We start from the raw sequence: 43399 nt of genomic DNA, 5'->3' as shown, positions 1-43399 counted from the left end.
GATGTTCGAGGTACACCGACCTGAAACTCCTCAGTCGAACTCAGGTTTTGAAAAGCACCAATATCTGCTCCCTTAACCCTCAACCCTTGGCAATTCCTGAGCCGAGCTCAGATTTTGAAAAGCATACAGATCTGCTCCCTTTCCCCTCAACCCTTGGCAATTCCTGAGCCGAGCTCAGATTTTGAAAAGCATATAGATCTGCTCCCTTTCCCCTCGCCCCCGTGGGGAGAGGGCTGGGGTGAGGGGGATCGATTTCAAGCCCTCCACAAATACCAGCCCACACCGCACTAACAAAAAAGCCTTGATCTCTCGATCAGGGCTTTTTCATGTCCGGCATTCAGCGCAAGTTACAGGCCGTTGGCCTTCTTGAACTCGCGACGACGACGGTGCAATACCGGTTCGGTGTAACCGTTCGGCTGCTTGGTGCCTTCAATCACCAGTTCGACCGCCGCCTGGAAGGCGATGTTGCTGTCGAAGTTCGGTGCCAGCGGACGGTACAGCGGGTCGTTGGCGTTCTGACGGTCCACCACCGGCGCCATGCGCTTGAGGCTTTCCATCACTTGCGCTTCGGTGACCACACCGTGGCGCAGCCAGTTGGCGATGTGCTGGCTGGAGATACGCAGCGTGGCACGGTCTTCCATCAGGCCGACGTCATTGATGTCCGGTACTTTCGAGCAACCCACGCCCTGGTCGATCCAGCGCACCACGTAACCGAGAATGCCCTGGGCATTGTTGTCCAGTTCGTTCTTGATCTGCTCTGGCGTCCAGTTCGGGTTGACCGCCAGTGGGATGGTCAGAATGTCGTCGACGGAAGCGCGAGCACGTTTGGCCAGTTCGGCCTGACGGGCGAACACGTCGACCTTGTGGTAGTGCAGCGCGTGCAGCGCAGCAGCCGTTGGCGACGGAACCCAAGCGGTGTTGGCGCCGGCCAGCGGATGGGCGATTTTCTGCTCGAGCATCGCGGCCATCAGATCCGGCATGGCCCACATGCCTTTACCGATTTGCGCGCGACCTTGCAGGCCGGTGCTCAGACCGATATCGACGTTCCAGTTTTCGTAGGCGCCGATCCACTTCTCAGCCTTCATGTCGGCCTTGCGTACCACCGGGCCGGCTTCCATGGAGGTGTGGATTTCGTCGCCGGTGCGGTCGAGGAAACCAGTGTTGATGAACACCACGCGCTCGCTGGCCGCCTTGATGCAGGCCTTGAGGTTGACCGTGGTGCGGCGTTCCTCGTCCATGATCCCGACTTTCAGCGTATTGCGCGTAAGGCCCAACACGTCTTCGATGCGTCCGAACAGCTCGTTGGTGAACGCCGCTTCTTCCGGGCCGTGCATCTTCGGTTTAACGATGTAGACGGAACCTGTGCGGGTGTTGCGACGCGAGGTGTTGCCGTTGAGGTTGTGCATGGCCGCGAGGCAAGTGACCAGACCGTCAAGGATGCCTTCCGGCACTTCGTTACCGTCTTTGTCGAGGATCGCGTCGATGGTCATCAGGTGGCCGACGTTGCGCACGAACAGCAGCGAACGACCGTGCAACGTCACTTCACCGCCATTTGGCGCGGCGTAGGTGCGATCCGGGTTCATGGTGCGGGTGAACGTCTGGCCGCCTTTGGACACGGATTCCGACAGGTCGCCCTTCATCAGACCGAGCCAGTTGCGGTAGATCACCACTTTGTCGTCAGCATCGACGGCTGCCACGGAGTCTTCGCAGTCCATGATGGTGGTCAGGGCCGCTTCCATAAGGATGTCTTTGACGCCGGCAGCGTCGGTCTGGCCAACCGGGGTGGTGGCGTCGACCTGGATTTCGAAATGCAGACCGTTGTGTTTCAGCAAGATGGCGATTGGTGCGTTGGCGTCGCCCTGGAAACCGATCAGTTGTGCATCGTCGCGCAGGCCAGTGTTGCTGCCGCCCTTGAGGGTGACCAGCAGTTTGCCGTCGGCGATTTTGTAGCCGGTCGAATCGACGTGAGAGCCTGCCGCCAACGGAGCGGCTTCGTCGAGGAAGGCACGGGCGAAGGCGATGACTTTGTCGCCACGCACCTTGTTGTAGCCTTTGCCTTTTTCCGCGCCACCGTCTTCGCTGATTGCGTCGGTGCCGTAGAGGGCGTCATACAGCGAACCCCAACGGGCGTTCGAGGCATTGAGAGCGAAGCGGGCGTTCATCACCGGCACAACGAGTTGCGGACCGGCGGTACGGGCGATTTCATCATCGACATTTTGCGTCGTTGCCTGGAAATCAGCCGCTTCTGGCAGCAGATAACCGATTTCTTGCAGGAACGCTTTATAGGCCACGGCGTCGTGCGCCTGACCGTTGCGTTCCTGGTGCCAGGCATCAATGCGCGCCTGGAAGTCATCGCGTTTGGCGAGTAGGGCTTTGTTCTTCGGCGCCAGGTCATGAATGACCTTGTCGGCACCTTCCCAGAATTTTTCGGCGGTGAGGCCGGTACTGGGAATGGCTTCGTTGTTCACGAAGTCGAACAGGACTTTGGCGACCTGCAGGCCACCGACTTGAACGTGTTCAGTCATTGCTTGCCTCACTCTGCTCAGCTATTTCGCTTTTCAGCTCTTCAATTTGACAATGAAGCCTCTGGCCATTTAAACCACAAACCTGCCGACCAGTACATGCCATTGCTGGCGGCTGGGCTGGGACCAATCAACGGCTTGGGGCCTTGCTGACGGGGCTTTCAGGGTTGCGAATGTGCCTTGGGCAGACATCGATCCAGCGTTATGTAGTGCGCGCTGCGGCATACTACATGATGAGTTGCGCTTGTGAAAATCAGACTAATAACGTCGTTCTGCGACCTCATGACGCATTGCAGTCACGTCGCGGAACGGGATGTTCTCAAAAAACAGCTAGATTGTTCCAGTTAAATATAAAAAGTTGTACACGATTTGTCGTTTCGGGCGTCTGAGGCGCCTGCCCGTCCCTTGCCTATACTTGCTCTTCTATAACAAAAGTCATGACAAGAGGGCTGCGCCATGGACCATCTGGTACTCACTGTTTTCGCCCCGGACAAGCCCGGACAGGTCGAGCGCATCGCCCAATGCATTGCCGAGCATGGCGGCAACTGGCTGGAAAGCCGCATGTCGCGGATGGCCGGGCAGTTCGCCGGGATTCTTCGGGTGGGCGTGCCGGCAGAGGCTTACGATGAATTAGTCGATGCCTTACAAGCACTGTCGACTCATGGCATCCGCGTGCTGATCGCCGAAAGTGGTATCGAGCAGTCCTGCACCTGGAAACCGATCGCCATGGACCTGGTGGGCAATGATCGTCCGGGGATCGTGCGCGATATCACGCGGTTGTTGAGCGAGCAGGGTGTGAATCTGGAAAGGCTGGTCACGGAAGTGCGTCCCGCGCCGATGAGCAGCGAGCCGTTGTTTCACGCCGAGGCGATTCTTGCGGTGCCGCTGACCTTGTCGTTGGACGTCTTGCAGTCGCGTCTGGAAACCCTGGCCGATGATCTGATGGTGGAGTTGGTGTTACGCACAGACGTTTAAGCGCCGATCAGGTTATCCAGTTTAAACGTGCACCTGCCTGTGGATAACCTGTAGAGACACCCCGCAACGCGAGGCCCGCCGTGGCTTTGCAGCAGGTGATCAAAAAACCGCCAACATTCAGTGACTTGCACACAAACGGCGGGGATCACGCTGTGGATAACCTTGGGAAGGAACGATGCAGGCCACGAGAACCGTGGCCTGTGAAGGTTTGTGCGTTTTTTGATCAGGTGCGCCGACGCAAACTGATCACCGCATCGACGCTATAAACGGCCAGACCGGCCCAGATGAAGATAAACGCCACCAGTGTGCTGGACGATAGATGCTCACCGAACAACAGCACTGCTTGTAACAGCACCAGGGTCGGTGCGAGGTATTGCAGGAAGCCGATCGTGGTGTACGGCAAGTGACGCGTGGCGGCGTTGAAGCACACCAGCGGCACCAACGTGACCGGTCCGGCGGCCACCAGCCACCAGGCTTGCGAAGTCGTCCAGAACTCAGGCTGAGCGCTGGTTGCGGTCTGGTTGAACAGCAGCCAGGCAATCGCGATCGGCACCAGCATCCAGGTTTCCACCACCAGCCCCGGCAACGCCTTGACCGGCGCCTGTTTGCGAATCAAGCCGTAGAAGCCGAAGGTCAGCGCGAGCACCAGCGATACCCACGGCAGACTACCGACCTGCCACACCTGTTGCGCTACACCGACCGCCGCCAGACCGACCGCGATCCACTGCATCCGCCGCAGGCGTTCGCCAAGAATCAACATCCCCAACAGCACGTTTACCAACGGGTTGATGTAATAACCGAGGCTCGCTTCGAGCATGCGCCCGTTGTTCACCGACCACACGTAGGTCAGCCAGTTGGCTGCGATCAGCGTGCCGCTCAAGGCAAGAATTGCCAGTCGCTTGGGGTTGTCGAGCAGCTCGCGCAGCCAGCCCGGGTGTTTCCACACCATCAGCAGCAGCGCACCGAACAGCGCCGACCACAGCACCCGATGGATGATGATCTCGACCGCCGGCACTTCGGCAATGGCTTTGAAGTAGATCGGGAACAGGCCCCAGATGATGTAGGCACTCAGGCCCAGAATGTACCCGCGACGCGGGTTGGCGGCTTGCATGCAGAATCCTTGCTCAGGCAGCTGACAAAGGAGGGATTGTAAGGAGGTTTGCCGGCGAGTGCCGTAGCTGATTGGTCAGAAATTTGTGAACACACAACCCCTGTGGGAGCGAGCTTGCTCGCGAATACGGACTGACATTCAACATTAAGCTGACTGACATGACGCCTTCGCGAGCAAGCTCGCTCCCACAGGGTTCAGGTTTGGGTCAGAAGAGTTTCAGTGGCTCTTCATTCAGCGCGGACAGTTGCTCACGCAAGGCCAACACCTGATCGCCCCAATAACGCTCGGTGCCGAACCACGGAAAGCTGTGCGGGAACGCCGGGTCGTCCCAGCGCCGCGCCAGCCAGGCGCTGTAGTGCATCAGGCGCAAGGCGCGTAATGGTTCGATCAGCGCCAGTTCGCGCGGGTCGAAATCGTGAAACTCGTTGTAGCCGTCCATCAATTCCGACAATTGCCCGAGACACTCCTGGCGGTCGCCAGCGAGCATCATCCAGATGTCCTGCACCGCAGGACCCATCCGGCAGTCGTCGAGGTCGACGATGTGGAACATCTCATCGCGGCACATCATGTTGCCGGGATGGCAATCGCCGTGCATGCGGATGTTCTGGTGCGGTGTGTTGGCGTAGGCATCTTCCACGCGTTTAAGCAGGTCGCGGGCGACGGACTCGTAGGCCGGCAGCAGGCTTTTCGGAATGAAGTTGCTTTCGAGCAAGGTGTTCAGCGAGGCGTGGCCGAAGTTCTGCACCGCGAGCGCTTCGCGATGTTCGAACGGCTTGGTCGCGCCGACCGCATGAATGCGCCCGAGCAACTGGCCGAGGCGATACAGCTGATCGAGATTGCCCGGCTCCGGCGCACGGCCGCCACGACGAGGAAACAGGGTGAAGCGGAAACCGGCGTGTTCGTGCAGGGTTTCGCCGTTGTGGATCAACGGCGCCACCACGGGGATTTCGACGTCAGCCAGTTCGAAGGTGAATTTGTGTTCTTCGAGGATGGCTTCGTTGGTCCAGCGTTGTGGACGATAGAACTTGGCGATCAGCGGCTCGGAGTCTTCGATGCCGACTTGATAAACGCGGTTTTCATAGCTGTTGAGCGCCAGAATGCGCGCATCACTGAGGAAGCCGATGCTTTCAACGGCATCGAGGACGAGGTCGGGTGTGAGGGTTTCAAACGGGTGGGCCATGCTGACTCCTGCGCGCAGCAGGCTGCCGCGTCCGGCCCAGCATGGTAGCGCAGATGGCAGCGGGGGAGTTGGTTGGTGTCTGTGCTGACGCCATCGCTGGCAAGCCAGCTCCCACATTTGGAATGCGATCCCTTGTGGGAGCGAGCCTGCTCGCGAAAGCGGTTTATCAGGCGCCGACGATCCCGCCATCCTCCCGGGTAATCGCCATCACCGAAGACCGCGGCTTGCCATTCGGCAAATGCTCAGGGAAGGTCGAACCGCCGTTCTCCCCCGGATGCTGAATCCCGACAAACAGGGTTTTCTGATCCGGCGAGAAGCTGATCCCCGTCACCTCACAGCCAATCGGCCCGACCATGAACCGGCGAATCTCACCGGTCTTCGGATCGGCGCAGAGCATCTGGTTATTGCCCATCCCGGCAAAATCCCCGGCATTGCTCGAGTCACCATCGGTGAGAATCCACAAGCGACCGGCCTTGTCGAAGCCTAGACCATCCGGGCTGTTGAACATGTTCTGCGGGGTGATGTTCTTGGAGCCGCCCTTCGGCGTCCCGGCATGCACGCCCGGGTTGCCAGCGACCACAAACAGATCCCAGGCAAACGTCTTCGACGCGTGATCATCGCGGTCGGTGCGCCAGCGCAGGATCTGCCCGTAAACGTTTTTCTCACGCGGGTTCGGTCCGCCCACCGGTTGGCCGTCTTCGCCACGCTTGGCGTTGTTGGTCAGGGTGCAATAAACCTGGCCGTCCTTCGGACTGACGACGATCCATTCCGGACGGTCCATGCGCGTCGCGCCAACCACGCTGGCGGCGAGGCGCGCGTGGATCAGCACTTCAGCCTGATCGGCAAAACCGCTGCTGGCATCGATGCCGTTTTTGCCGTGGGTCAACTCGATCCACTGGCCCTGGCCTTTCGGGTGATCGGGGTTGCTGTCGCCATTATCGAATTTCGCCACGTACAGGGTGCCGTGATCGAGGATGTCGCGGTTGGCCTTGGCGTTGCGGTGGTTGATGCGGTCGCGGCTGACGAATTTGTAGATGAACTCACCACGCTCGTCATCGCCCATGTACACCACGGCGCGACCGTCGTCGGTCTCGGCCAGGGCGGCGTTTTCATGCTTGAAGCGGCCCAGCGCGGTGCGTTTGACCGGGGTCGATTGCGGATCGAATGGATCGATCTCGACCACCCAGCCATGACGGTTGAGTTCGTTGGGGTTCTTCGCCATGTCGAAGCGCGGGTCGTACGGGTGCCAGTTGATCTCGCGGCTGGCGACCGACACGCCGTAGCGCTTCTGCGCCGGGTCGAACTGCTGCTGGGCGTTGCTGCTGCCGAAACAATCGGTGAAGTTTTCTTCACAGGTCAGATAGGTACCCCACGGCGTTTTACCGTTGGCGCAGTTCTGGAACGTGCCGAGGACTTTCTTGCCGTGTTTGTCGGCAGCGGTTTTCAGCAGATCGTGACCGGCCGCCGGGCCGCTGATGCGCAGCGGCGAGTTGCCGTGGATGCGGCGGTTGTAGCGCGAGCCCTGAACGAACTGCCACTGACCGTTCTTGCGTTGCACTTCGATCACCGACACACCTTCGCAGGCCAGCGCCTTGCGTACGTCTTCGGCCGATTGCGGCATGCCGCCGTGCGGGTAGAGGTAGCGGTAGTTGGTGTATTCGTTGTTGATCGCCATCAACGCGCGGTTGCGGTCGTCGGGGAAGGCGAACAGGCTCATGCCGTCGTTGTTGTCGCCGAACTGCACTTCCTGTGCGGCAGCGGTGCCGTTACCGCTCGGGTCGAACGCCGGGCCGTTCTTTTGCAGGGGCTGACCCCAACTGATCAGGACTGAAGACTTGTAGCCTTTGGGCAGTGTGATGACGTCGGTGGTCGCGGCAGGAATGCTCTCGAAACCGAGCAAGCGGCTGTTACCGGCGCTGACTCCGGTGGCCAGCGCGCTGCGGCTCAACAGGCTGCCGCCGAGGAACATTGCCGCACCGCACAGCGCACCGGCGCCGATGAAACCACGACGGCTGAGGCCGACCATTTTTTCCAGGTCAGTGGATTGGTTTTCTTCTAATAGGCTCACATCAGGCTCCCTGCTTGGTTTTGGCAGCCACCTTAATGAGCGTCGATGACGCTTTCGTTGCAGCGCCTGATTACAGCGGAGTGCCGATCAGCACATTGGACGGCGAAAACTGCACCTGCACCGGTTGGTCCACGCTCAGCCCGCGAGTGCGCAAGTCCAGTGGCTCCGCCAGGGCGCAGAGGGTATGGCCGTTGGGCAGAGCAATGCGCACTTCGCTCGGGCCGTCCTCGGCGTCGAGAATCGCCTCGATAGTGCCTTTGAGAAGATTGTGTCCAGACGTTACAGGTTGCTCGGTGCTCAGCAATTCCAGCCAGCCGGCCTTGATCAACGCGACCACTTCGGTGCCGGCTTGCAGCTCCAGATGCACGGTGCTGTCGTGGGTGATCTGCGCGTCGAGGCACAGCCCTTCGGCCAGTTCGAGGCGGATCAGGTCGTTGCGGCCCTGCGCCTCGATCGCCACGACTTTGCCGTGCAATTGATTACGCGCGCTGGTTCTGAGCATCAAGCGACCGAGCAGGTCGAGGTCGCTGGCGTCTTCTGCCGCTTCCAATACCTGCGCCTGCAAGGCCTGAAGTTTTTGATAAAGACGCAGGACGCGTTCGCCCTCGCTGGACAGTTTTGCACCGCCGCCGCCCTTGCCACCGACGGCACGCTCGACCAGCGGTTTCTGTGCGAGGTTGTTCAGCTCATCGATGGCGTCCCACGCGGCTTTGTAACTCAGACCCGCGCTCTTCGCCGCGCGGGTGATCGAACCCTGTTCGGCGATGTGTTGCAGCAGCGCGATGCGCTGCGGACGGCGGACGATGTGCTGGGACAGCAGGGAGGGCATGGACATGGATGGGTGCTTTTTTAGCTGTGGCGGTGGGGGGTGAAGTTGGCCGCTAGCGACGCGAGAGTCAAGCCCGACACAGAACCCTGTGGGAGCGAGCTTGCTCGCGAAAGCGGCGTGTCAGTCAACATTGATTTTGAATGTTCTGGCCCTTTCGCGAGCAAGCTCGCTCCCGCAGGGGATTGTGTTGGCTTCAGGTTCCGGGTTTTGGCGTGCGCGCCAGGCAATAGACATCGACCCGCGCAGCGCCAGCGTCCATCAATAGACGCGCAAGCGCCTGCGCAGTGGCGCCAGTGGTCAGCACATCATCGACCAGCGCCAGATGCCGGCCTTTCACCTGCGCGTCCGGCATAAGGTCGAAGGCTTTACGCAGATTGCGTTTACGCGACTTGGCGTCGAGGTCCTGCTGGGCATCAGTGTCTTTGATACGACTTAGAACCGTTTCCTCAATTGGCAGATCAAGCGACTTGTTCAACCAGCGCGCCAGCATCGCCGCCTGGTTGAAGCCCCTTTGACGCAGGCGTTTACGCGCCAGCGGCACCGGCAACAACGCATCGGGTCTGGGTAAACCCTCATCGAAGCGATGTTGCAGGTATTGCCCGAGAACGTCGGCGAGCAGGTGGCCAAACGGCCATTTCGCGTTGTGTTTAAAGCGCGTAATCAGACTGTCGACCGGGAAGCCATAAAGCCATGGCACCACCACCTCTTCAAAAGCTGGCGGCTCTAGCTGGCACTCGCCGCAGGTCAGCCCTGCTGCGGCTAAAGGCAAAGCGCAGGTGACGCAGTGATTGCCGAGCCACGGCAGATCTGTTTCGCAAGCCACGCAGATTGGCATTTCTGCTTCTGTCGGCTCATCGCAAAGCAAGCAGGTTTGTACATTATTTAAACAGATGTAAACCTGTCCTTCGTATCGTGGTTGACAGCGCATGACTCTTCCTTAAATATGCCGAACATCCGTGTCGCGCCTGTGGGTATTCCGTTCCCGCAGCCGCCAGCCAAGCATAACCAAGGAACTCCCCATGAGCGCGAGCACCACCGCCACCCTGCGTCACGATTGGTCTCTGGCCGAAGTCAAAGCACTCTTCGTACAGCCATTCAACGACTTGCTGTTCCAGGCGCAAACGGTGCACCGCGCACATTTCAACGCCAACCGCGTGCAGGTCTCGACCCTGCTGTCGATCAAGACCGGCGCCTGCCCGGAAGACTGCAAGTACTGCCCGCAGTCCGGTCACTACAACACCGGCCTGGAAAAAGAAAAGCTGATGGAAGTGCAGAAGGTCCTCGAAGAGGCGGCACGCGCCAAGGCCATCGGTTCGACGCGTTTCTGCATGGGGGCGGCGTGGAAGCATCCGTCGGCGAAAGACATGCCGTACGTGCTGAAAATGGTCGAAGGCGTGAAAGCTCTGGGCTTGGAAACCTGCATGACCCTGGGCCGTCTCGATCAGGATCAGACCGAAGCGCTGGCCAAGGCCGGCCTCGATTACTACAACCACAACCTCGACACTTCGCCTGAGTTCTACGGCAGCATCATCACCACCCGCACTTACAGCGAGCGTCTGCAGACGCTGGCCTACGTGCGTGAATCGGGGATGAAGATCTGCTCCGGCGGCATTCTCGGCATGGGCGAGTCGCTGGACGACCGCGCCAATCTACTGATCCAGTTGGCCAACCTGCCAGAGCATCCGGAATCGGTGCCGATCAACATGCTGGTGAAAGTCGCCGGCACGCCACTGGAAAACGCCGAAGACATCGACCCGTTCGACTTCATCCGCATGCTCGCCGTGGCGCGTATCCTCATGCCGCAATCCCACGTGCGCCTGTCCGCCGGTCGTGAAGCGATGAACGAGCAGATGCAGGCTCTCGCCTTCTTCGCCGGCGCGAACTCGATTTTCTATGGCGACAAGTTGCTGACCACCGCCAATCCGCAGGCGGACAAGGACATGCAACTGTTCGCACGTCTGGGCATCCAGCCGGAAGCGCGCGAAGAGCACTCCGATGAGGTTCACCAGGCTGCGATCGAGCAGGCATTGGTTGAGCAGAAGAGCAGCGCGCAGTTCTACAACGCCGCCGTTTAAACCTGCGCGGATTCCTCTGAAGGAATGCAAAACCCCTTGTGGGAGCGAGCCTGCTCGCGAAAGCGGTGCCTCAGTCGACATTGATGTTGGATGTGAAGGCCTATTCGCGAGCAGGCTCGCTCCCACAGGGATCGCGTTCACTTAGATATTTGTGATTTCACCGAGGCCTGCATGTCTTTCGATCTCGCCGCACGCCTTGCTGCCCGTCGTGCCGAAAACCTCTATCGCCAGCGCCCATTGCTCGAGTCCCCGCAGGGGCCTGAAGTGGTGGTCGACGGCCAACCGTTGCTCGCCTTCTGCAACAACGACTACCTCGGCCTGGCCAATCATCCGCAAGTCATCGAAGCCTGGCGCGCCGGTGCTGAACGCTGGGGAGTTGGTGGCGGTGCATCGCATCTGGTGATCGGTCACAGTGGCCCGCATCACGCACTGGAAGAAGCATTGGCCGACCTCACCGGTCGCCCACGTGCTTTGTTGTTCACCACCGGTTACATGGCCAATCTTGGCGCCGTTACGGCGCTGGTCGGGCAGGGCGATACGGTGCTGGAAGATCGCCTCAATCATGCCTCGTTGCTGGATGCCGGATTGTTGTCCGGCGCGCGATTCAATCGCTATCTGCATAACGACGCGGGCAGTCTGGCCAAGCGCCTGGAGAAAGCCACCGGCAATACGCTGGTGGTCACCGACGGCGTGTTCAGCATGGACGGCGATCTCGCTGACCTGCCGGCACTCGCCCGTGAAGCCAAGGCCAAAGGCGCGTGGTTGATGGTCGATGATGCACACGGTTTCGGGCCGCTCGGTGCGAACGGTGGTGGCATCGTCGAGCACTTCGGTTTGAGCCAGGAAGACGTGCCGGTGCTGGTCGGCACCCTCGGTAAAGCCTTCGGCACCGCTGGCGCTTTCGTTGCGGGCAGCGAAGAACTGATCGAAAGCCTGATCCAGTTCGCCCGCCCGTACATCTACACCACCAGCCAGCCACCCGCGCTGGCGTGTGCGACGCTGAAAAGTCTCGAACTGCTACGCACCGAGCATTGGCGTCGAGAACATTTGCAAACGCTGATCCGTCAGTTCCGCCATGGCGCCGAGCAGATCGGCCTGGAGCTGATGGACAGCTTCACGCCGATTCAGCCGATCTTGATTGGCGACGCCGGGCGCGCGGTGCGCTTGTCGCAGATGTTGCGCGAGCGCGGCCTGATGGTCACCGCGATCCGTCCGCCCACCGTGCCCGCCGGTAGCGCTCGTTTGCGCGTGACCCTGACCGCTGCCCACAGCGAGGCGCAGGTGCAGCTATTGTTAGAGGGACTGGCCGATTGCTTTGCCCAACTGTCGTCGGAGCCAAGCCATGCGTGATCGCCTGATTCTGCTGCCCGGCTGGGGCCTCGGTGTGTCGCCGATGGAGCCCTTGGCTGCGGCGTTGCAAGGTCTCGATGAACACCTGAAAGTCGATATCGAGCCGTTGCCGGAACTGGCCTCCAGCGATCTGCAAGACTGGCTCGACGAACTTGATGAAAGCATTCCTCAGGACGTGTGGCTTGGCGGCTGGTCGCTGGGCGGCATGCTTGCGTCCGAATTGGCGGCACGGCGTGGCGAGCATTGCTGCGGTTTGCTGACGCTGGCGAGCAATCCTTCCTTCGTTGCCCATGAACAGTGGCCGAACGCGATGCCCGGCGAGACCTTCGATGCGTTTCTCGCCGGTTGCCAAGCCGATCCGCGCACAACGCTCAAACGGTTCTCGCTGCTCTGTGCGCAAGGTGCGCAGGATCCGCGCGGCTTGTCGCGATTGCTGTTGGGCGGCGCGCCGAATACCGCGCCGTCGGCATTGATGGCGGGACTGGAACTGCTCGCGCAACTGGACACCCGTGAAGCATTGCAGGCGTTTCGTGGTCCGCAGTTTCATTTGTTCGGCGGGCAGGACGGTCTGGTCCCGGCGGAAGCGGCAGGGGCGTTGTTCGCCCTGTTGCCGGATATCGAAATAGGTCTGATCGAACAGGCCTGTCATGCGTTTCTTCTGGAAGACCCCCACGGACTGGCGGGCGCGATCCAGGCTTTTTTACATGAGTGCGGTGATGACTGATTTGTCTCTAGTGCTGCCTGGCGGCTTGCCTGACAAGCGTCAGGTCGCGGCCTCTTTTTCTCGTGCTGCAGCCAGTTACGACAGCGTCGCCGAGTTGCAACGTGATGTCGGTACACAGTTGCTGCAGCGCTTGCCGTTGGAATGTGTACCAGAGCGCTGGTTGGATCTTGGCTGTGGCACGGGTTATTTCACCCGCGCGTTGGCTTCGCGGTTTGTCGAGGGCCACGGTGTGGCGCTGGACATTGCCGAGGGCATGCTCGATCACGCGCGCCCGCTGGGCGGCGCTGAGTATTTCATTGCTGGCGATGCCGAGCGCCTGCCGTTGCAGGATTCGACTTGCGATCTGATCTTCTCCAGCCTCGCGGTGCAGTGGTGTGCGGACTTCGAGGCGGTGCTCAGCGAAGCGTTTCGCGTGTTGAAACCGGGCGGGATTTTTGCGTTTGCTAGTCTTTGTGCAGGGACATTGTTCGAGTTGCGCGACAGCTGGCGCCAGGTCGACGGGCTGGTGCACGTCAATCGCTTCCGCGAGTTCGCCCTCTATGAGCAATTGTGTGCAGCCAGTGGCTTGCGTACGTTGAGCCTGGAAAATCAGCCTCACGTGCTGCATTACCCGGATGTGCGTAGCCTGACGCATGAATTGAAAGCTTTGGGTGCGCACAATCTGAATCCGGGTCGGCCGGGCGGTTTGACCGGTCGCGCGCGGATTCTCGGGCTGGTCGAAGCTTACGAGCAATTCCGTGAGGCGTCGGGATTGCCGGCGACTTATCAGGTGGTCTACGCCGTGTTGGAGAAACCCGTATGAGCGCAGCCTATTTCATCACCGGAACCGACACCGATGTCGGCAAGACCACGGTTGCCGCCGGGTTGCTGCATGCGGCGCGTTCTGCCGGGTTGAGTACAGCGGCGGGCAAACCGGTGGCGTCCGGATGCGAAGTCACGCCCAAGGGGTTGCGCAATGCCGACGCGTTGGCGCTGTTGGCCGAGTGTTCGTTGCCGCTGAGTTATCAACAGGTCAATCCTGTGGCGTTCGAGCCTGCGATTGCTCCGCATCTGGCGGCGCGTGAAGCGGGTGTGGCGTTGACCGTGCAATCGTTGCTGGCGCCGATGCGCGAGATTCTGGCGATGAAGGCCGATTTCACTCTGATCGAAGGCGCGGGTGGTTGGCGGGTGCCGTTGGCGGATCAGGATAATTTGTCGGATCTGGCGATTGCGCTGAAGTTGCCGGTGATTCTGGTGGTGGGTGTGCGATTGGGTTGCATCAGTCATGCGCTGCTGACGGCCGAGGCGATTGCTCGTGATGGTTTGCAACTGGCGGGGTGGGTGGCGAATATCATCGATCCGAAGACTTCGCGGCTGGAGGAGAATCTCGCCACGCTGGCTGAGCGGATTCCGGCGCCGTGCCTTGGACGCGTGCCGAAGCTCAAGGCTTTGAGCGCAGAGGCGGTGGCGGATCATTTGCAACTGGATCTGCTCGACTAAGCTTTTCTCTATGGGCAGGCACTGTGCCATTAGTGTTTTTGACGGGTGTTTTTCTGGCGCCTCTGCTTCAATGACGTCATTGATCCTTCCCAAGGATGAGAACCGTTATGGAAATCTCCGGTAACACAGCTTTTTATGCGGGTTTGAGCACCATTCAAACCGGGCAGAACCGCGTCGATCAGGCGGCCAGTCAGATCGCCAACAACACGATCGAGCGTTCGGTCACCAGCCAGTCTTCGGAAGCGCAGATTGATCGTCTGCGTGGTGTGGATCGTAGCCAGCAGATGGACCTGGGCAGTGACATGGTTCAAATGGCCCAAGGCAAATTCCAAGTGGAGCTGGGCGTGAAAGTCGCGAAGGCATCCGACGAAGTGCTTGGTACGATCATCGACACCTTCGCCTGATTTTTTCGCCGCCTGCTTGCTGAACGCCGCGCCTTGTCGCGGCGTTTTTCGTTGTAAGTCCTTCTCTCTCAACTAGTCTTTTTTCAGCGTCCGTGGCTCGTGCGAGCTCATGGCGGTTTGCTGTGTCCGGCGTTTGAAAGATCTGAAGACGAACGGCAAAAGATCGATGCTTGACAAGATTTCGGCGTAAACGTATGTTTCAAACAACTGTTTGACCGTCACAACAAATCAACACGGTCGTTCATTCCCGGTTACATCAGCAGAGGTTTATCGCTATGCCTGACTACAAGGCCCCCTTGCGTGATATTCGCTTCGTTCGTGACGAACTGCTCGGCTACGAAGCGCACTATCAGAGCCTTCCGGCTTGCGCAGACGCAACTCCGGACATGGTTGACGCCATTCTCGAAGAAGGTGCCAAGTTTTGTGAGCAGGTACTGGCACCGCTGAACCGCGTGGGCGACCTCGAAGGTTGCACCTGGAGCGAGTCCGGCGTGAAAACCCCGACTGGCTTCAAAGAGGCTTACAAGCAATTCGTCGAAGGCGGCTGGCCAAGCCTCGCTCACGACGTTGAGCATGGCGGCCAGGGCCTGCCTGAGTCGCTGGGTCTGGCGGTAAGCGAAATGGTTGGCGAAGCCAACTGGTCGTGGGGCATGTACCCAGGCCTGTCGCATGGCGCAATGAACACCATCTCCGAGCACGGCACCCCAGAGCAGCAAGAAGCCTATCTGACCAAACTGGTTTCCGGCGAGTGGACCGGCACCATGTGCCTGACCGAACCGCACTGCGGCACCGACCTGGGCATGCTGCGCACCAAGGCCGAACCTCAGGCTGATGGTTCCTACAAAGTCTCCGGCACCAAGATCTTCATCTCGGCCGGCGAACACGACATGGCCGACAACATCGTCCACATCGTGCTGGCTCGCCTGCCGGACGCACCGGCTGGCACCAAAGGCATCTCGCTGTTCATCGTTCCAAAGTTCATGCCCAATGCTGATGGCACCGTCGGTGCACGCAACGCTGTGACCTGCGGTTCGCTGGAACACAAGATGGGCATCCACGGCAACGCCACTTGCGTGATGAACTTCGACGGCGCCACCGGTTTCCTGATCGGCCCTGCGAACAAAGGCCTGAACTGCATGTTCACCTTTATGAACACCGCACGTCTGGGGACCGCGCTGCAAGGTCTGGCCCATGCCGAAATCGGTTTCCAGGGTGGCCTGAAATACGCTCGCGATCGTCTGCAAATGCGCTCGCTGACTGGCCCGAAAGCGCCGGACAAAGCCGCTGACCCGATCATCGTGCACCCTGACGTACGCCGCATGCTGTTGACCATGAAGGCATTCGCCGAAGGCAACCGTGCGATGGTGTACTTCACCGCCAAACAGGTCGACATCGTCAAATACGGCGTCGATGAAGAAGAGAAGAAGAAAGCCGACGCACTGTTGGCCTTCATGACCCCGATCGCCAAGGCGTTCATGACCGAAGTCGGTTTCGAGTCCGCCAACCACGGCGTACAGATCTACGGCGGCCACGGCTTCATCGCCGAGTGGGGCATGGAGCAGAACGTTCGCGACAGCCGCATTTCGATGCTGTACGAAGGCACCACCGGTATCCAGGCACTCGATCTGCTGGGCCGTAAAGTGCTGATGACTCAAGGCGAAGCTCTGAAAGGCTTCACCAAGATCGTCCACAAGTTCTGCCAGAACAACGAAGGCAACGAAGCCGTTGCAGAGTTTGTCGCACCGCTGGCGGCAATCAACAAGGAATGGGGCGAGCTGACCATGAAGGTCGGTATGGCTGCCATGAAAGATCGCGAAGAAGTCGGCGCGGCCTCGGTGGACTACCTGATGTACTCCGGTTATGCCTGCCTGGCTTACTTCTGGGCCGACATGGCGCGTCTGGCTGCCGAGAAGCTGGCAGAAGGCAGCGGCGACGCGGCGTTCTACACCGCCAAACTGCAAACCGCGCGCTTCTACTTCCAGCGCATCCTGCCGCGTACCCGCACTCACGTGGCCACCATGTTGTCGGGCGCCAACAACCTGATGGACATGAAAGAAGAAGACTTCGCACTGGGCTACTAAGCCTTAAAGCGGTCGCTTGAAAAAACCGCTGCTCCTTCGGGGCAGCGGTTTTTTTTGCGTTGGATTTACCCCCCTACTCTGGGGGCGATTCCCCAGCAGAAACGGTGATCTGACACGGCGCACTTCCCGCGTTTATTGATTCAAAATGTTTCACGGTGGAATGGCCAATTAATTGCACTGCGCTGATTAACCGGCGCTCACGAGAAATCCTGTGCTGTTTCACGACGCCTCTCGCCCGGCGAACTCATAACAACAACGTCAGGGTGAAGCATATGAACATCTGTCGACTTGTCGGGTTAACCCTCACACTTAGTGCCTGCGGCGCCATGGCGGCTGATCCTGTGGAAGTCGATCCGCCCGTACCGGAAGTGCCAAGCCTGCAATCCTTGCGTGGCATGGTTCCGCCCGATCCCTCCGGAACCGAAGGCGGGCGCAAGGTCGACTTGATGACTGACTACGTGCTAAACCGCTCCGCCGCGATCCTGCTGGGCAAGGCGCTGTTCTGGGACATGGAAGTCGGCAGTGACGGCGCCACGGCCTGTGCATCCTGCCACTACCACGCCGGCGTCGATCACCGCATCACTAACCAGCTCAACCCCGGCCAGGCGCACACCAACGCCAACGTCGCCTCGATTTTCAACAAGCCCTTTGTCGCGTCGGACATTCCCGGCGATGTGGCGTCCTACGCAACCCTGTCCGGCGGCAAGGGCGGCCCGAACTACACGCTGAAGAAAACCGATTTCCCGACCCACTTGCTGAGTAATCCACTGGAGCGCAACTCACCGATCGTGTATTCGACCGATGACGTGGTCGGCTCTCAAGGTGTATTCGATGCCAACTTCGTCAAACCCAATCAGCCACGTTTCGACAAATGCACCCAGCAGCCCGACGGCATTTTCCAGGTCGGCGGCATCAACGTACGCCGCAGCACCGGGCGAAATGCGCCGTCGGTGATCAACGCCGCGTTCAATGTGCGCAACTTCTGGGACGGCCGGGCCAACAACGTGTTCAACGGCTTCTCGCCGTTCGGCAATCGCGATCCTGATGCCGGGATTTACGTGACCAGCGAGCGCAGCACCGTGGCAAGCAAAGTCAGGTTGGCGCTGAGCGACGCGTCTGCCGCCTCGCAAGCCGTGGGCCCACCCGGCAGTGCGGTGGAAATGTCCTGCGGCGGCCGCACCTTTGCCGACATCGGCCGGCGCATGCTCGATCAGTTGATGCTCAAGCAGCAGCGGATTTCCTCCAATGACTCAGTACTCGCTTCGGTATCCGGCGCGCGGCGTCCGACTTATCGCGAATTGATCAAAAACGCCTTCCAGCCACGCCTGTGGAATGCCACGCAAAATGTGCTGGTCGGCGGTGCGCCGTATACGCAGATGGAAGCCAACTTCCCGCTGTTCTTCGGGTTGGCGATTCAGATGTACGAATCCACCCTGATCTCTGACCAGGCGCCGATTGATGCCTATCTGCAAGGCGATTCAACCGCGATGAACGCGCAGCAAGTTCAGGGCATGAATCTGTTTCTCGGTAAGGGCAAATGCGTCAATTGCCACGGCGGCGCGGAGCTGACCAACGCTGCCAGTCGCCTGCTGATGCACCCGCGTGAGCGCATCGAACGCATGGTCATGGCCGACAACCTCACCACGCTCTACGACAACGGTTTCTACAACACCGGCGTGCGCCCGACATCCGAAGACCTGGCGCTTGGCGGGTCAGATGCCTGGGGTAATCCGTGGTCATTCAGCCGTCAGTACAACAAGCTGTTGCAAGGTGGCAGCATTCCCGATCCGCTGGACGTCGATGTCTGTACTTTCGAGGCGCCGCTGAGCGCAGCGATTCCGTGCGACGCGACGCTCAAACCCAACGTCAACTTTCGCGATTCGGTCGACGGCGCCTTCAAGACGCCGACCTTGCGCAACATCGCGCTGACCGGGCCGTACTTCCACAACGGCAGCCGCGCCACGCTCAAACAGGTGATGGAGTTCTACAACCGTGGCGGCGACCGTCGTGGCGAAGACGCCAACAACACCAGCGGTTTCGAGCATCCTTCGGCGAATCAGCACAATACGTCGAACCTCGATCCGGACATGACCAACCTCAACCTGACTCCCGATGAGATCGACGCGTTGGTGAAATTCATGGAAGTCGGCCTGACCGATCCACGTGTGGCCTGGGAACGGGCGCCGTTCGATCATCCGTCACTGGTCCTCCCGCAGGGCCATATCGGTGATGAAAATGCCGTGACCCAACGTCCGGCCAGCCCGAAAGTCACCACTCGCCAGGCAGCGGACGCTGCACTCAATCTCAAGCCCTACGGCGCCGAGGGGCGAAGCACGGCGGAGGGGCCATTACTGCCGTTCTACAACGATTTGTGAGGAATATTTCCAGGCCTGGCCATCAGTGATGGTGGCCAGCATGGCAAATCGGGCAAAAAACTTGGCAAATCGCTCAGATAGTCGGGTTTTCTGCCGTTAAAGAGACTGCGTGTGATCTGGATCACATTGTGTGTGCTTAACTGGCCACATTGCAGGCACAATGCCATCTCTTTGATATGACGGGTCGGAGCTTACCCTTGCCGCGTTCTTCCGCTGTACGTTTCAGCCATTTCCTACCTTCACTGCTGTTGTTACTCGCGGGGTTGGCGGCTGCGTACGTCAAAGACCTCAACGTGTTTTTCACCTCGCTGTTCAACGTGCTGCCGACGTTGGTGCTGTTGTTGGGTGGCGCTTATTGCGCGGTTTACCGACGTCAGCGCGAACTGTTTCTGATGCTTACGGTGTACATCGCCTACTTTCTGCTCGATACCCAGACCGACTATTACCGCGACAACGGCAAGGTCCGCGAAGACGCTGCAGTGGTCTTCCACCTCGTCTGTTTGCTGCTTCCGTTGTTGTTTGGCCTGTTCGCGGCGTGGCAGGAGCGCACGCATCTGTTTCAGGACATGGTCGCGCGGTTCGCCGTGTTGCTGGCCTTCGGCAGTGTGGCGTTGGGCCTTGAGCAAAGTTATCCCCAGGCATTGTTGATCTGGCTGTCGGAGATCCGCTGGCCGGCGCTGCACGGCGCGTGGATGAGCCTGATCCAGCTGTCCTATCCGGTGTTTATCTCGGCGTTCGTGCTCCTGGCCTGGCAATACTGGCGCAATCCGCGCCCGCTGCATGCGGCGCAACTGGTCGGCCTGCTCGGGGTGTTCTGGATGTTGCCGAAAACCTTCATCCTGCCGTTTACCCTGAACATCATGTGCAGCCAGGTCATGTTGATGATTGCCGCTGCGGTTGCGCACGAGGCTTATCAAATGGCCTTCCGCGACGAACTCACCGGTCTGCCGGGACGCCGCGCACTCAACGAGCGCATGCAGCGACTTGGCCGCAACTACGTGCTGGCGATGAGCGACGTCGACCACTTCAAGAAATTCAACGACACCCACGGTCACGATGTCGGTGACCAGGTACTGCGTCTGGTCGCCAGCAAGCTGTCGAAAATCAGCGGGGGCGGTAGGGCGTATCGCTACGGTGGTGAGGAATTTGCCCTGGTGTTTGCAGGCAAAACCCTTGAAGAATGCATGCCGCATCTTGAGGTGATCCGCGAGTCGATTGCTTCCTACAGCATTCAATTGCGCAATCAGGAAAACCGTCCACAGGATGACCAACAGGGTCGTCAGCGCCGCGCCGGCTCGGGTGCTTCCAGCGTATCGGTGACGGTGAGCATCGGCGTCGCTGAGCGAGTGGAGCAGCGCAACCCGGAACAAGTGCTCAAGTCAGCTGACGAGGCGCTCTACGCTGCAAAAGGTGCGGGGCGTAACTGCGTGATGGCATACGGACAAAACCGTCGCGGTGCAGTACGCATGGACACGGCCGCAGGTTGAGTGATGACGGCGCATTCAGCGTCTGCACAATGATTGTTTGGCGTGGTGGCCGGCAGTAGGTTGAGGAAATCTGCTGACGGAGAAGCCACCATGCCTGAGTACAAAGCTCCCCTGCGCGATATGCGCTTTTTGATCGACCACGTCTTCGACTTCCACGCCAATTACGCCAGCCTCGGCGCGGACGACGCTAGCCCGGACATGATCAACGCGATCCTTGAAGAAGGCGCGAAGTTCTGTGAGAACGTACTCGCACCGCTCAATCGCAGCGGTGACGAAGAGGGCTGCCATTTCGACAACGGTGTGGTGACAACGCCTACAGGCTTCAAGCAGGCTTTCGCACAATACGTGGAGGGTGGCTGGCACGGTCTGGCGGCGGATCCGGTTTACGGTGGCCAAGGCCTGCCGAGTTCGCTGGGATTGGTGATCAGCGAAATGGTCGGCTCCAGCAACACGTCCTGGGGCATGTACCCGGGCCTGACCCACGGCGCGATGTCGGCAATCCATGCCCACGGCACTGCCGAACAAAAAGAAACTTACCTGAGCAAACTCACCGCCGGGCAATGGACCGGCACCATGTGCCTGACCGAAGCCCATTGCGGCACCGACCTGGGCATCATCAAGACCCGCGCCGTGCCTCAGGCCGACGGTAGCTACGCGGTCACCGGCAGCAAGATTTTCATCTCTGCCGGCGAGCACGACATGAGCGACAACATCATCCATCTGGTGTTGGCGAAACTGCCGGATGCACCGGCCGGGACTAAGGGCATCTCGCTGTTTATCGTGCCGAAGTTCTTGCCGGATACGGCAGGCGAGGCGGGCGCGCGCAATGGTGTGTCCTGCGGTTCGATCGAACACAAGATGGGTATCAAGGCGTCGGCCACTTGCGTACTCAACTTCGACGGCGCCAAGGGCTTTTTGATCGGCGAGCCGAACAAGGGCCTGAACTGCATGTTCACCATGATGAACCACGCGCGGCTCGGCACCGGCATGCAGGGGTTGTGTCTGGGCGAGGCGAGCTTCCAGGGTGCGATCAAATACGCCAACGACCGCTTGCAGATGCGCTCGTTGACCGGCGCCAAAGCCCCCGACAAAGCGGCCGACCCGATCATCGTCCACCCGGATGTGCGGCGCATGCTGCTGACCATGAAGGCCTTCAACGAAGGCAATCGCGCGCTGACCTATTTCACCGCACAACTGCTCGATGTCGCGCACCTGAGCAGCGACGCCGAGGCGCGGCAGGAGGCGGAAGACCTGTTGGCATTCCTCACGCCGATCTGCAAGGCGTTCATGACTGACACCGGGCTGGAAGTGACCAACCACGGCATGCAGATATTTGGCGGCCACGGATTTATTCGCGAATGGGGCATGGAGCAACTGGTGCGCGATTGCCGGATTGCGCCGATCTATGAGGGCACCAACGGCATTCAGGCGCTGGATCTGCTGGGGCGCAAGGTGCTGGGCAGTCAGGGCAAATTGCTGCGCGGTTTTACCAAAATCGTCCACAAGCTTTGCGCGGCCAACGCCGAGCATCCGCAGTTGGGCAGTTTTGTTGCGCAGCTCAACGAGCTGAATCAGCAGTGGGGCGACCTGACCATGAAGGTCGGCATGGCGGCCATGAAGAACCCTGATGAAGTGGGCGCGGCGTCGGTGGATTACCTGATGTACAGCGGTTACATCATTCTCGGGTACCTTTGGTTGCGCATGGCGTTGGTGGCACAGGCGCAACTGGACGCGGGCGAGGGTGAGGCTGATTACCTGCGGGGCAAATTGGCGACGTGCGAGTTTTACTTCAAACGCTTGTTGCCGCGTACGGCTGCGCATCGGGCGGCGATTGAGGCGGGGAGTGAGTGTTTGATGAAGTTGCCGGCGGAGTTGTTTGCGCTTTAGGGAAGATCAAAAAATCGCAGCCAGCGGCAGCTCCACAGGGAATCTGGGGTTGGCGGGGCTGCAATTTTTTGCGGTGACTAAAAATAACAAATCGGTCACCGGTTGACCCTATGTGTCGCAAAAGTTGTTGGGGTACACTCAGGCCCAGAAAACATCATTCCACGAATCACCTGTTTAGATCTTGCGAGGTTTGCCATGGCTGACTACAAAGCGCCGCTGCGCGATATGCGCTTCGTCCTCAATGAAGTGTTCGAAGTCGCCAAACTCTGGGCCGAACTGCCGGCGCTGGCCGAGACCGTCGACGCCGAAACTGTTGAAGCCATTCTCGAAGAGGCCGGCAAGGTCACCAGCAAAAGCATCGCGCCGCTGAGCCGCGCCGCTGACGAAGAAGGTTGCCATTGGGCTGACGGTGCTGTCACCACCCCGGCCGGTTTCCCACAGGCTTATCAGACGTATGCCGAAGGTGGCTGGGTCGGCGTTGGCGGTGATCCGGCCTACGGCGGCATGGGCATGCCCAAAGCCGTGTCGGCGCAGGTTGAAGAAATGGTCAACTCCGCCAGCCTGTCCTTCGGTCTGTACCCGATGCTGACCGCCGGCGCCTGCCTGTCGATCAACGCCCACGCCAGTGAAGAGCTGAAAGCCGCGTACCTGCCGAACATGTACGCCGGCGTCTGGGCAGGTTCCATGTGCCTGACCGAGCCGCACGCCGGCACCGACCTGGGGATCATTCGTACCAAGGCCGAGCCTCAGGCCGACGGTTCCTACAAGGTCAGTGGCACCAAGATCTTCATCACCGGTGGCGAACACGACCTCACCGAAAACATCATTCACTTGGTGCTGGCGAAACTGCCGGACGCCCCGGCGGGCCCGAAGGGCATCTCGCTGTTCCTCGTGCCGAAATTCATGGTCAATGCCGATGGCAGCTTGGGCGCACGCAACCCGGCGACCTGCGGTTCGATCGAACACAAGATGGGCATCCAGGCGTCCGCGACCTGCGTGATGAACTTCGACGAAGCCGTCGGTTATCTGGTCGGCGAGCCGAACAAAGGCCTGGCCGCGATGTTCACCATGATGAACTACGAGCGTCTGGGCGTCGGCATTCAAGGCCTGGCCACCGGCGAGCGCTCGTACCAGAACGCCGTTGAATACGCCCGCGACCGTCTGCAAAGCCGTTCTCCGACCGGCGCGCAGAACAAAGACAAGGTCGCTGACCCGATCATCGTCCATCCGGACGTGCGGCGCATGCTGCTGACCATGAAAGCCTCGAACGAAGGCGGCCGGGCGTTCTCCACTTACGTGGCGATGCAACTCGACACCGCCAAGTTCAGCGAAGACGCCACCACCCGTAAGCGTGCGGAAGATCTGGTCGCGTTGCTGACGCCGGTGGCCAAAGCGTTCCTCACCGATCTCGGTCTGGAAACCACCGTACACGGCCAGCAGATTTTCGGCGGCCACGGCTATATCCGCGAGTGGGGCCAGGAGCAATTGGTGCGTGACGTGCGCATCACCCAGATCTATGAAGGCACCAACGGCATTCAGGCGCTGGACCTGGTCGGGCGCAAGATCGTTGGCAGCGGCGGCGCGTTCTACAAGCTGTTCGCCGACGAGATTCGCCACTTCACCGCTACCGCCAGTGCCGATCTGGGCGAATTCACCAAGCCGCTAAACGATGCCGTCGACACCCTCGACGAGCTGACGTCGTGGCTGCTGGATCGGGCGAAAAACAACCCGAACGAAATCGGCGCAGCGTCGGTCGAATATCTGCAAGCGTTTGGATACGTTTCTTACGCCTACATGTGGGCATTGATGGCCAAAGCCTCATTGGGCAAAGAAGCGCAGGACGATTTCTATGCCAGCAAGCTCGGCACTGCGCGCTTCTACTTCGCCCGTCTGCTGCCGCGAATTCACTCGTTGAGCGCGTCAGTGAAGGCCGGTAGCGAGTCGCTGTTCCTGCTGGATGCGGCGCAATTCTGATGCGATAGCGTCATGTAAGCATTCTCTTACATGACGTGCTGCTGTTCTCCCATATGCGTAGATTGGATCCACGGCTAATCTACATTTCATGGACGTCGCGCAGGAAGCGCAAAGCAACAACACGGACACGTAGGATTCTGCCAGGGTGGCGGAGTGAAATGGATGTCAGGGAAACAGTCTGCAAAGCCCCGCTTCGGCGGGGTTTTCTTTTGCCTGAAGAAAAGTGCTCAGACCAAAGGATCTCTCTCTGGCCGCACTTTACGCTCCATCACTTCCTCCAGCAATGTCTGCAACAGCGCCAAAGGCGCCTGCTGACGCTGCACATCGCGACAGACCAACCCAACCTTCAGCGGCACCCGTGGCTCGCTCAGCGGTTTCCACAGCAGATCCTGATCGTCGTATTCCTTCTGTGAACGCCCCGGCAGCACCGTCGCCAGTTTGGTGTGCGGCAGACTGTCGAGAATCCCCACCATATTGTTCAGCTCTGCCTGCACCTGTGGACGTCGCCCCAGAGCGGTCAGTTGCGCCTGCCAGATCTGGCGGATCTGGAATTCTTCGCCCAGCAGCAACATCGGCAGTTCGGCAGCCTGGCGCATCGAGACTTTCTTGAATTCACGCAATGGATGATCCGCCGGGATCACCAGCGTCAGTTCATCTTCGTAGAGCATCACGCCGTGCAGACCCGGTTGGCGCGGCGGTAGATAACTGATGCCAATGTCCAAAGAACCATTTAGCAAACGCCGCTCGATCTCAAGTCCAGTCAATTCATAAATCTGCACCACCAGATGTGGCTGCGCCTTGCGCACCCGCTCAAGCATTTGCGGCACCAGACTGGTGTGCACCGTTTGCAGCACGCCGATTGCCAGTGTGCGCAAGGCCTGGCCCTTGAAGTTGCCCAATGCCTCGCGCGCCCGTTGCAATCCATCAAGCAATGGCAAGGCATGGTTGTACAGCGTGTGCGCGGCGAGAGTTGGCAGCAGGCGTTTGCTGCTGCGTTCGAACAGAGTGACGTCGAGGTTTTGCTCGAGTTGGCGGATCTGCTGTGAGAGTGCCGGTTGCGAGATAGACAGGCGCTCGGCAGCGCGGCCGACATGACCTTCTTCGTAGACCGCGACGAAATAACGCAGTTGTTTGAAATCCATAAGTAACGCTTATCGAAAATGCTGGGAAATCGAAATGGCCCGCAGGCGTCAGTGCGCCTAGTCTAACCGCATTCACAAGGCTTGCAGGGCCAGAAAGCGCGATGAATAGCGTTCGCTTCGACAGTGTTTGCATAGGCAGTTCAAAAAACCTCGAACGAGGTTTTTTCCAATGAATCTGTTCAGTTTGCGGCGCCAGACGCCGAGTCTGGATGACCTCGCTTTCGAGGCCAATCCTTCTGATCACAGCGAGAATCTGAGCGCCGAGCGCTTGATGCCCAGCATCGAACGGCCGCAGCAGGTGTTCGTCCGGGGGCAGGGTTCGTGGTTGTGGGACAGTAACGACCGCGCGTACCTCGATTTTTCCCAGGCCGGCGGTGCCAACAGCCTTGGCCACAGCCCCTCGGCATTGGTCAAAGCCATCAGCAGCCAGGCTCAGGCGCTGATCAACCCCGGTTTCAATCTGCATAATCGCGGCATGCTCAGCCTCGCCGAGCGTCTGTGCGCCGCCACTTCCAGCGATCAGGCGTACTTGCTCAACAGCGGCAGCGAAGCCTGTGAAGCGGCGATCAAACTGGCGCGCAAGTGGGGGCAACTGCATCGCGGCGGTGCCTCGCGGATTATTGTCGCGAATCAGGGTTGTCACGGTCGCAGTCTGGCGACAATTTCCGCTTCCGATAGCTGCAACCTGCACAACCGGTTTGCGCCGTTGCTGCCGGGTTTCGATCCGGTGCCGTTCAACGATTTGCCGGCGCTGCACGCGGCGGTTGATGCGCAGACCGTGGCGATCATGCTGGAACCGATTCAAAGCGATGCCGGGGTTATGCCTGCCACCGAGCATTACCTCAAAGGTGTTGAGCGCCTGTGCCGTGAACTGGGCATTCTGCTGATCCTCGACGAAGTGCAAACCGGCATCGGTCGGTGCGGCTCTTTGCTCGCTGAGCAGTCCTATGGCGTGCGCGCGGATATCGTCGTGCTCGGCAAAGGACTTGGCGGTGGAGTGCCATTGGCGGCGCTGCTGGCGCGGGGCAAAGCGTGCTGTTTCGAGGCGGGCGAACTCGGTGGTACGCATCACGGCAACGCGCTGATGACAGCGGCCGGTTTAGTGGTGCTCGACAGCGTGCACGACCGCAGCTTTCTCCAGCAGGTCAACGACAACGGCCAGCATCTGCGCGAGGGCCTGGCCCGATTGGCGCACCGCTATGACCACGGCGAATTGCGTGGACAAGGCCTGTTCTACGGACTGACCCTGTCGGACGATTCCGCCGACGCCGTAGTCCACGCCGCCCTTCACGAAGGCCTGCTGCTCAACGCCCCGCAAGCCAACTGCCTGCGCTTCACCCCGGCACTCACGGTCAGCAAAGCGAACATCGACGAAATGCTCCTGCGCCTGGGGCGCGCCTTCTCGCGAGTGCGCACCGCACTGCTCGCGAATGGGCAACTCGCCTTTGAACGGGGCGCGGTGATCAGTCCGCCAACCCCATCACCCGCCGATAGAACTTCCACTCCTGCTCCAGCGCATGCGCCTGATTGGCCGCGCGGCGGAAGCCGTGGCGCTCGTCGGGGTAGTAATGCGCTTCGACCGGGATGCCGTTCTGCTCGAGTGCCGTGACCATGTCGCGGGTCTGTTGCGGGACAACGACCGCGTCCAGTTCACCTTGAAAGAAGATTACCGGCACGCGGATGTTTTTTGCGTGCAATAGCGGCGTGCGGGCCGCGTAGCGTTCGGCGTCCTGCTCGGGATCACCGATCAGCCAGTCCAGATAATCCCCTTCGAACTTGTGCGTCGCCCGGCCCAGCGCGACCGGATCGCTGACGCCGTAGAGGCTGGCGCCGGCGCGGAAAACCTGTTTGAACGCCAGCGCGCACAACGTGGTGTATCCGCCCGCGCTGCCGCCACGAATGAATGCGCGTTCACCGTCGATCAAACCCTGCTCGGCGAGATAGCTCACAACCGCACAAGCGTCCTCGACATCCACCTCACCCCAGCTCAGGTACAAGGCCTGGCGATATTCCCGGCCATATCCGCTGCTGCCGCGATAGTTGAGATCAGCGACGGCGAAGCCGCGTTGCGTCCAGTATTGGATGCGCGGGTCGAGCATCGGGTAGCAGGCCGACGTCGGGCCGCCGTGGATGAATACCACCAGCGGTGGTTTCGTCTCGCCGCTCATGGCTGGATAAAAGAACCCGTGAGCGTGGCCTGAACCACTTGGGTAGCGCAGTGTTTGCGGACGACTGATGCGCTCAGCAGGCAAGGGCGCCACGCCACCCACCAGCACGTTCACTTCTCGCGTGGTTCGATCAATGGCGATGACCGCCGAAGGACTGATCGGTGAGGCGGCGATGCAGTAGATAAATCGCTCATCCACAGCGAGATGACGGAAGCGGCTGTAGTCACCAGTGAAATCTTCGTCACCGAGCGTCAGGCGACCAAAACCACCTTCGCTCCAGCTCGCCAAAAACGCATTATCAACAGGCAGCCAAGTGCAGCCGCCCAATTGCCAAGGCGCCGGAGCGTGATCGGCTTGCGCAGAAGGCAATGGCTCCAAACCGTCGGAAGTCTCAACCCACGGTTGCCAGAATCCACCGCGATCAGTCAGGCAATACAGCCGACCTTCATCATCAAATCGCGGCTGTTGAATGGACTCTTCAATCTCGGCGCCAGCCACGCAGCGCGGCGAACTGAATGCACCGTCTGCCAGGCGCTCAGCCACCATCAGTCGAGTCGATGTCCACGGCTGATGCGGCCGGCTCCACTCGATCCAGGCTAAACGCTGGCCATCCGGGCTGATAGTTGGCGCAGCATAAAAATCCGCGCCCTCAACCAACAAATGCCGCGTTCCGTCAGCCAGATCGATTGCTACGAGCCGATGCTGATCTTGCTGTTCTTCGACCGCCAGCACTTGGCCGAAAGCAAAATGCAGATCGCCATAACGGCACTCACCCGAGGTCAATGCTTGCGGCTCGCCACCGAGCTTCTGGCGGTACAACTGCTGATCCGCCTCTGCAACGAAAACCACCCCGTCCGGCGTCAGACAAAACGCACCACCGCCATATTCGTACACGCGACTGCGCACGCTGAAGCCATTCGGCGTCAAACATTTCGCCACGCCATTGCGCCAGTGCCAGATCCGGCACGCGGCATCTTCCGGACGATACTCATTCCAGAACAGCCCATTGGCGCCGAGCTGCAACTCCGCGAAGTCCATGCCGGCAGCGACGGCTTGCGAGGCGCTGAAAGGCTCAGCCCTTGGCGATGAGGCGTGAGTTTCGTTCATTGCGAAAGGCCAATTGTTCGATGGTTTGAGTGGCGGTCTCGGCTTCTTCGCGGGCCTTGAGGATCACGCCGTGATGTTCGGATTTGCTGCAAACCGGGTCTGCGTTGCTTGCATCACCGGTGAGCATGAACGCTTGGCAGCGGCAGCCGCCGAAGTCCTTTTCTTTTTCATCGCAGGAACGGCACGGCTCGGGCATCCAGTCGTAACCGCGAAAGCGGTTGAAGCCGAACGAGTCGTACCAGATGTGCTGCATGCTGTGATCGCGCACATTGGGAAACTGAACTGGCATTTGCCGGGCACCATGGCAGGGCAGGGCGGTGCCATCCGGCGTGACTGTCAGAAAGATACTGCCCCAGCCGTTCATGCAGGCTTTCGGGCGTTCTTCGTAGTAATCCGGGGTGACGAAAATCAGCTTGCACGGATGCCCCTCGGCTTCCAGTTTCGCCCGATATTCGTTGGTGATGCGTTCGGCGCGCACCAGTTGCTCTTTGGTCGGCAACAGGCCGACACGATTGAGCTGCGCCCAACCGTAGAACTGGCAAGTGGCGAGCTCGACGAAGTCGGCTTCCAGGGCGATGCACAGCTCGATGATGCGGTCGATCTTGTCGATGTTGTGCCGATGGGTGACGAAGTTCAGCACCATCGGATAACCGTGGGCCTTCACCGCGCGGGCCATTTCCAGCTTCTGCGCGAAGGCTTTTTTCGAGCCGGCGAGCAGATTGTTCACTTGCTCGTCACTGGCCTGAAAACTGATCTGGATGTGATCGAGGCCAGCCTTCTTGAAGTCGCTGATTTTCTGCTCGGTCAGGCCGATGCCGGAGGTGATCAGGTTGGTGTAGAAACCCAACTGCCGCGCTTCATGAATCAGCTCGGCGAGATCTTGACGCACCAGCGGCTCACCACCGGAAAAGCCCAATTGCGCTGCGCCCATCTCCCGCGCTTCGCGGAACACCTTGATCCACTGCTCGGTACTCAGCTCTTTGCCCTGCTCGGCGAAATCCAGTGGATTCGAGCAGTACGGGCACTGCAGCGGGCAGCGGTAGGTCAGTTCGGCGAGCAGCCACAGCGGCAGGCCGACTTCAGGCTTGGGCGGCAGATCAGGCAAGTTCGATCCAGTGCTGCGCACGGGCAACCTCCATGAATTGCTCGATGTCGTCACCGAGCTCGGGCACGCCGGGGAATTGCTCATTGAGCTTGGCGATGATTGCCGCGACATCGCTCTGACCGTCAATCAAACCGCCGATCAGCGCGGCAGATTCATTGAGTTTGATCATGCCTTCCGGATAAAGCAGCACATGACCTTTCTGCGCCGGTTCGTACTGGAAGCGGTAGCCGGGACGCCAGGTCGGGACTTTGCTGCGATCAAAACTCATAAGGTGATTCCTTTATGCCAGACGCGTTGTTCGGTGACGCTGTGATACGGCGGGCGGTTCAGTTCGTAGGCCATGCTCATGGCATCGAGCATGCTCCAAAGAATGTCCAGTTTGAACTGGAGAATTTCCAGCATGCGCTCCTGGCCTTCGCGGGTCTTGTAGTGCTCGAGCGTGATCGCCAGACCATGCTCGACATCACGCCGGGCCTGACCGAGGCGGGTGCGGAAGTATTCGTAACCGGCCGGATCGATCCACGGGTAATGCTGTGGCCAGCTGTCGAGGCGCGACTGGTGAATCTGCGGCGCGAACAGTTCAGTCAGCGAGCTGCTGGCGGCTTCCTGCCAACTGGCGCGACGGGCGAAGTTGACGTAAGCGTCGACGGCGAAACGTACGCCGGGCAGTACCAGTTCCTGGGAACGCAGTTGATCCGGGTCGAGACCGACCGCTTGACCGAGGCGCAGCCAGGCTTCGATGCCGCCGTCTTCACCGGGGGCGCCGTCGTGGTCGAGCAGACGTTGAATCCACTCGCGGCGGATTTCCCGATCGGGGCAGTTGGCGAGGATGGCCGCGTCTTTCAGGGGGATGTTCACCTGGTAGTAGAAGCGGTTGGCGACCCAGCCCTGGATCTGCTCGCGAGTGGCGCGGCCTTCATACATCGCCACGTGATACGGGTGGTAGATGTGGTAGTAGGCGCCTTTGGCGCGCAGGGCCGCTTCGAATTCGGCGGGGGACATTGGCGTGTCAGTCATTGCGGTTCTCCGGGGAACAACCGTTGGAATCCTGGGTATCTATTCGGACGCCTTCGCGAGCAAGCTCGCTCCCACAGGGTTTGTGAACGCCACAGATCCAATGTGGGAGCGAGCTTGCTCGCGAAGAGGCCGGTCGCTACAGCACAATACTCATGCCATCAAACGCCACTTCAACATTACGTCTCGCCAGTTCGGCACGCTCCGGCGAATCTTCATCGAGAATCGGATTGGTGTTGTTGATGTGGATAAGCACTTTGCGCTGTTCTGGCAGTTGCTCCAGCACTTCCAGCATGCCGCCAGGGCCGTTTTGCGCCAGATGACCCATCTCACGACCGGTGCGAGTGCCAACGCCACGGCGCTGCATTTCATCGTCATCCCACATCGTGCCGTCGACCAACAGGCAATCGCTGCCGGCCATGATCTCCAGCAATGGCGCATCAACCTTGCCCAGACCCGGCGCATAGAACAATTTACCGCCAGTGTTCAGGTCTTCAACGATCAGACCAATGTTGTCGCCCGGATGCGGATCGAAGCGGTGCGGCGAGTACGGCGGCGCGGCGCTGCGCAATGGCAGCGGGGTGAAGCGCAGGTTCGGGCACGCGGCCACGGTGAAACTCTGGTCGAGTTCGATGCGGTTCCAGTCCAGCCCGCCGTTCCAGTGGGCGAGCATCTTGAACAGCGGGAAACCGGTGCTGAGGTCTTCGTGAACCATGTCCGTGCACCAGACCTGATGCGGGCAGCCTTCGCGCAGGCTGAGCAGACCGGTGGTGTGGTCGATCTGGCTGTCCATCAGGATGATCGCGCTGATGCCGGTGTCACGCAGGGCGCGGCCCGGTTGCATCGGAGCGAAGCTTTGCAGCTGCGCGCGGATGTCTGGCGAGGCGTTGCACAGCACCCAGTTCACGCCGTCATCGGAAATCGCGATGGACGATTGGGTGCGGGCCTTGGCATTCAGGCTGCCGTCGCGAAAACCTGCACAGTTGACGCAGTTGCAGTTCCACTGCGGAAAACCGCCGCCAGCGGCCGAACCCAGAATCTGGACGAACATGAACACTCCATCATTTCAACGCGGAAAATAAAACGCCCCGGCGAGCCGAGGCGTTGCACTGCAATTCTACGTAAGCAGAACTCAGCGGCTGGCGAAGTACATGGTGACTTCGAAGCCGATACGCAGGTCGGTGTAAGCAGGTTTTGTCCAGGACATGGGTGTCTCCTTCAGGGTGGGTGGGATAGCGCTGTCCATAGGTATAGTCCACGGCAGCGCAAAGATGTTCCAAATAGTTAGGCTGCTATGTTACTCAAAATTTCCGGATAAATGCCCGTGAATCTTTGAGAAAGCTCCTTGCAGCCTCGGTAATGATCAATTTGTCGCTTGCCATGGGGTTGCGGGCGCCGGATCGCTGGCGAGGCAGAGCCAGCCGCCGTCTGCGTTGATCAAACGCTGAGCAGCTGCGAACAATGCCTGGCGATCCAGTTGCAGGATGGCGGCGGGCAATTGCTCAAGATAATCCGACGAGTGGCCGGCGAGTCTGGCCTGCCAGAGCAGTTCGGCGGCGTCTTTGCTGGACAGATTGGCGTCGTCGAATTGATCGGCGAGGCTCTGGCGCTGTTGCTCGAAGCTCGACTCATCCATCTTTTCAATCAGCTTTGGCAGGCTTTCGAAGAATTGCCGAATGTGCCCAAGCAGTTCCACGGGTTGGGTGTTCGGGGATTGCACGCCGAACAGCATGGCCGTTTGGCCGTGAATCTGGCGCAGTGCGCTGAATACCGCATAGCCCAATTGCAATTCGCCACGCAGACGCTGATAGAACGGCGTCTGGCACACCTGCGCGAGGAGTCGCCATGCGGCTTCGTCGGCAATGTCGCGGCTGGCAGTCGGGCAGTACAGCAGCAAGGCATGCTCGCTGGATGCGGTGTCGATGTGGCTCCAGTGTTTTTGCGCAGCCACAGCTGTCGGCGCAGGCAACTGATTGTCCGGGGTCCCGGGAATACGGCTCAGGGCCAGGCCCATGGCGGATTGCGTTTGTGGGTTGAGACCCAGGGCGAGGCCGTCCCAGCGTGAAGTTGTCCACTGGGGATTGGCTTCGTCGCCGGTTCTGGCTGATGGCAAAACATGTCCCGGCAGCGCTTCGAGCAGTTGGCGAATGGGGATCAGAGGCTTTTGCGGCTCAGTAAGCGGTGAATCGGCGTCAACCTGTGTCAGACATTTCAGCGCGAGCTCGAGGACGCCGGGCATTGGCTCCTGCAGACCGGTGAGCTTCAGCAGCCATTGATTGCCAGTGGTGCTGAAAGTCAGCTCGACGCCGGCCTCTCGCGCGTCTTGCTGCGTTTGCCGAAGACTACGCTGCAACCGTGATAGCAGATCAGTGCTGGCGGCGGCCTCAACCTGCCAGCGCAGATAAATCGCACCTTCATCACCGTTGTCCGGCAACGCCTGACTGAACTGCATCGGCGAACGCTCGCGACGACCGCGCGAACGATCCTGAGCAAACGTGCGCAGCCCCCGGTGAGCGCTGGTCTGGCCACGGATCAGTCCGGCGTTGGCCAAGGGTTCATTGGTTCGCAGGAATGGATTGGCGGCAGGCAGGTGCCAGTGCTTGCTGAAGTTATCCACAGTACCGATTTCGCCGAGGATCTGTGAGAGGGCTGTTACGCCTGTCTCGGACAGGCCATTTTCCAATTGCTCACTGTCGAGCCGCGCCAGTTGCAATGCGCCGCTGACCTGCTGCTGGCGTTGCAGCAGAGCTGCGTATTCCTTGCGCAATGGCGTCCAATCTTGCTGAGCAAAGAAACTCAGCCAATCGAGCAGTTGTTCGCGAATGGCGTTTAACGATTCCGATGGCGCGGTGAATTCCAGATGCAACAACGCTTGCCCGGCAAAGTGATAAACCGGCGCGGCTTTCAATCCATCTGCCAGCTTCTGCTGCTGCAAATGCGCGAGCAACCCACCGGATTTGGCGCTGTTCAGCCAATGACAGAGAAACGCCAGAGCCTCGCCCGACGCCTCAGGCAAGGCATCGAACGCAAACATCAAATTGCCGCGTCGCTCACCGAGCTGTTGATAACTTTTCACCGCTAACGGCAGGGGCATAGCCCGCGCAACGTTATCCCCAGCCGGTAAGGCTTGCGAAAATTGCTCAGCCAGTACTTTTAACTCTTCAAGACCCTGCGGCCCAACCAGGCTCAACGTCATTTGCCCGGTCCGATAAAACTGCTGGTGGAAATCTTTCAACGCTTGTTGAAACGCGGGCTGCTCAATTTGCAGGCTGTCCCGATTCCCCGCATGAAACCCGCGCAACGGATGTTCTGCCGGTAAACCTTCATACAACGCAAACTGCTGTTGTGCAGCAGGATCCTGTGACCATGCGACAAATTCCGCCTGCAACACTTCGCGTTCCCGCAACTGATCGTGCAGATTCATACGCGGCTTGGCGAGCATGTCTGACAGACGCTCCAGCCCTCCGCTGAACGAACCCGTCGGCAGCTCAAAGAAAAAGTCTGTGGTGCGTTCACGGGTGCTGGCATTCACTTGCCCGCCGTGACCTTGCACGTAGGCCATCAGCCCTTCGTCCGCCGGAAAGCGCTCGGTGCCGAGAAACAGCAAATGCTCGAGAAAATGCGCCAGCCCCGGCCATGCCAACGGCACGTCATGGCTACCGGCCGTCACGCGCAAGGCAGCGGCGCTGCGCTTCAGACCGGGCACATGACGCAGGGTCACGCGCAAGCCATTGGCCAGGGTTTCAGTGTGGGGGCGGGGATGAGTCGGCGCAGGCATGGGCACTTCCAGAACAGTGAAGTGCCAATGCTAGCGGATTAGCGCTGGTTGAGCGCGCCGTAAAGCTCCGGGCGGCGATCGCTGAGGTAGCGATTGGCGGCGCGGGAGTCGAGCATCAACTGTCGATCGAGCTCACCGATGATCAGCGCTTCGTCCAATCCAGCCTGAGCGATACGGCTGCCATCCGGCGCGGCGATGCTGCTTTGTCCGCAATAGTGGATGTCGCCTTCGTTGCCGCAATAGTTGGCGTAGGCCACGTAGCACTGATTTTCGAAGGCGCGCGAACGCACGGTAACGTCGGCGACGAAATCGAACGGAATCATGTTCGCTGTCGGCACCAGAATCAGTTCGGCGCCAGCAAGCGCCAGACGACGAGTATTCTCCGGAAACTCCAGGTCGTAGCAGATCAGGAAACCGAGACTCCAGCCGTTGAGTTCGACGATTGGGAAGTCATCTTCGCCCGGACTGAACATCGAGCGATCCAGATCGCCGAACAGATGCGTCTTGCGGTAATTGCACAGGCGCTCACCGTGCGAATCGATCAACTGCACGGCGTTGTATATCTGCCCGTCGGCGGTGCGCTCGGGATAACCATACACAATCGCCAAACCGGCTGCCTTGGCGATCCGGCCGATCTGTTGCGCCCATTCCCCGTTGTAGACCTCGGCCAGTGTGCTCACCGCTTCGACGCCAATGTTGTAGCCGGTCATGAACATTTCCGGCAGCACCAGCAGGTCGGCGCCCTTGGCCTCCATCGCCAATTGATGCAGGCGTTGCAGGTTGGCGGCGGGGTCCAGGGGCAGCGGCGGACATTGATAAAGGGCTACACGCATCAGGGATTCCTCTTACTCGGGCAGGGCGATAGGGCCGATGTCTTTGAACACATCACCCGGGCCCGGGTTCGCTTTATGTGTCGAACCACCGAAATGCTTCATGATTCCCCACACCGCGTTGAGCGAAGTCTGCACCGCGCCTTCCACCCATGCCGGTGTCCACGAAACGTCGTCGCCGGCGATGAAAATACCGCGCTGCTCGGCGGGCATCTCGTCCTGCATGAAGTGCGCGTACATGCGCTGGTTGTAGCGGTAGTGGCCGGGCAGGGCGCCTTTGAAAGCACCGAGAAAGTACGGATCCGCTTCCCACGACACGGTGATGGGGTCACCAATGATTCGCGCGGCGATGTCGACTTTCGGGTAGATCTTTTTCAACGCATTCAACGCCAGCTCAACGCGTTTTTCCACCGGGTGCGGAAGCATCTTCAATGCATCGCTCATCCAAGAATAGGACAGGCAGATCACGCCCGGTTTGTCGTCGCCGTTGTCGAATAGATAGGTGCCGCGAGTCAGGCGATCAGTGAGGGTCATGCTCATCAAGTCGCGGCCGGTTTCAGGGTCCTTGTCCTTCCAGAACGGCCGGTCGACCATCACGAATGTTTTCGACGACTGCATGTAGCGCGTGCGGTCGAGGGCCATCCACATCTTCTGCGAGAACAGGGTTTCGTCGCATTCGATCTGCGTGGTCAGCAGCCAGCTCTGGCACGTGGTCAGTACGGCGGCGTATTCGCGGGTGTCGCCGTTGTTGTCGGTGACCGCGAAACGGCCATCCGGCGCGTGGGAGATTTTCTTCACGCCGGAACGCGGTGCGCCACGGTGCAGGGATTTCAGGCTGGTGCCTTCGGGCCAGTGCACGCAGCGCTCCGGCACATGCCGCCAGATGCCTTGTGGGACTTGCTCGACGCCGCCGACCACCAGGTGTTGGTGATCGTCGCAGTTGGTCATCACCACGCGGAAGATTTCCAGCATCGAGTTGGGGAAATCCGAATCCCAGCCGCCGGTGCCGAAACCGACCTGACCGAACACTTCGCGGTGATGGAACGACAGCTTGGCGAACGCTTCGGAGGTGGCGACGAAATCATAGAAGGTGCGGTCGTCCCACAACGGCACAAGCGTGTTCCACAGCTCTTTCAGGCGCGGCACGTCGCGGTCGCGAATGGCTTGCTGGATATCGGCGAACTGCGAGCCTGCCTCCAGCGCATCCGCCCAAGCGTCAGCCACTTCCTGGAACAGTGCAGGAAGATCCGCCAGTTTCTGTGCGTAATGGGTTTTGCCTTCCAGATCGATCACAGTGCTGCCAGAGGCTGGCGTCAGCGGGTTGGGGAAAGGTTTTGTCTCAAGTCCGAGCTTGTCGACGTAGTGATAGAACGCGGTGGAAGACACCGGGAAACGCATGCCGCCGAGTTCAGCGACGATACCGTCTGTGCCGTTGAACGCCTGCGAGCGCAGCCGCCCACCGAGTTTCGAGGCCTCGTAAACCACCGGTTTCAGACCGAGCTTCATCAGTTCGTAAGCGGCCACCAGACCGGCGATGCCCGCGCCGACAATCGCCACTTCAGCGCCGTGGTTGTGCTCAGGAATTGTGCCGAGGCCGGCCGGGTGTTCGATCCAGTCGTCAAACGCGAACGGAAAGTCCGGGCCGAAAATGGTGACTGGTTTCTTACCGTCTGCAGGATGGCGATTGTTCTTGTTCATGGCTGACCTTGCTGGCGACCCGACGCGGGATGCGCGTCTGAGTATAGGAAAAGATGCCAGCCATTCTAGGGAGCGCAGAACACGTTAATAAGACGCAAAGTGTCGTCGTTTTGCCAGATTAACGACCAATATGACGATTGGAGGCTGCACACCGACCAAAATGTGGGAGCGAGCCAGCTCGCGAAGAGGCCCTGCAATTCCCACAAGAAGCCCGATCAAAATCTTAAACCGGCTGCCCCCGATCAATCTTGCTGCTCAGAATGATCGAAGTCGTCGTCTTCTCTACCCCATCCACACTCCCGATCTGATCCAGCAACTGATCCAGCTGCTCCGGCGAATCGGTGCGCAACCACGCCACATAATCAAATTCGCCACTCACCGCACACAACTGCTGCACCTGCGCCATCGCACTCAACCGGCGTAGAACTTCTTTACCGGAACGCGGCTGCACCTTGATCCCGACATAGGCCTGCAATCCGCCATCGATCACACGTTGACCGAGGCGCACGCCATAACCGGTGATCACTTTTGCCTTCTCAAGGCGTGCCAATCGTGAGGTTACTGTTGTGCGCGCGATGCCCAATTGCCGGGCGAGCATGGCCACGCTCTCGCGGGCATTGATCTGCAGTGCGGCGATCAGCTGACGGTCAATTTCATCGAGCGCGGGCGGGCGGGTGTCTGGCAAGGGCGGCTCCATGGCGCGGATAGTTGGCCTGCGCATGTTACAGGCTCAGCCAGCAGGCCGCTTGCAGGCAATGAAGCTGAACCCGGACATGTAAAGAAACCGCGCAAATGCGCGGTTTCTTTACGCGCGTACAGGTAGTCGAAAGTGCTGCGATAGATTTAACAATTTGCGCTCTATTAGCTGATAACTGAAGTAAGCCACCACAAGCACTGCGGTGTAGGACACCGCCCAGAACAATAGCGCATGCCAGACGCTGTTACCGTTAAGTCCCGTCATGACCCAGAGGCGTCCGCACACGCTCAGTGTCAGAACATGCGACAGGTATAACGAATAGGACATATCTCCGACCGATCTGAGCAGACCGGATGCCATCCATTTACCTTTTGCTTCCAGCAGTGCAAATGCCAACAGCAAAAGCGTGTAACCGCCACCGATCGCAAATGCACGCTCCAGGGTTATCGATTGAATGACATCGGCGTCGCCGACTACGTCTGAAGCAAGTGCGTAGACGAGGCCGGTCAGACCAGCCAATACCATCAGGAGAATGCTGAAAAGGGGCTGCGAGGTAAGCAACGAAAGCCGCAGATATGCGATTCCAGCCAAGGCGCCGAAGATGAATTCAATGGAGAACTCATGGAACATCACTCGAAGATAGGGGTTGTCTGACGTAGGGGTGAAGATCGAAACGCCGATGATCGTGATCAGCCAGAACGCAAATGCATGAGTCATCCACTTGGCCGGCAGTATCAGAATCAAGGCAAACACAAGATAAAACCAGACTTCATGGATAAGCGACCAGGCAACCATCAATAGCGGTAACGCTGAATCCGGGAGCAGGAAAAATGACGACGTCATGTCGACATCCCCATTTTTCGAACCGCCGACCAGTTCAGGTTTGATCTGAGCGACAAAGAAGAGGGCGAGAAAATAAACCCAGTAGGTCGGATAAATTCGCAGGAATCGCCCTTTGAGAAAGTCAGCGACTTGGCCTTTAAGACCAAACTTGTTGCGAAAAGCCAGAACCATCACAAAACCACTGATGACAAAAAACAGATCCACGCCGGTTTGGCCAAAAACAAATAGCTCCGGTAACAGGCTTTCGCCTTGCACATATTTGGCATTGATGAAGAGAGAGTGAAACGCTACGACAAAAAGCGCAGCCAGTCCTCTGGCAGCTTGTAGCGATGAGAGTTTGTACACGGTTATTTATCCCTAATGCCGACAGACATCCTGTGCTGGCATTTTGGAAGTTACGCTTCACGGGCGCAAGTACGGCCGGGTGTAGTTGGCTGGCTACTTTCAAACGCCAGAAACGCGAAAGCCGCGCAATGCGCGGCTTTCAATTTGGTGGGCCCACACGGACTTGAACCGTGGACCAAAGGATTATGAGTCCTCTGCTCTAACCAACTGAGCTATAGGCCCTCAGTAGGCCGCGGATTATAGCGACGGTTTCTCGGCTGTGCTATCCGAAAAATCCGATACGGTTACACGAAGAAACGTTGCCGCGAATTCTTCCGGCGGTAGCGGCAGGCTGACGATGTAGCCCTGGATCTGTTCGCAGCCTTCGACGGCGAGAAATTGTTGTTGTGCCTGGGTTTCCACGCCCTCGGCGATGACCGTGAATTGCATGCTCCGTCCCAGCGCGATGATGGCCCGGACAATGGCCGCGTCGTGGGGATCGTCGGGCAATCCGCGGACAAACGACTGGTCGATTTTAAGGATGTCCAGCGGCAGGCGCTTGAGGTAACTGAGCGAGGAATATCCGGTACCGAAATCATCGATCGCCAGTTGTACGCCAAGGTGTTTGAGTTGGTGCAGCACCGCCAGCGCCTCTTCAGCCTGACTCATGATGAAATTCTCGGTAATTTCCAGTTGCAGTAAATCCGGCTGCAGGCGGTTGTCCTTGAGCAGTTGTTCGATGCGCCCGAGCAGATTCGGTTGGCGAAGTTGCGCGCCGGCGAGGTTTACCGACAGCGGGCCGAGGCTGTCGTAGACCTGATTCCATTCGAACATCTGCCGGCACGCGGTCTCGAGCACCCAGTCACCGATCTGCAGGATCATGCCGTTCTCTTCGGCCAGCGGAATGAAGTGCTCTGGCGGTACGTCACCGAAAGTCGGATGACGCCAGCGAATCAGCGCCTCTGCACCGACCAGGCGATGGTCGTCGAGGCTGATTTTCGGCTGGTAATAGAGCAATAGTTCGTCACGCTCGATGGCTCGACGCAGTTCGTGTTCCAGCGCGATGCGTTCACTGGCCTGGGCGGTGAGGTCGCGGGTGTAGCTCTCGACGCGGTTGCGGCCCTTGGCCTTGGAGCGATACATGGCCGCGTCGGCGTTTTTCACCAGTGTGGCGACGTCGCACCCGTCCCGTGGATAGAGGCTGGTGCCGATGCTGGCGCTGATGAAGAACTCATGCTCGCCGGCCTGGAACGGCGCACCAAAGCAGTTGAGCAGTTTGCTGGCGATGTTGTCGGCGTCGCTGGCCTGTTGCAGTCCGGGCAGCAGGATGATGAATTCGTCACCGCCCAGACGCGCCACGGTATCGATGTCGCGCAGTTGCTCTTTCAGGCGCACGGCGATGCCCTTGAGCAGCAGGTCGCCGACCGGATGGCCGAGGCTGTCGTTGATGTGTTTGAAGCGGTCGAGATCGAGAAACAGCACGGCGCCCTGACCGCCGTTTTCCTGCTGACTGTTCAGTGCCATCAACAAGCGGTTTTCAAACAACGTGCGGTTCGGCAGGCCGGTAAGTGGGTCGTGGTGCGCCTGATAGTCGAGTTTGGCTTGGGCATGCTTGAGGCTGGAGATGTCAGCAAACACCGCGACAAAGTGGGTAATGAACTTGTCGCGATTGCGTACCGCGCTGATGGTCAGCCAACTCGGGTACAACTCGCCGTTCTTGCGTCGGTTGGAGATCTCGCCTTGCCAGTGACCTTCGTCGGTCAGCTGGTGCCACATTGCCGCGTAGAACGCGCTGTCATGCAGGCCGGAGGCGAGCAAGCGCGGTGTATGCCCGAGCGCTTCGCTTTCGCTGTAACCGGTAATCTCGGTAAAGGCTCGGTTGACCGCGCTGATGTGCTGTTGGGTGTCAGTGATCAACACGCCTTCAGCGGTGCTTTCGAACACAGTGGCGGCCTGTTGCAGTTTTTCCTGCATCAGATGACGTTCAGTGATGTCGCGGGCGATGGTCAGCATGCAGTCTTCTTCACCGATCGGCAGCGGACGGCTGGAGACCTCGCAGAGACGAATCTGCCCGTCACTGCGACGGATGTGGCAGGTGAAGTCACGGACGAAACCATCGCGATGCAACAGATCGAGCATCTGTTTGCGTTCATTGAGATTGACCCAGATCCCCAGATCCAGCGCCGAGCGGTCCACCGACATGGCGCTGTTGAACCCGGTAATGCGGCTGAAACCTTCGTTGACCTCCAGCAGCAGGCCATCGCTCTGGCGTGACAACAATAATCCGTCGGGCGAGGCATGGAAGGCTTTGGCGAATTTTTCTTCGGAGGTTTGCAGTTGCTGCTGGGTTTCCTTGAGCTGAGTGATATCACGCACAACGACCACCAGCGCTGGCGTGGTATCCAGATCAAACGGTTCGGCGGAGATCAGGCCGGTGAACAACTGGCCGTTGTTGCGGCGAAAGGGCATTTCCAGATTGCGAATACTGCCCGCCTGCAAACGCTGCAGCAGCCCCGGACCGACGCCGGGAATGCCCCAGATATTCAGGTCGGTCGCCGTTTGACCCAGCACTTCCTCGGCTTTCAGTCCGATCTGTTCTTCAAATGCTTCATTGACCTCCAGCAGGCAGCCATCCGACAGCCGCGCGATCACCAGAATGTCCGGGCATTGCTGGAAGACCGAGGCGAATTTCTGCTCCGAAAGCTGCAGCGCCTCTTCGGTGCGCTTGATTTCGCTGATGTCGATCATCAAACCGCGCATCACCGGCTCGTGGCCATGTTCGATCAGGCTGACGATGTCGCGCACCCACAAACAGCGGCCATCAGCGGTGATCACGCGGTAATCGACGATGTGATCGCGCCCCTCACACAGGGCTTCTTTGCAGTAACTTTGCGTGCGAGTCAGGTCGGCCGGATGAATGATGTTGTGCCAGAAACCGGGGATCAGCCAATGGGATTGTGGATAGCCGAGCAAGTCTTCGGCGTGGGGCGACACATAGCTGTAGGTGAAGTCGCTCATCCGCGCTTCCCAGGCAATGGCCGAAAGGCTCTCGACCAGGCCGCGATAGTGGTATTCGCTGCTGCGCAGTTCCTGTTCGAGGTCGATGCGCCGGGCGATTTCCGAGCTCAGGCGGCGGTTGATGCGGATCACTACTGCCAGAATCGTTACCAGCAGCAACAGCCCCGGCAAGCCGTAGACCAGCAGATCCGACCAGAATGTCCGGTGATCAAGGACGTTGCCGACCCAATGCTCCTGAATGCTGCTGATTTCATCCGGGCTCATGTCGGCCAGTACTTTGTCGAGAATCCCCACCAGTACCTTGTTGTCACGGGGCACGGCCATCGCCAGTTGGTAGCGATACGGGGTTTCGCCGCTGACATACAGGCCGTCGAGCTTGAGCTGGCGCAAGCTCCAGACGCTGGATGCGAGGTCGCCGACCACCGCGTCCACTTCGTCGGTCGCCAGCGCCTGCAGCGCCGAACTGACATTGGGCATGGCCACCAGATTCAGATCGGGGTGGTGGGTGCGCAGCAGTTCGTGGGGCGCATAGTTTTCTACCACGGCGATTTTCAAACCGTACAGGTCGTCGAGCTTGCGTGGTTGCGCGCCGCCGATGTGGGCGAGGATGACAATCGGGAAGTCGAGATAAGGGCGGGTGAACGACAGGTAGGTCTGGCGTTCGGGGGTGGACATGATGCCGGGTAGAAGGTCGATCTTGCCCGACTTCACTTGTTCCAGCACCACCGTCCAGCTCACCGGTTCGATGGGCGTCAATTTGATCGCCAGGCGTTGGCGGATTACGTCGATATAGTCGGCAGCCAGGCCCTGATAGCGGCTCTGATCGTCGCGAAACTCAAAGGGCGGCCACGATGCATCGACACCCAGGCGCAAGTCCGGGTGAGCCGCCAGCCAGCTACGTTCTTCATCGGTCAGAGTCAGCGCGTCAGCCGTTGCGGTCCAGATCATCAGTGACAGCAAAAAAAGCACGGACGCCAATCTGGGCATAACGCTCTCGTTATGGCTCGGGGATGATTGTTTCGAGTGTAGACGGGGTATGCGGGGGAGGGGTGTTGCGAGGGATTTAATCTGCCATATAAACAAAACCCCCGGCCTGGGCCGGGGGTTCTGGTATCACTCGTCGAGGAAGGAGCGCAGATGCTCGCTTCGCGTCG

Annotated in this window: 32 protein-coding genes, 1 tRNA gene and 1 pseudogene (1 of these 34 running past the window's edge); 13 read left to right on the top strand and 21 right to left on the bottom strand. The window is 59.5% G+C overall.

Features of this window, described 5'->3' with window-relative positions:
* Positions 1 to 347: 347 nt before the first annotated feature.
* Positions 348 to 2525 (bottom strand): malate synthase G, encoded by a 2178-nt coding sequence (locus tag L8H52_RS23825; RefSeq protein WP_242208983.1) that lies wholly within the window; start codon positions 2523 to 2525, stop codon positions 348 to 350.
* Positions 2526 to 2978: 453 nt separating this feature from the next.
* On the opposite strand from L8H52_RS23825, the gene L8H52_RS23820 reads away from it, so the two are divergent.
* Entirely contained in the window at positions 2979 to 3497 is a 519-nt protein-coding gene (locus L8H52_RS23820; RefSeq protein ID WP_016983184.1) for a glycine cleavage system protein R, read from the top strand.
* Positions 3498 to 3720: 223 nt separating this feature from the next.
* On the opposite strand, the gene rarD is transcribed toward L8H52_RS23820, so the two are convergent.
* From rarD to L8H52_RS23795, 5 genes are all read right to left on the bottom strand, one after another.
* Positions 3721 to 4608: an EamA family transporter RarD gene (gene rarD / locus L8H52_RS23815; RefSeq protein ID WP_242208982.1), complete on the bottom strand. Its 888-nt coding sequence runs from the start codon at positions 4606 to 4608 to the stop codon at positions 3721 to 3723.
* Positions 4609 to 4813: 205 nt separating this feature from the next.
* Positions 4814 to 5788, bottom strand: coding sequence for a serine/threonine protein kinase (locus L8H52_RS23810; protein WP_242208981.1), 975 nt, complete (start codon positions 5786 to 5788; stop codon positions 4814 to 4816).
* Positions 5789 to 5954: 166 nt separating this feature from the next.
* A complete protein-coding gene (locus tag L8H52_RS23805; protein WP_242208980.1) occupies positions 5955 to 7856 on the bottom strand; it encodes a PhoX family phosphatase in 1902 nt (633 codons plus the stop codon).
* 70 nt (positions 7857 to 7926) lie between these two features.
* Positions 7927 to 8691 (bottom strand): TOBE domain-containing protein, encoded by a 765-nt coding sequence (locus tag L8H52_RS23800; RefSeq protein ID WP_242208979.1) that lies wholly within the window; start codon positions 8689 to 8691, stop codon positions 7927 to 7929.
* 187 nt (positions 8692 to 8878) lie between these two features.
* Entirely contained in the window at positions 8879 to 9613 is a 735-nt protein-coding gene (locus tag L8H52_RS23795; protein WP_242208978.1) for a ComF family protein, read from the bottom strand.
* A 91-nt stretch (positions 9614 to 9704) separates the two neighbouring features.
* On the opposite strand from L8H52_RS23795, the gene bioB reads away from it, so the two are divergent.
* From bioB to L8H52_RS23740, 11 genes are all read left to right on the top strand, one after another.
* Positions 9705 to 10760 (top strand): biotin synthase BioB, encoded by a 1056-nt coding sequence (gene bioB / locus L8H52_RS23790; protein ID WP_242208977.1) that lies wholly within the window; start codon positions 9705 to 9707, stop codon positions 10758 to 10760.
* A gap of 171 nt (positions 10761 to 10931) precedes the next feature.
* On the top strand, positions 10932 to 12110 hold the full coding sequence (gene bioF, locus L8H52_RS23785) for an 8-amino-7-oxononanoate synthase (RefSeq protein WP_242208976.1): 1179 nt from the start codon (positions 10932 to 10934) through the stop codon (positions 12108 to 12110).
* The gene (locus tag L8H52_RS23780) at positions 12103 to 12834 is read left to right on the top strand and encodes an alpha/beta fold hydrolase (protein ID WP_242208975.1); all 732 of its coding nucleotides are present in this window, start codon (positions 12103 to 12105) and stop codon (positions 12832 to 12834) included. Before bioF ends, L8H52_RS23780 begins: the two co-directional genes overlap by 8 nt.
* The gene (gene bioC / locus L8H52_RS23775) at positions 12827 to 13636 is read left to right on the top strand and encodes a malonyl-ACP O-methyltransferase BioC (protein WP_242208974.1); all 810 of its coding nucleotides are present in this window, start codon (positions 12827 to 12829) and stop codon (positions 13634 to 13636) included. The genes L8H52_RS23780 and bioC overlap by 8 nt, the downstream gene beginning before the upstream one ends.
* Positions 13633 to 14313: a dethiobiotin synthase gene (bioD, locus tag L8H52_RS23770; RefSeq protein WP_242208973.1), complete on the top strand. Its 681-nt coding sequence runs from the start codon at positions 13633 to 13635 to the stop codon at positions 14311 to 14313. The genes bioC and bioD overlap by 4 nt, the downstream gene beginning before the upstream one ends.
* A 107-nt stretch (positions 14314 to 14420) precedes the next feature.
* Positions 14421 to 14717, top strand: a complete 297-nt coding sequence (locus L8H52_RS23765) for a pyrroloquinoline quinone biosynthesis protein PqqE (protein WP_242208972.1) — start codon at positions 14421 to 14423, stop codon at positions 14715 to 14717.
* Between the two features lie 275 nt (positions 14718 to 14992).
* Positions 14993 to 16798 carry a phenylacyl-CoA dehydrogenase gene (locus tag L8H52_RS23760; RefSeq protein ID WP_242208971.1) on the top strand — a complete coding sequence of 602 codons (1806 nt, stop codon included), beginning with the start codon at positions 14993 to 14995 and terminating at the stop codon, positions 16796 to 16798.
* Between the two features lie 272 nt (positions 16799 to 17070).
* Positions 17071 to 19173 carry a cytochrome c peroxidase gene (locus L8H52_RS23755; RefSeq protein ID WP_242208970.1) on the top strand — a complete coding sequence of 701 codons (2103 nt, stop codon included), beginning with the start codon at positions 17071 to 17073 and terminating at the stop codon, positions 19171 to 19173.
* A 197-nt stretch (positions 19174 to 19370) separates the two neighbouring features.
* On the top strand, positions 19371 to 20660 hold the full coding sequence (locus L8H52_RS23750) for a GGDEF domain-containing protein (protein ID WP_242208969.1): 1290 nt from the start codon (positions 19371 to 19373) through the stop codon (positions 20658 to 20660).
* A gap of 90 nt (positions 20661 to 20750) precedes the next feature.
* Positions 20751 to 22547: an acyl-CoA dehydrogenase C-terminal domain-containing protein gene (locus L8H52_RS23745; RefSeq protein ID WP_242208968.1), complete on the top strand. Its 1797-nt coding sequence runs from the start codon at positions 20751 to 20753 to the stop codon at positions 22545 to 22547.
* Between the two features lie 195 nt (positions 22548 to 22742).
* Complete coding sequence (locus L8H52_RS23740; protein WP_242208967.1) at positions 22743 to 24521, top strand: acyl-CoA dehydrogenase C-terminal domain-containing protein; 1779 nt, start codon at positions 22743 to 22745, stop codon at positions 24519 to 24521.
* A 227-nt stretch (positions 24522 to 24748) separates the two neighbouring features.
* Here L8H52_RS23740 and L8H52_RS23735 read toward each other — a convergent pair whose 3' ends face one another.
* On the bottom strand, positions 24749 to 25663 hold the full coding sequence (locus tag L8H52_RS23735) for a LysR family transcriptional regulator (RefSeq protein WP_242208966.1): 915 nt from the start codon (positions 25661 to 25663) through the stop codon (positions 24749 to 24751).
* A 169-nt stretch (positions 25664 to 25832) separates the two neighbouring features.
* On the opposite strand from L8H52_RS23735, the pseudogene L8H52_RS23730 reads away from it, so the two are divergent.
* Positions 25833 to 27083: pseudogene (locus L8H52_RS23730) on the top strand (aminotransferase class III-fold pyridoxal phosphate-dependent enzyme); the annotation flags it as partial.
* Between the two features lie 43 nt (positions 27084 to 27126).
* On the opposite strand, the gene L8H52_RS23725 reads toward L8H52_RS23730, so the two are convergent.
* The 14 genes from L8H52_RS23725 to rpoD all read right to left on the bottom strand — a co-directional run.
* On the bottom strand, positions 27127 to 28938 hold the full coding sequence (locus L8H52_RS23725; RefSeq protein ID WP_242208965.1) for a S9 family peptidase: 1812 nt from the start codon (positions 28936 to 28938) through the stop codon (positions 27127 to 27129).
* Entirely contained in the window at positions 28904 to 30064 is a 1161-nt protein-coding gene (gene pqqE / locus L8H52_RS23720) for a pyrroloquinoline quinone biosynthesis protein PqqE (protein WP_095122580.1), read from the bottom strand. Before pqqE ends, L8H52_RS23725 begins: the two co-directional genes overlap by 35 nt.
* A complete protein-coding gene (pqqD, locus tag L8H52_RS23715; protein WP_242208964.1) occupies positions 30036 to 30311 on the bottom strand; it encodes a pyrroloquinoline quinone biosynthesis peptide chaperone PqqD in 276 nt (91 codons plus the stop codon). The genes pqqE and pqqD overlap by 29 nt, the downstream gene beginning before the upstream one ends.
* Positions 30308 to 31060 carry a pyrroloquinoline-quinone synthase PqqC gene (pqqC, locus tag L8H52_RS23710; RefSeq protein WP_064365278.1) on the bottom strand — a complete coding sequence of 251 codons (753 nt, stop codon included), beginning with the start codon at positions 31058 to 31060 and terminating at the stop codon, positions 30308 to 30310. The genes pqqD and pqqC overlap by 4 nt, the downstream gene beginning before the upstream one ends.
* Positions 31061 to 31196: 136 nt before the next feature.
* Positions 31197 to 32108: a pyrroloquinoline quinone biosynthesis protein PqqB gene (gene pqqB, locus L8H52_RS23705; RefSeq protein ID WP_242208963.1), complete on the bottom strand. Its 912-nt coding sequence runs from the start codon at positions 32106 to 32108 to the stop codon at positions 31197 to 31199.
* A gap of 81 nt (positions 32109 to 32189) precedes the next feature.
* Positions 32190 to 32264 carry a pyrroloquinoline quinone precursor peptide PqqA gene (pqqA, locus tag L8H52_RS23700; protein WP_003422658.1) on the bottom strand — a complete coding sequence of 25 codons (75 nt, stop codon included), beginning with the start codon at positions 32262 to 32264 and terminating at the stop codon, positions 32190 to 32192.
* 156 nt (positions 32265 to 32420) lie between these two features.
* Positions 32421 to 34835 carry a pyrroloquinoline quinone biosynthesis protein PqqF gene (gene pqqF / locus L8H52_RS23695; protein ID WP_242208962.1) on the bottom strand — a complete coding sequence of 805 codons (2415 nt, stop codon included), beginning with the start codon at positions 34833 to 34835 and terminating at the stop codon, positions 32421 to 32423.
* A gap of 38 nt (positions 34836 to 34873) precedes the next feature.
* Entirely contained in the window at positions 34874 to 35668 is a 795-nt protein-coding gene (locus L8H52_RS23690) for a carbon-nitrogen hydrolase family protein (RefSeq protein ID WP_242208961.1), read from the bottom strand.
* Positions 35669 to 35680: 12 nt separating this feature from the next.
* The gene (locus L8H52_RS23685) at positions 35681 to 37363 is read right to left on the bottom strand and encodes an NAD(P)/FAD-dependent oxidoreductase (protein ID WP_242208960.1); all 1683 of its coding nucleotides are present in this window, start codon (positions 37361 to 37363) and stop codon (positions 35681 to 35683) included.
* A gap of 223 nt (positions 37364 to 37586) precedes the next feature.
* Positions 37587 to 38048 (bottom strand): Lrp/AsnC family transcriptional regulator, encoded by a 462-nt coding sequence (locus L8H52_RS23680; protein ID WP_242208985.1) that lies wholly within the window; start codon positions 38046 to 38048, stop codon positions 37587 to 37589.
* A 120-nt stretch (positions 38049 to 38168) separates the two neighbouring features.
* Positions 38169 to 39248 carry an acyltransferase gene (locus tag L8H52_RS23675; RefSeq protein ID WP_242208959.1) on the bottom strand — a complete coding sequence of 360 codons (1080 nt, stop codon included), beginning with the start codon at positions 39246 to 39248 and terminating at the stop codon, positions 38169 to 38171.
* 145 nt (positions 39249 to 39393) lie between these two features.
* Positions 39394 to 39470: transfer RNA gene (locus tag L8H52_RS23670), tRNA-Ile, on the bottom strand.
* A gap of 15 nt (positions 39471 to 39485) precedes the next feature.
* A complete protein-coding gene (locus L8H52_RS23665) occupies positions 39486 to 43232 on the bottom strand; it encodes an EAL domain-containing protein (RefSeq protein WP_242208958.1) in 3747 nt (1248 codons plus the stop codon).
* A 126-nt stretch (positions 43233 to 43358) separates the two neighbouring features.
* Positions 43359 to 43399: the 3' portion of an RNA polymerase sigma factor RpoD gene (gene rpoD / locus L8H52_RS23660; RefSeq protein WP_077574775.1), read on the bottom strand. Its footprint extends 1804 nt past the window's final position; 41 of the gene's 1845 nt are visible here — the last part of the coding sequence; its start codon lies beyond the right edge, outside the window; it ends in the stop codon at positions 43359 to 43361.

It is taken from the genome of Pseudomonas sp. CROZ-RG-20F-R04-15 (assembly GCF_022662375.1).
Lineage (GTDB): Bacteria > Pseudomonadota > Gammaproteobacteria > Pseudomonadales > Pseudomonadaceae > Aquipseudomonas.
The sequence above is the reverse complement of the archived record's forward strand: the minus strand, read 5'-3'. Positions and strand labels throughout refer to the sequence as shown.

What these genes read in the sequence shown, in the direction of transcription:
- bioD (WP_242208973.1), top strand. Translation starts at nt 13,633, where the DNA reads ATGAGCGCAGCCTATTTCATCACCGGAACCGACACCGATGTCGGCAAG.
- L8H52_RS23765 (WP_242208972.1), top strand. Translation starts at nt 14,421, where the DNA reads ATGGAAATCTCCGGTAACACAGCTTTTTATGCGGGTTTGAGCACCATT.
- L8H52_RS23800 (WP_242208979.1), bottom strand. Translation starts at nt 8,691, where the DNA reads ATGTCCATGCCCTCCCTGCTGTCCCAGCACATCGTCCGCCGTCCGCAG.
- pqqD (WP_242208964.1), bottom strand. Translation starts at nt 30,311, where the DNA reads ATGAGTTTTGATCGCAGCAAAGTCCCGACCTGGCGTCCCGGCTACCGC.
- L8H52_RS23745 (WP_242208968.1), top strand. Translation starts at nt 20,751, where the DNA reads ATGCCTGAGTACAAAGCTCCCCTGCGCGATATGCGCTTTTTGATCGAC.
- L8H52_RS23780 (WP_242208975.1), top strand. Translation starts at nt 12,103, where the DNA reads ATGCGTGATCGCCTGATTCTGCTGCCCGGCTGGGGCCTCGGTGTGTCG.
- L8H52_RS23740 (WP_242208967.1), top strand. Translation starts at nt 22,743, where the DNA reads ATGGCTGACTACAAAGCGCCGCTGCGCGATATGCGCTTCGTCCTCAAT.
- L8H52_RS23760 (WP_242208971.1), top strand. Translation starts at nt 14,993, where the DNA reads ATGCCTGACTACAAGGCCCCCTTGCGTGATATTCGCTTCGTTCGTGAC.
- bioF (WP_242208976.1), top strand. Translation starts at nt 10,932, where the DNA reads ATGTCTTTCGATCTCGCCGCACGCCTTGCTGCCCGTCGTGCCGAAAAC.
- L8H52_RS23735 (WP_242208966.1), bottom strand. Translation starts at nt 25,663, where the DNA reads ATGGATTTCAAACAACTGCGTTATTTCGTCGCGGTCTACGAAGAAGGT.
- L8H52_RS23795 (WP_242208978.1), bottom strand. Translation starts at nt 9,613, where the DNA reads ATGCGCTGTCAACCACGATACGAAGGACAGGTTTACATCTGTTTAAAT.
- rarD (WP_242208982.1), bottom strand. Translation starts at nt 4,608, where the DNA reads ATGCAAGCCGCCAACCCGCGTCGCGGGTACATTCTGGGCCTGAGTGCC.
- L8H52_RS23810 (WP_242208981.1), bottom strand. Translation starts at nt 5,788, where the DNA reads ATGGCCCACCCGTTTGAAACCCTCACACCCGACCTCGTCCTCGATGCC.
- bioB (WP_242208977.1), top strand. Translation starts at nt 9,705, where the DNA reads ATGAGCGCGAGCACCACCGCCACCCTGCGTCACGATTGGTCTCTGGCC.
- L8H52_RS23725 (WP_242208965.1), bottom strand. Translation starts at nt 28,938, where the DNA reads ATGAACGAAACTCACGCCTCATCGCCAAGGGCTGAGCCTTTCAGCGCC.
- L8H52_RS23755 (WP_242208970.1), top strand. Translation starts at nt 17,071, where the DNA reads ATGAACATCTGTCGACTTGTCGGGTTAACCCTCACACTTAGTGCCTGC.
- L8H52_RS23690 (WP_242208961.1), bottom strand. Translation starts at nt 35,668, where the DNA reads ATGCGTGTAGCCCTTTATCAATGTCCGCCGCTGCCCCTGGACCCCGCC.
- pqqB (WP_242208963.1), bottom strand. Translation starts at nt 32,108, where the DNA reads ATGTTCGTCCAGATTCTGGGTTCGGCCGCTGGCGGCGGTTTTCCGCAG.
- pqqC (WP_064365278.1), bottom strand. Translation starts at nt 31,060, where the DNA reads ATGACTGACACGCCAATGTCCCCCGCCGAATTCGAAGCGGCCCTGCGC.
- L8H52_RS23685 (WP_242208960.1), bottom strand. Translation starts at nt 37,363, where the DNA reads ATGAACAAGAACAATCGCCATCCTGCAGACGGTAAGAAACCAGTCACC.
- bioC (WP_242208974.1), top strand. Translation starts at nt 12,827, where the DNA reads ATGACTGATTTGTCTCTAGTGCTGCCTGGCGGCTTGCCTGACAAGCGT.
- L8H52_RS23665 (WP_242208958.1), bottom strand. Translation starts at nt 43,232, where the DNA reads ATGCCCAGATTGGCGTCCGTGCTTTTTTTGCTGTCACTGATGATCTGG.
- pqqF (WP_242208962.1), bottom strand. Translation starts at nt 34,835, where the DNA reads ATGCCTGCGCCGACTCATCCCCGCCCCCACACTGAAACCCTGGCCAAT.
- L8H52_RS23825 (WP_242208983.1), bottom strand. Translation starts at nt 2,525, where the DNA reads ATGACTGAACACGTTCAAGTCGGTGGCCTGCAGGTCGCCAAAGTCCTG.
- L8H52_RS23820 (WP_016983184.1), top strand. Translation starts at nt 2,979, where the DNA reads ATGGACCATCTGGTACTCACTGTTTTCGCCCCGGACAAGCCCGGACAG.